Source organism: Anabaena sphaerica FACHB-251, assembly GCF_014696825.1.
Taxonomy (GTDB): Bacteria; Cyanobacteriota; Cyanobacteriia; order Cyanobacteriales; family Nostocaceae; genus RDYJ01.
In genome coordinates this window covers 115344-162329 of record NZ_JACJQU010000011.1, presented here as the reverse complement: position 1 = coordinate 162329, position 46986 = coordinate 115344, and the positions used below count along the sequence as shown (strand labels likewise).

The following is a 46986-nucleotide window of genomic DNA, read 5'->3' as shown; positions in this document are numbered from 1 at the left end:
CTATCTTTGATAGAAACTCAGTAGAGAGGCTTGTAGTTAGCCCTGTAAGGTGTAGGTTCCTTACCAAGCTAGAAATATTTGACTATATTTTTAGTAACTATTACAACGCTATGTAATATGTTAATCTCCAGTTTTTATGAAAAAATATTTTGGCGGACGAGGCTTATATAGTGATGATTAATCTACGCCCTGCCACCCCTGCTGACTTGAACCTGCTGCAACACTGGGATCAACAACCTCATGTCATTGCCGCAGACCCCAACGATGATTGGTATTGGGAGGTAGAACTGAGTCGCAATCCTGACTGGAGAGAGCAACTAATTGCCCAGATCAAGGGTCGTCCCATTGGATTTGTCCAAATTATCGATCCAGCGCGTGAGGAAAGCCATTATTGGGGCGATGTAGCACCGGATCTTCGTGCCATTGATATCTGGATTGGGGAAGAAACAGATTTGGGCAAAGGCTACGGCACAAGAATGATGCAGCTTGCCCTAGCTCGATGTTTTGCCGACCCGCGTGTGACGACTGTCCTCATCGATCCACTTGCCAGCAATACTCGCGCTCACCGCTTCTATGAACGTCTTGGCTTCCAATTTGTTGAACCACGAAGGTTTGGCGACGATGACTGTTTTGTTTATTGCCTGAACCGAGCAGATTGGCATCCTGAAAACACGAGTGTATCGCGGTAGCGGCAGCTAGTGAGCGAGCGCCGCATAACAACGCCCATGCACACCAAGCGTCGTTAAATTACAGCGTTTTTATGGTATTCAATTAAAACAAAAAATATTTTTTGTTATTAAAGGTTTGCAACAATATCTTGTAAAGGCAACATTAATGTTAAAGGTTCTATCGGTGAGGGCTTAAATTTATGTTTTAAATAAAATTGTTTAGCTTCTTCATCTTTAGCGTGAACTAAAATACATCGTATTCCTACAATTTTAGATGCTTGTAAAACCCGAAAAATTGCATCTCTTCGTAAACCAGATCCTATACCTTTCCCTTCCCATTGTTCATCAACAGCTAACCTACCAATGATCATACAAGGCACTGGATCTGGTGCATTTTGCTTGACTTTTCTAATAGCCACTGAGTGATATACACCAGAACTTGCCAAACAGTAATAACCGATTACTTTGTTTTCACAAATTACTACATAAGTTCTAGCAGTATCCCCCTCATTCTTTAAAGCTTTTTCCCTCAACCAATTATTTAAAGTTTCTGACCTTGATTTGAATGGTGATATATCATGGCTAGAATTAATTGGTTGAGGAGCTTCTATAATTTTCGTCTGTGCCATTCTTAATCCCAAGGTGATTTAGCAGCCAAAAACTTACGTAGTTCCTCATCTGCTTTAGGTGGTGCATCTAAAATATCAATAAATTCTTGATATTTTTTTTCATCTAAAGCAAAAAAAGTTTGATCACAAATTACTTTTTCTGCTTCTCTACAAGCGACATCTAGCATGAAATCAGGGTAGAACACGTCAATCGAAGAGTTATTGCAGTTGATTAAGGTAGTAAGTTAGGTCGAGGGGGAGTATTATCTCCCCCTCGACCTAACTCAATACCATATCTGTTTGTGAGAACCTAGACTTTTTTGATGATAAATTTGCTCAATCCATATCATAACTTCTTGTTCAGATGCTAAATAAGCAGATTGACCTGTTGCTGGATCATAAGCAAACCACCAGACATTACCGTGGCGATCGCGTCTTTCCCAAACTTGTGGTTCTGGTTGTCGGTAGAGAAAATCTACAAACCATCTCCAAAATTTCAAAAATGGTAATTGCATGAACAATGGACGATAAAATGGTGTTTGAGAATCAGAAGTTGATATAAATTGCTGCTCTAACTTTTCTCTGATATTCATAAAAATCTCCTCTGATTAACTCTGTAAAATTCAAGATTGAGATATTTTCTTACTGCTCGATTTAAGTAAACAGAATCAAACAAATTAAATAACATTGATCCAAAAATCAGCAGTAATGATTTTGCCATTGCGTTGGAACTGACCCCAAAGTTTATACTTTCCTGGTTGGGGAAAACTGGTGATAAAATGAACTTCTCCAGTTGGTGTATTTTTGAGAGCGTGAGCGTGAATATAATCTGCTGCGGTTAAAGATTTTGACTGTCGTAAAATTACTAAATGTCCTTTTTCTCCTAAATAGGGTTGTAAATCTGTTAGAGGTTGATTATTACCAGCGTCTTGTAATTTAAACATTAAAGTTACTTCTTCACCTGCTCTTACAGCATTGTCAGAAAACTTTTCAAGATTGACTTTAGTATCATGAAAAGTTTTCTGACGATTAAAATTAATTGCTGGTGTAGCAATAGTATTTCCTGGAAAATCCGCTTTTAATACAGAAATTTGTTCTGATTGACCAGTAGGTTTATAATCACTAAAAAGTGTATAACCTCCCGCTTGGGGAAAACTTGTATTAACTTTAAACCGTCCATTCTCTTGATATGTGGGATGGAGATGACTAAAAAACTGAAGATCATCACTAACAACAATTAAGTGCATCAGTTTTTCTTGGAAAGTGTCAAACTGAGAAACTGGGTTTCCTTTTAAATCTTGTACTTCAATAAATATGGGAATATTGATATCTGGGATAATGTTACTGGGAACTTTCAATTTTGCTTGAGTGGATACTTTGTGTTCTCCATGAACCGCACTACCTGTTGAATGTTCTTCATGATGACTTGCGGTTTTTGCAGGTTCTTGATGTTGATGTGTACTGGCTGATATGGCTTTTTCTTCAGCTTTTGGTAATGATGCACAACCTTGAGCAATTACTAAAAGAGCAGTAATAGCAACTGCATTAATAAAGCGATTCATTGATGTTCCTCCATTAGTGAATTTATGAGTTATTTACTCAACATAAAATTAGTTTAAATTCTCCATTTGGCTGGAGAGTCAATAGGAAATAGAAGAAATTATTAGTTATTTTTTCATTTCATCAGTGCAAAATGCACGTCTATTTTTTCAATAAACGTGCTTCTAAATATTGCTGATTTTCACTTGTAACTTGCTAGTCGGCATTTAACACTTTACGAAACACAATCTTATCAGCGCCCGTTGTGTAGAAGTCCCGAATGCAAGCCTCTTCCTCATAACCGCACTTCGCGTAAAACTTTCTCGTGCGATCGAAGCTTGCTAACGTTTCCACCATCAGCATTCTTCCACCACGCGCCTTCAGGGTTTCTTCTATGTAGCATAACAATTTCCCACCGCGTCCTTGTCCTTGGTGAAAGGCTTGTAGAACGACTGGAGAAACAAGGATTGATTCTGCGTGAACGTTGCTCTGTCGATCGCAGAGCGGTGGAGTTGAAATTAACCCAAGAAGGGGAAGCTATGGTGGGAAAGATCCATCAAGTCCGGCTCTTAGCACTTGAGGAAGCGATCGCTTCTCTATCTTCAAAAAACCGTCTACATTTGTGTCGTATCACTAACCAAATCTTGTTTTCACTGACAAAAACGAAGGATAGTGCCTTAACTATCTGCTGTTTATGTGATGAAACCAACTGCTTGAATTGTCCAGTGGGTAAACGTTACAGCGAATTGACTTAACACGGATGAATACAGAATTCCCGCTCATTGTTAGGAAAGTACATCAACTCCTGATGTTTTTGCTAATTCACCTACTTGATGTCTGGTTTTTGATCTACTTATAAAAAGTGAGCGAATTTGAGTAATGATGATATACAAAATAGGTACTACAAATAAACTCAAGAAAGTAGCAACAAACATTCCCCCAAAAACCGCAGTACCCAAAGATTGACGACTAGCTGAACCTGCTCCAGTAGCGACAGCTAGAGGCCAAATTCCCAATAAAGTGGAAATTGCAGTCATCAAAATTGGTCTTAATCTTTCACCAGAAGCTTTGACAGCAGCTTTAGTAATTGAAAATCCCTGTTCGCGTAATTGGTTAGCAAATTCAACAATTAAAATCGCATTTTTACTAGCTAAACCAATTAACATTACTAACCCAACTTGACAGTAAACATCGTTATATAAACCGCGCCAGGATTCGGCTAACAATGCTCCTAAAACTGCTAAGGGAACTGACAATAAAATAATTAAGGGGTCAATAAAATTATTGTATTGAGCAGCCAGGACTAGGAACACAAAGAAAATTCCTAAACCGAATATAATAGGTGCTTGTCCGCCAGATTCTAATTCTTCTAAAGTAATACCTGACCATTCATAACTCATGTTTTTAGGTAAAACAGAAGCAGCTAAATTTTTCATTGTTTCTATTGCTTGTCCAGAACTAAAACCAGGTGCAGCAGCACCATTAATTTCTATGGAACGATAGAGGTTATAATGATTAATTGTTTGTGGTCCAGTGGTTGGTTTTACTGTCACCAAACTATTAAGAGAAATCATTTCACCCTTGCCTGAACGTACATATAATTGGCTGATATCTTCTGGGTTAGCGCGAAATTGTTGATCCGCTTGTACATAAACTCGGTAGGTGCGACCAAAAGCATTAAAATCATTAACGTAGCGTGAACCAATGAAAGTTTGTAAGGTGCTAAAAATATCTCTCACTGGAACTTGTAAAACTTCGGCTTTTTCCCGATCAACTTCTATTAATAACTGGGGTGCGTTAGCGGTATAGGTGCTAAATACTCCTTGTAATCCTGGGGTTTGATTTGCTTTACCGATCAAATCATGGCTGATTTTAACTAAGTTATTAATATCGCTATTATTTCTATCTCCTCTATCTTGCAATTGAAATACAAAACCGCCCACACTCCCTAAACTTTGAATGGTGGGAGGGTTAACCGCAAATACAAAAGCGTCTTTAATATTGATAAGTTTACCTCTAGCTTGATTCACAATTGCTGATGCTGTTTGTGCGGCTGTTTTTCGCACATCCCAAGATTTTAACGGTGCAAATATTAAACCTCTGTTGGGAGTATTACCACTAAAACCTACACCACCCATTGCAAAAGTACCTTCAATTTCTGGGATGTTCAAAAGTTCTTTTTCTGCTTGTTTGGCAACTTCACGGGTGTAGTTGAGTGAAGTTCCGTCTGGACCTTGGACTAAATTAATAAAATAACCTTGGTCTTCTTCTGGTAAAAATGCTGTGGGAACACGCAAATATAACCAACCTGTCCATAATAAAGAGGCAATAAATAACAATAAAACAACAAATTTTAAGTGAATGAGTAACTTGAGAATTTGTTGATATACCTTTTGTATCCCGTCAAGTAACCAATTAATTGCTCCAAAAATCCAGCCTAATAAACCGTGTGGTGTTTCTGTTTTCCGCAACAACATAGCCGACAAAGCAGGAGTTAAGGTAATAGCAATAAAAGTGGAAATTATGATTGAAAAAACAATTGTTAGGGCAAATTGTTTATATAGTTGTCCCGTTGTTCCAGGGAAGAATCCCACAGGAATAAACATAGCCATGAGTACAAGGGAGGTGGCAATTACCGCTCCAAACAGTTCTTTCATTGATTCAGTAGCTGCTTGTCGGGGATTCATTTTTTTATCTTGGATAAAGCGGTTAATTTGTTCGACAATTATGATTGCATCGTCTACCACCATCCCCGATCCTAAAGTTAAACCAAATAAAGTCAAGCTGTTAAGTGAAAAATTGAAAACCTTAACAAAGGCAAATGTCCCAATTAAAGAAATCGGAATTGTAATTGCGGGAATTAGGGTAGTGCGCCAGTCTTGTAAGAACACAAAAATTACTAAGACAACCAGCGCAATAGATTCCAATAAATTTTTGACAACTTCTTGGCGAGATGCTTCTACAAATAATGAGGAATCGTAGGGAAATTCATATTTCAATCCTGGTGGAAAGTCCTTTGCAATTTGTTCCATTTCTGCTTTTACAGCATTGGCAATTTTTAAAGCATTGCTGCCAGGAATTTGTAGAATTTGATAACCAACGGCAACATTACCACTATAACGAGCAAAGGAACTGTAATTTTCTGCTCCCAGTTCCGCACGACCGACATCTTTTAACTTAACTATTGTTCCATCTGTACCTGCTTTGATGACGATGTTTGCAAATTCATCAGCTTCTTTTAATCGTCCTTGGGTTTGCAATTCAATTTGATACATTTGTCCGTTAGGTGCGGGTGGTTGTCCAATACTGCCGATCCCTAACTGTAGGTTTTGTTGATGAATGGCGTTAATTACATCTTCTGTGGTAAGTTTGCGGTTAGCAAGTTGGGTAGGGTCTAGCCATAACCGCATTGCATAACGGCGATCGCCAAAGGTGGCAATGTTACCCACTCCTTTGATTCTTCTGAGGCGATCTAAAACATAAAGGTCAGCGTAATTACTGATAAAGGTGTCATCGTATTTATCACCTTCACTATACAAAGCCATTGCTAAGACGATACCACTAGATTGTTTTGTCACAGAAACCCCTGTTTGGCGGACTACTTCGGGTAATTTTGGTTCTGCTAACAAAACTCGATTCTGCACATCTGCGGCCGCAGTATCAATATCATATCCTTGATCAAAGGTAACGGTGATGTTGCTTGTACCGTCACTGCTGCTGGTGGAGGTGATATATTTTAAGCCTTCGACACCATTAATTTGGCGTTCTAAAACTGTGGTGACGGTTTCTTCCACAACTTGGGCGTTAGCACCAATATAATTGGCGGTGACGTTAATTTGTACGGGACTTATATCGGGGTATTGTTCTACTGGTAGGATGGGAATGCTGATGATTCCTACAATGAGCATTACTAAAGCGCAGACTATAGCAAATACTGGGCGTTTGATGAAGAAGTTTGCAAACATGAATTTATTTGTTTTTGGGTAAATGAATTAGGTTTTTTTTCTCACGCAAAGATGCAAAGGCGCAGAGGAGTAAAGAAAGAATGAAGCATGAAGGTAAGAGAGTTTTAGAGGTTGTTTGAAAAGTATTAGATGAAACCGATAATCTCCAGAAACCTAACCCCCCTTTGCCCCCCTTCCCTACCAGGGAATGGGGGTTTCAAAGCCTCTCCAGTAATAAAAGCTGCTCCTTTTCCCTCCCCTGTAGGGCAGTAGGGAGGGGTCGGGGAGAGGTTTGGAGAGGGGTTTATTTATACATTAAAAACTTTTAAAACATCCTCTTAAAGAGATTTTTCAATCTGTCACCTGTCACCTACTCAGGGATAATTGGAGTTCCATCTTTTAAATTGAGTAACCCAGAAATAACTATTTTTTCTCCTGGTGATAAACCTTTGAGAATTTGATATTGATTATTTTGAATGTTTCCTAGTTTTACTGGTTTGAGTTTAGCTATTAATTGTTTTTGATCTGGTGATTTTTCGGCAACATAAACGAAGGTTTCTGCACCTAAACGGACGACGGTTGTAGTGGGAATTAATACTCCTGGGCGTTGTTCCCAAATTACTTTGGCTTTAATAAGTTGATCTGCTCGTAATTGTCTGCGAGAATTATCAAATAGTGATTTTACTAAGACTGATTGTGTATCGTTAGCTGTGTTAGCAGCGATGAAAAATATCCGACTACTACCGATATTTTTACCCCGTTCATCTATTAGTTGTAATGTCATTCCTGGACGTAACCTGGTCGCTTGTTGCACGGGTACGGAAATATTAACTTCTAATGTTTGATTTTCGGTAATTGTTGCTAATTGTGTGGAAGTATCTACAAAGTCACCAATTTTAATGGGGATATCTCCCACCTTCCCAGTAAAGGGAGCAGTGATTTGATAATATTTTAATTGAACTTGTTGTTGTTTGGTAGCTGCTTGAGCTTGTTGTACGGTTTTTTGGGCTTGAGAAATGGCAGCTTTTTGGGCTTGAATTTGAGCATCAATGGCGTTCAAACTGGCTTTCGCTGTGGCTAGTTTGTTTGCATATTGATCCTGAGTTTGACGAGATATTGCACCTTCGTTAGCAAGGTAAGAATATCTTTGATAGTCTAATTCATTTAGTTTGACATCAGCTTGTTTTGATAACCGTTCAGCTTCTATAGATTTCAGGGTAGCTTTGGCATTTTCTAATTGCGACTGTGCTGCTAATACTGCTGCATCCATCCCGCTAATTTCTACTTTTTTTTCTTCAGCATCTACTTGTAAAATTGGTGTTCCTGCTTTTACTTCATCTCCTGCTTTGACAAAAATTTGGCTAACTTGTCCTTGAATTCTGGGACGTAAATTTACTGAACGACGTGATTGAAGATTAGCAATAAAATTTGAACTTTGTTCAATTTTTGTTACTGGTAAGGTGGATAATTTGACTGGGACTCCAGGAGGTGCAGCAGCAGTAGCTACCGGGGGTTTGGGAGTGGGAGTCAGCACTCGCCAAGCTGTAATTCCTCCCCCTACTAATAGTAAAGTTGTTAATAACCACAACCAAGGTTTTTGGGATGGTTTTAACTGTAATTCTTCCTGAAAATTATCTTCAAAATCTAGGTTTGGAGTTTGGCTTTCTGTGGGATTCATATTTGCGATATTTCCTGTAAATTAAGTTGAGTCAAAGTAATTTTTCATTGGTAAATATTTATCAACAGTCAGTAGAACCAACTGTTGATATACTCTTGAAAACTCTAGATAGATGGATAACCAGCAGAGGCGATCGCATCTTTAACAACTGTCTCTGATGCTTGAGTTTCTACACTAACAGTTTTGGTTTTTGTGTCAGCTTTCACGGTAGCAGCAGCATCAACTTTTTTAATTGCTGTTGTCACTGCATCCGCGCAAGATGAACAAGCTAGTTTAGGAATAGTAAGTTGTATTGTCATATTTGAAAACTCCTGATTTTTTAGCTAAATTTTGATTAGTTGAAGGCGGTTTTTTATTTCCTTTCCTCAACCTAAAATTAGCTTAAACTCTCCATCGGGCTGGAGAGTCAAGAGGGAAATAATTAAAAATTAAAAATCATATAAATAAAAAATACCCGATTTCTGGGAGATTGAAAAATCGGGTATCTATTAAAATATTCAAAATATTCTGACTCTTTAAAATTGCAATTATTCATGTTCAATGATTGGGCAGATGGTAGAATGATCATTATCAGGCTTAATTTCCCAACCAGAGAGTAAACCAGATAATTCTTGCCTCAAAATCATTAATTGTTGAATTTGTTCATCAATCGCTTTTACCTTATCTTCCAGTTTCATTTTAATATGCACACAAGGTAATTCACCGCTATCATGAACATTCAAAAAATCCTTAATTTCTGATAAAGTTAATCCCAAACTTTGAGCGCGTTTAATAAAATGTAGTCGCTCTAAAACATCAATATTAAATAACCTGTATCCTCCTTCCGTTCTCCCAGAGGGTTTGAGTAAACCCAACTCCTCATAATAGCGAATAGTTTTAATAGGTACACCGCTTTCTTTAGCAACTACACCGATCTGTTTTGTTTCTGCTTGGGCTAACATACTGAGCAAACCTTAATGAAATATGATAACTGGATCATATCCTAAACTCTCCAGTTGGGTGGAGAGTCAAGCAGGAAAAGTATTTTGTTGGAAAAAAAATTTATTCCCTTGCTGAACTAGGTCAGTTCTGAGTGTTTCTAATGATGATGTACAAATAAATCTCAGTGAGGTTACAGCATGATGTATGTTCCACCCGCTTTCCGAGAAGATGACATGGAGAAACTGGTCGCTTTTATGCGTGATAATAGTTTTGCTACTGTGGTATCTATTATGAATGATATTCCTGTAGCTTCACATATTCCCGTTGTAGTGACAGTAGAGAATGGTGTTGTTAAATTGTCAGGTCATCTTGCAAAGGCCAATTCTCAATGGCAAAGTTTTGGTTTAGGTGAAACACTAGCGATTTTTCATGGACCTCATGCTTATATTTCACCATCTTTATATGAGAAGAAAGAGAGTGTACCGACTTGGAACTATATCGCAGTACACGCTTATGGGTTGTCTCAAGTTATTACTCTTGAAGATGCGCCAGAATTAATGGATCAAATGATTGATGAAATGATTGAAACCTATGACTCTGACTATAAATCTCAATGGGAAGATTTATCCGATCACTTCCGCGAGGGAATGATGAATGGAATTATTGCTTTTGAGATGACTGTCACAAAGTTGGAAGGAAAATATAAACTGAGTCAAAATCGCAGTCATTATGATCAATCAAATGTTGCCCAGAGTTTACTACAAAGTACAGAAACCAATGTTCAGTCCATAGGTGCAGCAATGAAACAGAACCTAGAAACTGATGTAGAATCTTCCAAATAATCAGCATCTTGGCGATCGCACATCTCAAATAAAAAGGAGCAGACAAGAAAATATTACCAGAACTCTCAATATTTTCTAAATATTTTCCTGCTCCACCGTCAAACCAATTTCTTGACCATAGGATAATTCCAAGGTGTGACCATCAGGATCTCGTAAAAACGCCCAATATCCGACCGGATAACCAAAATCTTTAGGTTCATCTATCAACACACCCGCTTGACGAGCTTGATCACACAAAACATCCATAGCTTCCCGACTTTTACAACCTACTCCCAAATGTGCAAGGGGAGAAAGTGAAGTATTTACTGACTTAGTTTCAATCAAAACCACAGCAAAAGGACGAGTATAATCTGTTAACCAAACAACAGAAACTCCGGTATTTGTATCAACCCGACGGTGAACTACTTGCATTTGAGCATAAGTAGCGTAAAACTCAATACTTTTTTCCAGATTAGATACAGGTAAAGCAATGTGAGTTAATCCAACATCAATCATTTCATCTTCCTTTGTGAACTTTGTAGTTAATACAAAAAATTAATTTCAACTTACCCAAAAATCATTATCAATCCCGACTATTTACAGTGAAACAATAGATCATGTAGCACTTACGCCAAACATCTCGGAAACTCTTATTGCTCTGTGTTCTCTGTGCCTCTGTGGTTCGTTAAAATCCTATTATGAATCTGCTGGTTGAACAGAAATATCACCGCGAAACATCTTCATTCCACAAGTGAAAGCATATTCACCAGGTTTTTCAGGTGTAAACTCAATTGAAGTTAATTTATTGAGTGGTAAATCAGCAGCAATACCAAAATCAGGAATGACAACTTTTGCCAAACAATTACTAGAATTACCCCGCAAAAAATCAAGTTTAACTTTTTTCCCAGCTTTAACAATTATGCGATTAGGGACATAACCCTGATCCACCATAACTATAGTTTGCTGACTTTTTTGCTCTACAATGATTTCCTGTTCATTAATTGAATTGAAAGCATGAGTTTGAGATTCTTTTATCATGGTTTTATCTTCCTCACTAATTTTTGATTCATTTTCTGAAACCTCTACATGAATTTCACCGCGTAACATATTCATTCCACAACTAAATAAATAAGTTCCTGGTTGTTGGGGTGTAAATTCTACAGTTGTGATTTGATTAACGGGTAAATCTGCCGCAATATGAAAATCAGGAATAATCACCTGTTCCAAACAACCACTAGGATCTTTACGTACAAATTTCAACCTCACAGGTTTATCCGCTTGTACCAAAATTCGACTCGGATCATATCACCCATCAACAATAATATCTACTTCCTGAAAATCACCATTTGCGGTAACAGCTTTTTGCGACTTAGGTTTACTTAACAAAAACCACCAAAGTTGTAAACCCAAAATACCCAAACCGCCCAAAGTCACAGCAACTTTATTACCTAATGGCTGTTCAATTCTTTGAAATTGATTATTTTGTACTGTACCTACTGAATGATTTTCATGCTCAGATTGTGCCAATACTTCACCAGCAGAAAAACCCAAAATTACACCAACCAAACCACCCAAAAAAGCTGTTTTCCTCAACATAATAAACTCTCCATTAATTAACTATCTGCGTTGAATTTCTTAACTAAACCAAAATTCCAGAAAACACACCCAACAAAAAACCAAATCCCACCAAACTTCCAAAAAACATCACTTGATTCAACATACCAATTCACCTCTTTTCACTCTGTCACCTGTTCCCTGTCACCTGCTTTAGAATTTAGGCTGAAAATTCCGTAAACGCAGAGCATTACTAACCACAGAAACCGAACTAAAAGCCATAGCAGCACCAGCAATAATTGGATTTAACAACCAACCAAAAACAGGAAACAAAATACCCGCAGCAATAGGAATACCAGCCACATTATAAACAAAAGCAAAAAACAGATTTTGACGAATATTTCTAATGGTGGCGCGACTGAGTTGAATAGCAGTTACAATCCCTTGTAAATCACCGGAAATTAAAGTAATATCACTAGCAGCGATCGCCACATCTGTACCTGTTCCAATTGCTATTCCCACATCGGCTTGGGCTAAGGCTGGTGCATCATTGATACCATCACCCACCATCGCTACAATTTTGCCTTCTGCTTGTATTGCTTGTACTGTGGCAGCTTTTTGATCTGGTCTAACTTCTGCTAAAACTCTAGTAATACCCACTTCACGGGCAATACTTTCGGCGGTGCGGCGGTTATCTCCAGTCAGCATGACAACTTCTAAACCGAGCTTTTGTAATGCTTTTACCGCTTGGATGGAAGTGGGTTTAATAGCATCAGCAATCCCAATTAATCCTTTAATTTCACCATCAACTGCTAACCAAACTGCGGTTTTTCCTAAATATTCTAAACGTTCTTTTTGGTTTTTGAGTTCTGCGGTTTCAATCCCTAATTCTTCCATCCATCTTTGTGTACCAATTTGCACGAAACGGTTAGCAACTATTCCTTGAACACCACTACCAGCTATAGCTTGAAAATCTCTGACATCTGCTAATGGTATTTGCTGAGATTCGGCATATTTAACAACTGCTTCTGCTAAAGGATGTTCTGAATTACGTTCTACAGATGCAGCTAATTCAATAAGTTTAATTTCGTTGCCGTTAGCCGTACCGTTAACTGTGAGAAAATCTGTAACTGTCGGTTTACCTTGGGTAATTGTGCCTGTTTTATCTAAGACAATTGTTTGCAGTTTGTGTGCTATTTCTAAACTTTCTGCACCTTTAATGAGAATACCGTTTTCTGCACCTTTACCTGTACCTACCATCACTGAGGTTGGTGTGGCTAAACCCAACGCACAAGGACAAGCAATAATTAACACCCCGACTGTGGTAATCAATGCTAGGGTAACGTTACCCATGATATTGTACCAGAGGATAAAGGTCAGGATAGCGATCGCAATTACTGCTGGCACAAACCATCCTGTAACCTGGTCTGCTAATCTTTGAATGGGAGCTTTTGAGCCTTGCGCCTGTTGTACTAACTGCACAATTTGCGCTAATACAGTATCTTTTCCTACTCTTGTTGCTCGAAATTTAAAACTGCCAGTTTTATTAATAGTTGCACCGATGACTTCATCCCCTGGTTGCTTTTTCACGGGTATACTTTCCCCTGTTACCATCGCTTCATCAACGGTGGATGTCCCGTCAACTACTTCCCCATCAACGGGAATTTTTTCCCCTGGACGCACCAAAACTACATCACCAATTTCTACCTGTTCAATAGGAACATCTACTTCTCTTCCGTTACGAATTAACCGCGCAGTTTTTGCTTGCAAACCTATTAATTTCCTAATAGCTTCTGAGGTTTGTCCTTTGGCGCGATTTTCAAATAATCTTCCTAACAAAATCAAAGTAATCACAACTGCCGCAGTTTCATAATACACATCTGGCATTAATCCTTGGGCAATGAAAAAGTTAGAAAATAAAGTAGCAAAAAGGGAATAGAAAAATGCAGCACTTGTACCCAAAGCAATTAAAGTATCCATCGTTGCTGCATGGCGTTTGAATGCTTTCCCAGCATTAATATAAAAGGAATAACCACACCAGAACTGTACAGGAGTAGTTAAGAATAATTGCAACCAAGAATTATGTAACCAGCTAGGAATAAAAGGTAAATTTAAGCCTGTCATCATTGGTAATGAACCAATTACCAAGACAGCACTAATGATGCCACCTATCGTTACCTTTTGCTGTAAATCCTGTAATTCTTGTTGACGATATCTTTTTTCTTCATCATCTTCTCCTGCCATTAAATTTTGTTCTTGCAGAGGATAAGCAGAATAACCAGCAGCATCCACGGCATCTTGAATGGTTTGTAAATCTGTTTTTCTGGGGTCATAATTAACTGTTGCTTGTTCCGCGCCAAAATTTACATTACATTCATTGACACCGGGGACAGAACTAATAGCATCTTCGATACTTCTAGCACAGGAAGCGCAACTCATCCCGCGCAGTTTGAGTGTGGCATTTTCCATTTGATTACTCCAAATTCTTAACTGACTCCATGTTGAAGTATCCAGTTCACTGGAGTGTCAAGGGGTTAGAGAAAAAAAATTGAAATTAGCCGAAAAGCCATTTCTATGACTTGTGACTTCAAGGAAAAGATTGCCGTTTTTTAAAGGATAAAGTTGCCGTGAAAAATGCTGAAAGCATTATTCTCTCGATTCAGAAGAATCTTTCTGAATTAGTTGTCGAGTTCCATTAAATAATAAAGTTGCCGTAAGTCCATGACAAAATAAGAGTTTTGGGCTTTGCGATAAGCGAAGCTTAAGCCTTCGGCTATCGCGCCATAACTACAAAGAAAATCCATTACTTTGCGTTCTTTCCTGCTGCCGTTCCTCCCTTATTTGTTGTTGCAACACCCGCTTTAAAGGAGCAGCAATTAAAATAGAAGAGGTATTTACAGATAGCTATGGATTGCGAGACCGGAAGATAAGTCTAGGTTCTGGTACTAAAAAGACTCCATTTATAACTTTACGTCTGATTGAAGTCAGGTCAGGAAAAACATGGCATTCTTATTTAACCAGTGTTCTAGACCCAAATGTTTTACCGCCCTATGTTGTTGCAGATTTATATCGGCAGCGTTGGCGGATTGAAGATGCTTTTAATACAGTAAAAAGACTTTTAGGTTTAAGTTATTTATGGACAGGTTCAATCAATGGAATTCAATTACAGATTGGGGCATCTTGGTTATTTTATGCTGTTTTAGTTGATTTAGGTGATGCCGTAGCCGATGAACTTTCTCTCCCTTTTGATGATATTTCATTAGAAATGATTTATCGTGGTCTTTATCATTTTACTATGGCTCATCAAAAAGGTAAGGCAACTGACCCTGTTCAGTATTTTACTAACCCTCACAATCGAGATTTAGGTATTATCAAACAGAAGCGAAAACCAAATATTAAGTTAATTGTCTCTCCTTTTCCTAACCTTCAACGTGGGTCTGACCAATTCTTTTTCCATCATCCCCCAAAAGCCTCTTGACAAAATACTTTCAGCCTTAACTTGTCACCAATAGACATCTCCGGTAATTAAATGTGCGTGGTTTGAAACCCTTGTAGAGACGTTCCGGCGGAACGTCTCTACCATATTTCCGGAGAGGTCTAATGAGTGCGATCGCACAGCAAGCACAAAAAACAGCCTAGATTTTTTAACCAAATAGTCAAAATCTAGGCAAAGTTGATTTTAAATTTTCCAGAACGTATGCCAGGAACCAGATTTGAACTGGTGACACGAGGATTTTCAGTCCTCTGCTCTACCAACTGAGCTATCCCGGCGTGGGCTTTTTTTATGTGCGCCACGATTACTAAATGTAGCAAAAGAAAAAGGATTCGTCAAGGGGGTTATAGAAAAAACTTTTATGCTGCTTTGAACCCTAACTTCACCCAGGTGAAAACGACCACGAACACCAGGAACTGCACCAGAACAATACTAGGTCCAGAAGCCAGGTTAAACACCCCAGAAACCATCATCCCAGCGATGCTGCTGCTAGAACCAACTATCACCGACAGAATGAGAAAGCGGCTAAAATGGTGACTCATCAGTTTAGCGGTGGAAGCGGGAATGACTAAAAAGGCATTTACCAATAAAACCCCAACGGCTTTAATCGCCACAGCGACGGCTAAAGATAGTAAAATTACAAACCCATAGCGATATAATTGAACAGGAACGCCTTGGACTTGGGCAACATCGGGGTTAAGGGTTAACAAAATTTGCTGTTGCAGAGTTGATAATAAAAAAATGCTGCTACCCACCAGTACCAGCAGCGTCAACATTAAATCTGTGGAATCAATGGCCAGAATATCGCCAAATAGTACAGCCATCAAATTACCACGATATCCCTTAATCATGCTGCTGAGGATGACACCGATCGCTAATGCCCCAGATAGGACTATACTCAGAACGCTATCACTAGCTAAATCAGTTTTGTCAATTAAATAGAGGACTATTACACCAAAAATTAAAGTAAACGGCAACAACATCCAATTAGGATTTGTATTTAGTAACACTCCTAATGCTACCCCTACCAACGCGGCATGACCAACAGCGTGACTAAAAAATGACAACTGGCGCAAAGTAACAAAACTGCCCAATAAACCGCCCAGTATTCCCATGAATACAGCACCAATAATGGCACGCTGCATAAACGGGAATTGTAACAAGTTTACCAACTCATGAATATTAGTAATACCTAACAAGGCGCTTTGAACATCAATCAATAAATCCATATCTCTGGTTTGACGGCTATTTTTATCTATCCTGTAAATAGATTATCTTTCATTTGATCATTAAATTTAAATTTAAAATTTTAGTCCATATATTTACAGTTAAAAATTTTCGCTTTTTTCCATAAATAAATTGACTTAACAACAACCCATGATTCAGTCTAATCCACCCATTACTTTAGATATAAATATTTTTGAACCCATCCCTAATGAACTGATCAGCATTGAAAAAGCCCAACGCATGGCAGAATTTTTCAGTTTTTTAGGAGATCCTAACCGCCTCAGAGTCCTTTCTTTGTTAGCTAAAAAAGAATTTTGTGTGAGTGATTTAGCTGCTTTACTCGATATGAGTGAATCTGCTGTTTCTCATCAACTGCGAAACTTACGCGCTATGCGTTTAGTCAGTTATCGTAAACAAGGGCGTAATGTTTTCTATCGTCTCCACGATAGTCATATTTTCCATCTTTATCAAGCTGTCGCTGAACATATAGATGAAAAAGATTGACAGGCAAGGGGCAAGAGGCATAAGGCAAAGGGCAAGGGGATTTAGGAGTAAAAAATAATTCTTTCTCCTGACTCCTGACTCCTTTAACTCCTTTAATGATGGTGTTGATAACGATTAAAACCAGGACCATAAGTTGCTAAGATATTTTGCGGTGAAAGGGCTGTTTCTGGATGGCCAGTACAGACAACAGTTTGATTCAGACAAATGACGCGATCACAATGACGGTTGACCATATCAATATCATGGGAAACCTGCAAAACAGTCCAATTTTCCTCCTGTTTTAACTCATTTAGCAAAGCATAAAAATCAGCCGCACCTTGCATATCTACCCCAGCAAAAGCTTCATCCAGTACCAACAATTTTCTTGGTGTTACCAAACAATAGGCCAATAAAACCCTTTTCAGTTGGCCACCGCTAAGAGTACCAATAACTTGATTTCGCAGGTGATAAGCATCTGTCCGTTGTAAAGCTGCTGTGACTGCGGCTGATTTTTCTTGTTTACTTTGCCAAAACTTGGAGAAAAATAAATGTTTATTCCTACCTGTCACTTGTCCCCTATCACCTATTCCCAGTCCTACTAACTCGCTAACAGAAATGGGAAAACTGCGGTCAAAAATAAAGTTTTGTGGCATATAGCCCAATAAATGACGTAAATTTCCTAATCTGGAAATGGGACGACCAAAAATTTCAATTGTCCCAGCACTGCGGGGAACCAAATCTAAAATAGCTTTAACTAAGGTACTTTTACCTGCGCCATTGGGTCCAACTATAGCTGTGTCTGTTCCGGGAATCAATTCAAAGGAAACATCTCTTACAGCTAGATAGCTCCCTTGGTAGATAGTTAAACCCTCGACTTTTAATATCGGCAATGTCATTGATTGTTGAGCGTCAGTCATCTCATTTTAACTTATTACAAATTGCTCACACGGATTTTGAAGACTAATACAGGGATGATTAATTATTGATTACGAATTACTAATTACTAATTATTTACATCCGGCTGCCAAATTTTGCAAATTAGCTTTCATTGCTTGAAAATAATACTGCGGATTTGTTTCACCATTTTCTAAAGAATCTAAAGGATATAAAGTTAATTTTAAATCTTGAGAAAGGCTGGTTAGTAATTTGTTATCTACCCCTGGTTCACTAAATAAGGTTTTAACTTTGTACTTTTTCACCGCATTGATGGCTTTTTGTACATCTGCTGGTGAAAGCTGGTCTTCAGGAATTTTCACAACTGCAACTTGCTTGAGGTTATAGCGTTTGGCTATGTAGGGAAAGGCATCATGAAAAGTGATGAAGGTACAGTTAGAAGTTGTATTTAAAGACTGCTGAAATTCATTATTTAAATTTTCTAATTCCTGAATATAAGCCGCTGCATTATTCTGATAAGCCTCTTTATTTCCAGGATCAGCAGCAATTAAACCATCTCGAATATTGATAACTTGCTGTTTAGCAAAAACTGGATCTAGCCAAACATGAGGATTACCATCTGTGTGTTCATGTTTGTGGTCTTGGTCTTTATGTTTTGTTTCCTCCACTGAAGCAATATCATTTATAACTTTAATACCTTTACTGGCATCAATTTCTACTAATTTAGGATTTTGAGCATTTTTCACAGTATCTTCCAGAAACTCCTCCAGACCTAAGCCATTTTTTACCAGAATATTGGCGGTTGCGATCGCTTTTACATTATCCGGTGTGGCCTGATATTCATGCACATCAGTACCTGGGTTCACTAAAATCTCTACATCTGCTACATCCCCAGCTACAGCTTTAGTAAACAAATGCACAGGCAAAAATGTTGTTACTACCTTAGTTTTACTTGATTTAGCATCTGGTAAATTTCCAGCATTTGTCCGAGAATCATTGTTTGATTCATTACATCCATAAGCAGGTAAAAATATTAGCAGCGCCATTACAGCCAGGATCTTACTTCTTTGTCTGTTTACGGTGAGTCTTAAATAATTGCCAATCACCTAGTTTTCCCTCCTCAATCATACTGGCTTTACCTGTATCAAGATTCTTGTTGACAAGAAGCCCGATTAGACAAATAATATAATAATTCTCATTATCATGCAATATCAACAACAATACCATGCAATCTTGACAAACTTTTGCTGTGTCAGTAATGACAACAAAATTTTTTCAGTGCATACTACCTTTATTGGCTGGCCAATTCATCAGGGTTTATTGACTATGAGGATTTGCTGACCTATTAGTAAAAAAAACTTTTTATGATTGTTCTGGTATTGATCAGATTTTTTTAGTATTTATACCTTTTTCTATTTGTGTTAAAGGTGCTGATTGTAAATAGGTGTGAGGAAACTATGCAAAAATTCTGGGCATATCTACTGACAAGTCCGGTAGTTTGCGGCTCAATGCTTTATATGACCACTGCTGCATCAGCAGAGGAAGTATCAAAGACAATGAAAACTGAACAGCTTTCTCAACAAGAGTTGATATCACAAGTTACATCAGTATCTCAGTTATCAGACGTTCAACCTACAGATTGGGCATTCCAAGCCTTACAATCTTTGGTAGAACGCTACGGTTGTATTGCAGGTTATCCTAACGGTACTTATCGTGGCAATCGTGCCATGACCAGGTATGAATTCGCCGCAGGTTTGAATGCTTGTTTAAATCGCGTCAATGAATTAATTGCCACTGCTACTGCTGATGCGGTAACAAAACAAGATTTAGCCACTATCCAAAAACTGCAAGAAGATTTTGCTGCTGAACTAGCAACCTTACGGGGGCGTGTGGATGCTTTGGAAGCGAGGGCTGCTGAGTTAGAAGCAAATCAATTTTCCACTACCAGTAAATTGCAAGGCCAAGTTGTCGCCGTCTTCAGCGATGTTTTGGCAGGTGACAATAATACCAACAAAAATACAACCCTGGGCGCAAGAGCAAGGATTGAATTTGTCAGCAGCTTTACTGGTCAAGATACGCTTTTTACCAGAATTGAAAGTAATAATATCAACAGCCCTATAGGCAGTCCCCAAGAAGGTAATTTGTTTTTTGCTGGTCCAGATGGTACTAACAATGCTTTCTTAGGTACACTTTGGTACAAATTCCCCATAGGTGAAAAGACACAGGTAATTGCTATTGCTTCTGGTGGTGCAGCCGACGACGTTACCAGTACAGTTAATATCTTTGATGGTGATGGGGCGTTTGGTGCTTTGTCCACTTTTGGTACACGCAACCCCATCTATACCCAAATGAGTGGTGCAGGTTTGGGAGTAAATCACCAGTTCAGTAAGAATTTAACGTTAAGTTTAGGGTATTTAGCAGGTTCAGCTAATGACCCTACTGCTGGAAATGGTTTGTTTGATGGTCCTTATGGTGCTTTGGCACAGTTAACAGTTAAACCAAGCGATCGCATTTCCTTGGGTTTAACCTATATCAATTCCTACAACCAGCCACTACTCACAGGTAGCAACGCTGCAACGTCTGATATTACCAGTGAAGCATTTTCCAGTAATTCTTACGGTGTCCAAGCATCTATTGGCATTAGTGAGAAATTTGTCTTAGGTGGTTGGGCTGGATATACCAAGAGTCAGGTCTTGACAGGTACAAAAGGAGATATTGACATTTGGAACTATGCAGTTACCCTTGGTTTCCCTGACTTGGGCAAAAAAGGTAACTTAGCTGGTATTATCCTGGGCATGGAACCGAAAGTTACAAGTGCGAGTAGTTCTCTGACAGGAATTATTGATAAGGACAAAGACACCTCATATCACGTTGAGGCATTTTATCAATATAGAGTTAGCGACAATATCACCATTACCCCAGGAGTGATTTGGCTAACAGCACCAGATCATGACAGCAATAATAGTGATGTGGTAATTGGGGCGCTGAGAACTACCTTCAGTTTCTAAGATTGAAAGTCACCATCACAACAACAAAAAGACCAGCCTCCCACAGCTGGTCTAAAAAAAATGTTGTTCGTGTTGTCTTCTCAATAGAGTCAAAACCAAAGTGCGCGTTCCCAAAATGCAACGGGCAACTTTTCTTAACAAGATTGTAACAGTCAGTACAGATTTTTCATGTAAAATTCTCAAAAAATATCTGCCTTTGGGTAAGTCAGTCTTTATATTCTAGGGAAGAGTGTCAGTTGTCAGTTATCAGTTATCACTGTTTACTGACTTTTGCCTATTCCCTCTTGACTGTCACCTGTCACCTATTACTTGTGGTTTTCCCCAAATAATAGTTTCTTGCTTGTAAACGACAAGTCCCGGTTTAGTGCCTTTGGGTTTGTAGACGTGCTTGGGTTGGGTGTAAACTACTGGTACTTGCTCGCTTTGACGGGCGCGACTGAAGTAAGCAGCAAGGTTAGCAGTAAATTGTAAATCCGCTTCTTCGGCAACTGTACCCGGTTCAAGACGCAGTAAAACATGACTACCGGGGATTTCTTGGGCGTGAAACCACAAATCATAATCGCCAGCGACACGAAATGTTAGATAATCATTTTGGTTATTGTTACGACCAATTAAGACTTCAAAACCGCTAGGAGTGCGGTAACGATGAAAATTGGTACTTGCTGTTTCCGTTGTACTGCGGCTGCGGTATTCTAGGGCTTCTAGATATTTTTGCCCAATGAGTTCATCACGAATTTCTTCTAAAGCTTGTAAATCTGCGACTGTTTGATATTTGTCAATTTGGGAAATTGCCGCTTCTACTTGTTCCAAATAGTCAATTTCTGCTTGCACGTCTAATAATAACGGTTCGACAGCAGCACGAGCGCGTTTGAGTTTCTGGTGCTGTTTATAAAGCTTTTGGGCATTTTGAACAGCGTTTTTATCTGGGAGGAGTGCGATCGCAACTGGTTTATTTGTTTCAAAATCTGCCAGGATCATCTCTTTCATCCCCGGTTCCCAGTTGTGCAGATGCGCCATTAACAAATCAGCTTTTTGTCGATATTCATCCGCTTGATCAGATTGCTGTAATTTGTCTTTAAACGTTTGTGCTTTAATACCCAACTTACCCAAAATATTACTCAATTTCTGATTTAATTGATGGCGCAGTTGGGAAAATAATTGTTGATTTAACTGGTCGGTGTAATATTGGTTGAGTAATTCTTGGATGTTTTTAGCTGGTGCGACTCCACCCCAACCCATCACAGTATAGCCATTTGCAGTCCTAGCCGGTTGAAATTGATCAACTTCTAAAGCTTGTAGCCATTCTTGCCAACGTGCAAATAGTCTATCCCAATCATCAGCCGTTAAAGTATCAGTAGTTGTTTCTGGTGATATATTCGCAGCCAGCAACATCGTATCTAATAAAGCCGCACTTAACCCGCTGTAACTTTTCAGTAATTGCTTTTTAATTGCCCCTGGGACTAGGCTTACCCGTTCTTGCCAGCGGTTTTGAGATTCGCTTAAATTGGGAATAGTTCCCGTCAGTTTGGGTGGTGTTTCGTAAGGTTGTCCGGTTTGGATAGGACGGACGCTAGATTGCTGTTGACTAACTTGATGGGCGGCAGTAATAATTTCATTTCTGGCATCGGTGAGAATAGCATTACTGTATTTACCCATGACTTCGACGTACAGGTGATAAACTGCGTCTTCTCCTGGACGACGGGCAAATTTTAAATCTACAACTCGTTCCCAAGGGGCAATAAAATCAATTGCGACTAAAGCCAAACCACCTAACTGATGTATTAATTGTTGGCTGAAGGTGAAAGTATCTGGTATGCGTGGTGGTGGTTCACCAATACAAATGCGGGTAGCTTGGGGATGCCAAGAAATATCTAGCCAATCCCGCTTTTTCATAGTCCGTAAGGCTATGGTAATAGTATAGCGATCGCGCTGGAATACCTGTTCTGTCCGCGCAGGTAGCCAGTTAGCTCGTAGTTCGCTACAAGCAGCTTTGAGAGTCGTAAAATCAACTGGTTGCAAAACAATTAGTCACTATAATATAGTTTTTTCATCTAGGCTATGAGCCAGCAAGAAAACCGTCAGATATTCCAATTTCCTTCAGAATCATTCTAACGGTCTAGCAATACTTCTTCTTCCTTAACTTCTGAAATCCTGTTACTGCCAAGGGGAAGGAATAGCGGTGGTTGAAAGCACTTTGTCTGCCATTAACCTTAAAGCTGTTTTACCACAATTGGGGCAGGTAATTTCTAGATATTGTGAAGCGGTAACATCTACCTCACTCAAAAGACCTTGTTTACAATGCCAGCATTCAAAAATCACTCTACTAACAGGTTCGTTACAATCTAATATCTTGATGTGTTGAGAGGGGGTTGGTTCACTGTCTAGTTTTCTGGGTTTGGGGAATTTTTTGATTTCTTGAACTTCCATCGTCTTACCTGCTTAACTCTCTATATCACTTTACCCTTTGCAGCGGGAGTGAACCAGGGGAAACGCATCAGTTTTTGCACTTGATCGGGAAAAAGGCTGACAATACGGGAATATAGATAATTTACTAAGCATTTAGTTACCAGCAGTCAGCTAAAACCGTTTGTTAGGCTAAGTTTCAAGGATTTTGGGTTAGAGAGAACGCCATGACAGAGACAATTAAATTCCATATGATATTTTACTTGGTAAAGTATTTTTTAGGAAAAATAAGTATAATTACGGTTAACCTTGATATTGGAAATGATGTTATATCTATAAAATTAGACTAAATAAATGTTAGTAAAAGATTTTTTAGATGAAGATATATATAGAAGGCTGTTTGTTTACTTACATATTATACTATTCTTAATTTCGCCTACGGAATAACTCAAGTAGACCAAAATGTTTGGGTAGCCATCTTTAGACTAATTTTGTTATTAGCCTGAGAATAAATTCTCATGTGTTGGTTTGGAGTAGTGCAAAATGTAACTTTGCAAAGTTAACTCTATATTTTAGATACATTTTCTTTTTGTATGAATAACAGAATAATAATCAAAAAAAGAATTTCAAGTAACATTCAAGATAGTAACTCTAACCTAAAAATGCAAATACCAATTCAAAAAATCATCTTTGGAAGTCCTGGAACGGGAAAAAGCCATAAAATTAAGCATGAAATTCTTCCAAGTCTAGGTATAGAAACTTTAGAAAATTTTGAAAGTACAGTTTTTCACCCAGAATATACTTATGGTGATTTTGTTGGTAAATTAATTCCAGTAACTAGAGGAGAGAAAGTTCGATACTCATTCTATGCCGGTCATTTTTTGGTAGCTTTATCTAAAGCATATAAAAAAATTTTAAATGTATATGAAAATCCTACCAAAGACAAAAATTTTAAGACTTTTCCAGAGGAAGAGAAACAAGCATTAATAATGCAAGCACGTCAAGAAGCTTGTGCAAAGGCTCAAAATATAGCTTTGGTAATAGATGAAATAAATCGAGGTAATTCATCTGCTATTTTTGGAACGATATTTCAGCTTCTAGATAGAGAGGATAATGGTTGGTCATCATACCAAATAAATATATCAGAGATTGAATTACTAAAAATTCTAGAATTAATAGGTGTAAAAGAGCAAACTTTAGCTAACAACCAATCTCAATATAAGTTTCCGGGTGAAGGAGATTGGGTTAATGAATATACAACCTTTCAGAGTAGATTGGATTGTTTAGATATCTCTCTTCAAGATAGATCAATAAAAATTCCGCCTAATCTGTCAATTGTTGGAACAATGAATACTTCTGACAATTCTATTTACTTCATGGATAGTGCATTTAAACGTCGTTGGGAATGGGAATTTATAGATTGGGATGAAAGCACACCTGAACCAGCAAACTATCCTGCTTTTGATGTTGATGATTGGCGAAAGCTAGTCAAGCAGATTAATATTTTTATCAAGAGTCATTATGATTCAGTTCGAGGAATTGAAGATAAACAAATTGGCTATTTTTTTATAAAGCCACCAGTTACCTCTAAAGATATCCAAAATAAATTAATGTTCTTTTTATGGGATAGCGTTTTTAATCGGGATAAAAAACCATTAATAGAATTGTTAAAAATCCCAAGATCAGAATTAGTTACATTTGGAGATTTTACTAAACTGCATAACAAATTTATTGAAAAAATAATGGCTTTTCCTTCTGAAGTATAGAAATATCACAAGCATAAATTATGATTAACTTTTCAAAACTTACGCTAGTTACATCAGAAGAAAGAGATATAGGGGATAATTTTGTTGGTATTCGTAAATCATTATCCACAAAAGGCTTTGAATTTTGTCTTCCTAATGGTTTTGATAAAGATAATTTTGATGGTAATTTCAACCAAATAAGAGATTTGTTTTTCAAGCTATACCGCACCTTTAATAAATTTGAAAAGGATAATAAAGATAGTGATAGATTTAAAATAAATCAACCTGAATATCAAAAAGAACAAGATCAAACGACTCTTTCTTCCGGTGGAGTCACCTTTGCTACACAGGATGGAGAACCTTGTGTTCTTTATAGTAAGATTAAAATGATCGAGCGAGTGTTATCTGCTTATAATGATTTAGCAATTCATTCTATTCAAAAAAAGATTAGTCATACTGACAAAATTGATTATTCTCAAATCTATAAATATTTAGATAGAGCTATTTATTTAGATGATGATATAATCCATGTCGAAAAAATGAATTTACCCCGCGCAGTAGTTCGTTACGAAAGCACGGATTTAATTGATTTATACTGCTTTATTCTGGATGAAATTGTCCAGCAGTTAGAGGAAGATGTACCTGATAATGTTAAATCTCGTACTCAAGATATTAAATTCTTTGCAGAACGATTTAAGGATAACTATTTAAGTAATAATCAGTCTATTTTTGATAGTGATACTTATGCTGAAACGATTAATATTTTGAAGGACTCACTTGATCAAATAGATCATAATACTTTTTATAAAGATGCTGATTATTGGGAACTTTATGAAGCCATAGAAATTTTTTTATATGGAGAAATAGATTCAAGTAAAAATGATGGAGAATATTGGGGAGTTAAAGGATTTTCTCTAGTTTGGGAAGATATTTGTCATACATACTTTTTTAACAAGTACAAAGATGATATTTGCTATGCTGATACGGATATAGTGCTAAGAAATCATCACAATTATCAAAGAACAAATGAACAAGAAAATCGAGTAGGTAATTATTCTACTCATGATGGAACTAAAGATTGGGGAGGATGGATTTTTGTAACAACTTCTAACATTGAATATCCTGATAAAAAAGGATATTTTGGATGGAATGAACTATTATGTATTGAATTTGATCACCAACACGCAAGTTTTGTTTATGACTATCCTCAAAGTTTTGATTCTAAAGAAAGAAATAGAAAAAATGCTTTACGTAGATTTCCACGTCCTGATATTGTACTCAATTTTTCTTCAGAAGAAATATGGATTATAGATTTTAAAAATGTACCTTATGAGTTTTTTGAGAAAAATGCAAAATTACCTTTTGATAAAACACAAACAAAATATAGAATTGATGTAATTAAGGAATTAACTTATGAATTAGCTATTCAACAAACACATAAAGTTGCACAAAACTGGTTTTTGATTCCATGTCATACTGAATCAGATGATTTTTTTGTTAATTCTGAATTAGACATCAAAGGAATAAAAGTAATAAAAGCTAATTTTGATAAATTTCAATCCATATATTTAAGTGAAAATCCATGAATTTAGAGCATACAGATAATTTTACACTAATCTCTGATTCATTTGAAATTAAAAGTCATTTGATTCCTCTCATTGCATTTAAAAGTCAGGAGCAAAAAGAAATTGCAGAAAATTATCTAATTGAAGAAGCAAAAGATTTTTTTACAAATATTCTCAAAGTTAACTATGATTGTATTCAAATTTCTTATCAACAGTTAATTACTAAACAGGATTTTAAAGCTACAGATATTGAATATTTTTATGAAAATTTATTTTATGATTTAGGTGAAAGAGACTCCAATGGAAAATTAAAGGCTAAAATTAAGTGGGGAATCACATTTGATGAAGAAAATACTCCTATTGAAGTAGGACGTTTTAATAAGCAAGATAAATTTGTCAATATTGATAATCGTCGTCATCGTCCAGAACTTTCTTATCGTCCTAAATATAGAAATTTAATGCTTTTTCGCAAATATGGAACTATAGATATTAATGGTATACCTATTTTTTACTATCTTCACTTTACAATTCAAGAAATTTTAGATGCTATCAAACGTGAGTTATCAATTTAGCTAATGTTTAATTTATAGGAAAATAAACCCAAATATTAGCAAATTTTCTTGTTTTTCTCCTTCCTTTCCCTCCTCTGCGTACTCTGCGTCTCTGCGTGAGAAACAAAAAAATATCCCCTACAAAAACGAGGGGATATTACAAACTTGTTCTTTACCCGTCGAAAAAATTATCAACCACCTACCAAAGCAGGTTCTTTCACAGGTTGCAGCATTTCACTATATAGCGCATCCAACTGACTAGCAACACCATCCCAGCTAAACTTACTCATTACCCGTCTATTAGCAGATTTACCCAATTCTGCACGCCATTCTGGATTATCAAGAATACGGTCAATAGCATTACTAAAAGCAGCTACATCTTGGGGTGGCACTAATAAACCAGTGTTTTCATTCACGACTGTAAATTGAAGTCCTCCCACATCACTAGCTATAACTGGTGTTCCGCTGGCCATCGCCTCTACTGCTACCAGTCCAAAGGGTTCATAATGACTAGGAACAACGCAAATATCAGCCGCAGCGTAATAAGTTGGGAGGATATCCTGTTTGAGAAGACCAGGAAACTCAGTACATTCACTCATTCCTAATTCTTTCACAATTCCCTCAATGCGATCGCGTTCTCTACCATCACTGTTACCTGGGGTACTTCCACCACCAATCATCAATTTCAAGTCTTTGTCACCATAAAACTGCGACTCACGCACCGCACGTACCAAGGTTTCTATCCCTTTGCGGGGGTCAAAACGCCCTACATATAGCACAACCTTGGCTTCTGGTTTAATTCCTAATTTTGCTCTTGCGGTTTCTCTATCTACTGAACCAAAACGACGAATATCCGTACCACAAGGAATAATATCAATGTTTCCTTGATGGGAAACTAAAGTTCTCATGTGTTGTTTTTCCTGTGGACTTGTAGCCACAATTCTTTCCGCTGTTTCTAATACTTCTTTTTCTACTGCTAGGCGTTGACTCGCAACCAGAGGAATATTTTCTATTGAGTTATATTTGACTATTCCTAAAGAATGATATGTGTGAACCTGTTTACTTCCTTGGATTTGTTTCAACTGCAACCCTACCCAGCTAGATAGCCAGTAGTTAGTGTGAATAACTTCATATTTAAAGCCGTTTTCTGTTTGAAATTTCAATAACTGTTCCACAAATTCTGGCAAGTATTGAAAGCCGTTATCCCTTGGTACAAATTCAACGGGTCCGGCTGTTAAACGAATGGTTCGACAGCGGGAGTTATGTTCAACAATATTTTCTTGGTCAGCACTCACTTTACGGCTAAACATATCAACTTGCCATCCTAGATGGGATAGTGCTTCACCCACTTGGCGGACATAAACGTTTTGTCCTCCAGCCTCCTCTTTCCCAATTTCAATCGCCGGATCACCGTGGACTGAAATCAAGGCAATGCGTTTGTTAGTGGTAGAGTTCATAAGTTTGTTGCTGATTGTCACAAGGTAGTATGCAGTTCCAAGTTTGCGTTGTTCACGCTTACCTGAATTCTTTAGAAACTTTTAGTGATCTTTATTTTAATTTAAAAAATACTTTTCAGTATTTATATTCGTGTTAAATATGCCTAAATTTGTATACTTATATTCAATACTTTTGATAGAAAAATTATAATTTTTATTGTACAGACAAACAAATTTTATCCATGATATATGGGACATTAATTACTTCATGATTAAAGGTTGCCGTGGCTATAACCCAGCATCACAGAAGTAGATATTAAAGTTTTTAATTCGCTAATTTAAACTATCTCTTCGATTAAAATAGTCATCCTAATTCCCTGTGAATTTAGGGCAATGAATGTCAACAACTCTGCTATAAGCACAAGATTTTTTGAATAAATTACTCCTTTTATAGTTGTATTGACTTATACTATTATTCTGAATTGTTTTTTTTTGTTAAATAAGATACTTTTTTGTAAAAATCTTAAATATAGCCATGGACAGGGTGGCTAGGACATCAGTTGATCATTAGGACTTACGCAAGATACGACTGAAAGCCTTATTCTTGCGTAGGGGTAATTCATAAATTATCCCTACTTTTGTGCTGTTTTGCGTAAGTCCTGATAATGAAACTCCCACTACAAAAGGGTTTTACTCCTGACTCCTGACTCCTGACTCCTGCTATATATCTCTACTGTGAGTACCCTGAAGAGGCAGGGGAGCTTTCTAGCAGGGAGCAAGGGAGAAGATTTTTCCCAATGACCAATGACCAATGACCAATAAAATAGAGCAGTGTGAATAGCCCAGTTCGGCTTTCAGCACTGCTCAATACCTCTGTTATTGTTGGTTGCTTGCACAAAAAACAGTCCACGAGGGCTGGTGATTTCAGATCAATTTAGTAGCCTTAGCCATCAGAGAACAATAAAAAATTAAAAAACAGCATAATTTGCGAGTGTTAATTTTTAGCTCTCTTTCGCTGGAAGATCAGCTGGTTTGTGCTGCTAACATCTGCTTGAGTTTTTCTAAATCAGCAGCCCAACGGGGATCTGGACGAATTGCGTCTGAATCAACTGTGGTAGTTGTTTCACGAGATCCACCACCACCACGGCGAGATTTCTTAGCGCCTTTTTCACGACGATTTTCTTTGTTGATGCTAGGTGCAGGGGTACTAGAAGCTTGACTAGCAGCTTTGGGAGCTTGATCTTCACCTTCGTCACCTTTGGTACGAGGTAATGCCTTTTCTAGCTTGATGGCGGTGTCTTTGAACATTTGACCATTATACTTTTCAATAATTTGGTCTGCTTGTTCGTCGTTGTTCACCGTCAGAAAACCGAAACCACGACATTTGCCTGTTTTACGGTCTTTAATCAGTTTGGTGGTGACAGCATCGCCTTCAGCGGCAAATACTGCTTGCAACTCTTGACGATCTATTTCTTCTTTGGGCAAATTACCTATGTATAAGCGAACAGACATGAACTATACCTCCAGAGTTGAAATGAACATGAGAAAACAAAAGCAATCACTTGGCTTTGGCTTTTAAATAGATGCTATTAACAAAAATCGCCATAAACCAATTTTTTTAATCCAAACTATCAACCTATAGTTTCAAACTGCATAGACATTGATCTTATGCTGTTTGTTCGCAGGGAATCACCCCGACAGGGCGTTAGCGTTCGCGAAGCGTACCGTAGGTATAGCTCCTCCGTTCGGCGAGTGCCGTGCCGATAGCTTGCGTGGCGACGCAGGAGCCATAGGCATAGGAGGCACCACAACGCCACGCCACTTGCTACAAGTCGGGAAACCCGCCCAACGCAGTGGCTCCCCTATCCCTAGACTAAAAGCTTTCGGGAATACTTGAATTAAATGATTCAAACTACCATTCAGATTAGCGTGAATCACTAAACCATTACCTGCTCTATATAGCTTAGTCCTAATTCTTTGACCACTAAATTTGATCTGGTGAGCATCAGTTTCTGCATCAGTAGGAATCGGATCTTGAGCCAAAATGGAAGCTATACTAGTGTAAGACTTCTTAGCACTCAATACCTTTATTCCGACTAATTTAGCTTTATTACTCAGCTGTTGCACAAACCGATCAGGGGGAATAAACACTAAGTTTTGATGATTTTTTCCACCTAAGTTAGCATTCGGCTGCCATAGGGGATTTTGACCAATAACTAAATTTCCAATCCCATTCTTCACCATCTGGTCAATAATCAAGCAACTGGCTTTAGGCAGATAATCATCTACTCGCACATTACGTTCTTTAGTTAAACGTTGCTGTCGTTTAGATGTTTTTTGATGAGTTGGTAGTAAACATTGAAATTTAGTTTTTTCTGGATTGTAATAACGATTAATTGACTTGATAATCCGCCCTTTGACAAGAACTGGTACAAATCTAGGCTTGTTAGCAGTTAAGGTAGCGAGGTTATCTATGCCTAAATCAATCGCTGCAATCGGATCTCGCTCTAAGCCATAATCTAACTCCTCTTTTTCATAAACAACTTCTACCACATAATGGTCAATCTTGGGTACAATCCTCACTTGATACAGACGCGAATAATCTAAAGCAGTAGGAATGTAAATATGTATTTGTGATAGATGAATCAATCCTGCTTTCATGATAGTTTTACCCACTGCTTGAGCCGTATAAACTAATAAATATTTGCCTTTTTCTTTGTGTTTATACTTGGGTAATTTGGGTCTACCTAAAAATTTATATTTATCTTCTTTGTATGCCTTAATTGCTGCAAGAAATCTTAACCAATAGTCATGTAAACCTAATAATACTTGTTTGGCTACTTTATCAGGTAAATATTGATAAGTTTCAGAAGACTTTAGCTGTTTAGCTAGTAAATTGTCATCGAGATATTTATTCTTAAAAATAAAACTTTGGCGAATATGGAAGTTAGCATAATTGTAAAGGTTTTTGGCGGACAAACACAAAGAGTCAATCTCGTGATAGTGGGGATGATTTCTTTGAATAATATGCCGCTCAACTAATTGCATGATAATGTTTGAAAATACGCTTATATATATTAACTTATGGCTACAGCCCAGTCAAGACTTTCAATGGTAACTTCTGTAGCCATAATTGCTGTGCTACGAAATTTATGACTATTAATGATCATGTTTGTCTATGGATTGGGCGAAATTTGGCAACACACTTTTTTGTTGGGATGATACTTGTTCAATACTAAACCGCTATTATGCCTAGCTAAGAGCATCTTAATTCTCAGAATTATAAATTTAATAGCCCACCGTCCACTACAGTAAATGAATTCTTCCTAGCTTTGCTCCGCAGAATAAAATACCATCTCTTAACATTATCACGGTACTTTCTACCTAGCTAGTTCAGCACCTACATTTTTGCCGATAGTATTATTGCATCGTAGCATACAATACATCTTTTGCACAAGGAGATTTTTGGAAACAAAAACCAGCCATCGGCTGGTCGATTTGCTGCTGTGTTGGGAGGATTAAAGGGGATGGATTAGTAGGGGTAGCCAGACTACTAAATAAGTTGGGGGACTGAGTTAGGCTAGTGGACATTGATTTCATGAATAAATGTAACATTATTGGATAGAGTGTGCAACTTTTGTTTACATTTCCGGCGTTCAGTCTCATTGAAAGTCTTAGCCTGCTACAGATTGGGCTGTTAGCATAATATATGCGCCCCAGGCTTGGGCGACGACTGCCAAAACAGTAGACCAAATGGGATGAGGACTATTAATGACTGTGCCGCTTTGAGTTTCCAAGGTTTGGATGTCTATCCAAGGTGTTGCTCCTCGTCGTAACCAACCGGTGACAATAATTTGCCGACCAATCCATTCTTGGGGAGTGGCTGAGAGTTCTAACCAAGGAATATGGTGCAGTTTTACCAAACCTGTGCTGGACTCTAGGAGCAGGTCTTGAGCTAGACAGTTGCTAGTGCCTCGACGACCTAATAGTTTACCAGCAATACGGACGCTGACGCTATCAAGTGGTAAAACAGAGGGGTCTGTTAATAGCTTCAACATTTGGTCATCACCTTGTAGGCTCAAAGGTCTGATTTCAGGAAAAAAGGCATTAAGCCGCATGACTGTACCAATGCTAAAACCAATCATCAAGAAACCTGTAACAAAAGACCAATCATCATAAATCCATTTCAGGTTTAAAAAATTCATGGTGTATGCGGTTTGCCAACTTAACCAAAACATACCTGCTAACAATAAACCTAAAGGAATACCCAACCAAGGGGCAATTTGTAATAAGAAGGATTGAGGTTTAACTTGCAATAGCTCTGGAGTGGTGAAATGTAGTTCGGTTTCTAGATGCCAATGACGGGCGATTTGACAGAGGCGTTGGAGGCGATCGCCCAATAAGGGGTGACTGTTATTAATGGTAAACCATTGCCGATAAGGATTGCTATTTTCCCATATTAGTAATGATTCCCAAGGTAGATGACCTGCAATGCTGCCCAAGCAAAGGCTTTGTTGGTAGCTGACTGGGGCTAGGAGATTCAGGCTTTCTAATTGCCAGCTGGTCTGTTCTTGTTTTTTGATATCATTAGCCACACCCATAGTAATTTTAAGCAAAGCACGAATGAGTCCGTTAGGATTACCTGTAATTTCGGCCGCACGGCGATCGCTAGAGTAAAGCCGAAACCGAGAATTAAGCAAAGTCGTACCCGTCAGTAAACACCAAATTCCATAACTCAAACCAGCTAATCCTGTAGCAGTCCAGCCCCAGAGTGGTTTTTCGCTTTTGTTTGCCCAAGTCGATGCTTGCTGATATAGCCGATAAAATGGTAAAGTCACCAGCAGCGCCAAGGACATGACCAGAAAATCCCAGCGGCCAATCTGCCCTAAAGCCAAAGCATAAATAGTAGCTATTTCATCATCAGTTAGTGCTTCTAACAGTCCTTGACTCACAACAATTCTGGCTGTGCGGGGTAGATTACCATAGGTGAGCATCATTGGCGCTGTGATTGGTAAAATCTGGAGTTTGGGAACAGGCCACTGTTTTTGCTGACAGGTACGTTGTGTTATTCTTAGTGCCTCACGACTATGGGTATGCAGGACTTCTTTTGATAATGGCTGCTGACCATAAAATTTTGCTAATAACCAATCTAATAACCAGGGAGACAGTACCAACAGAACCAACAATAGGACTAATATTAATGAACTAGGATTGCTATATAAAAAGGGCAATGGATTTACATAAGGCAGTTTGTCTAAAATCTGGTTAATTAAAGCCATTAGGAACTGAAGCATGGCTCGTAATACCCAAAACAAAGCCATGAAGGTTGCCAAGGCTAGTAGCCGGGAAGCTATTAAGTTATATTTACGGAGGGGTTGCCATACTTTTGCACGTCTAGCTTGTCGCCAATAAATGTTGACTGGTTCTGTGATGCTCTTCCCAGAGATGTTGGAGCTTGTATTTGGCAGAGCGATGTTACGGGTATGATTTTTTGATATGTCTTCTTGTTGTTTTGTTGGTTTAGTAGAATTTACAATATTTGCTGATTTGATCCGTTTTTGACGTTTCATCAATTGTTCTAGAGCGCGTTTTGCCCACTCTTGAACTTGGGAATTATCAGTGTCGAGCAAATTTTTGCACAAGGCGATCGCTTTTGAGATTTCGCCTGTATGTGCATAAGCCATCACCAAACCAACCTGAGCTTGCAAGCTAATGTTACTATCTTCTGGGCTGTTGGCAATAGGCAAAAGTTGAGTAATTGCAGCGTAGTAATTTCCCTCTTTGAGGGCAGCTAAACCAGCCTCCAAAGAGGATTGTGGAGATGAAGGCATAGAATTTTTTGTACTCCAATTTCTTCTAGGTAAGACACGCGATCTAATCAAAAATTCAAAAAATAGATGCGAGTTCCTGAATCAATTCAGAAGTCAGGAGGCAGGAGGCAGGGGGCAGGAGGCAGGGGAGAAGATAAATGCTCTATTACGAATTACGAATTATTCCACTGGTTGTTGACTAGAGAATACTGGAGCGATCGCACTTAATTTCAACTCTGGATGATCTCCCTCTAATTGTTGGCAATTCCATTCATTACGGAATAATAATACTGGTCTTCCCATGCTATCTTTGACTGTAGTAGTGTTAAATAAACGCCCTACTTTTTCCAAAGCTTCCCAACCACCATCAACCCACCGAGCCACACTGTAGGGTAATAAATCGAGAATGGTTTCTACACCATACTCATTTTGTAGGCGGAACTGCACAACTTCAAATTGCAACTGACCAACCGCTGCCAAAATTGGATCACGTTTGGCTTCATCTGTTGAGTACATAATTTGTACAGCACCTTCTTCTCTTAATTCGGAAACGCCTTTTTGAAATTGCTTGAATTTTGAGGGGTTGGGGTTTCTGAGAGTGGCAAACAGTTCTGGTGAAAAATAAGGAATTCCCTCATATTCCAGTTTTTGTCCTGTGTAAATGGTGTCGCCAATTGCAAAAACGCCGGGATTATTTAAACCGATCACGTCTCCAGGATAAGCGACATCAATTGACTCTCTCTCTTGTGCAAACAGTTTTTGCGGACGAGATAGACGGACAACTTTACCTGTGCGAGCGTGGTTAACTGTCATATCCTTTTCAAACTTACCTGTGCAGACCCGGACAAAAGCCACTCTATCTCTATGTTTCGGGTCCATGTTGGCTTGGAGTTTGAAGACAAAGCCTGAAAATTCTGGATAGGTAGGGGGAATTTCGCCAACGCTGCTGCTATGTGTACCAGGTTTGAGGGCATAGTCCAGGAAGTATTTGAGGAATAACTCGACCCCAAAGTTAGTCATGGCGCTTCCAAAAAACACCGGAGTCATTTTTCCTTGATGCACTAAGTCTAAATCTAGTTCCTCACCTGCTCCTTCTAATAGTTCTAACTCCTCTTTAAGTTGGTGATAAAGGTCTTGTTCTAGTAGTTGCTCAATTCTACTATCACCTAAATCTACGATGGTATCACGGGCTTCTTTACTACCGTGGGCGCTGCGTTCAAATAAATGTATTTGCTGCTGGTGGCGGTCAAATACTCCTTTAAAGCGATCGCCCATCCCTATCGGCCAATTTACCGCATAAGTCTGTAATCCCAATTCTTGTTCAATCTCATCTAACAGTTCTAAAGGTTCTCGTCCCGGACGGTCGAGTTTATTGACAAATGTGAAAATAGGTATACCCCTAAGTTTACAAACTTCAAACAGCTTCCGGGTTTGGGGTTCTAACCCTTTAGCGGCATCAATCAGCATCACCGCATTATCTGCTGCTGCTAAAGTTCTATAGGTGTCTTCACTAAAATCTTGGTGTCCAGGGGTGTCAAGTAAGTTAATTTGACAGTTACGATAGACAAATTGCAACACTGTGGAGGTAATAGAAATACCCCGTTGTTGTTCCATTGCCATCCAGTCAGAAGTTACTTTGCGCTGGTCTCTTCGCGCTTTTACTGCCCCCGCTTCGTGTATAGCACCTCCGTATAATAATAGTTTTTCAGTTAACGTAGTTTTACCAGCATCAGGGTGAGAAATAATCGCAAAGTTGCGACGCAGTTCCACCGCTTCACCTAGTTCTTCAATAAGTTCAGTAGCCATAATTTTTAATTCGTTTTTTACCTTACTTAATTAAATGTAGTCTTTTTCAGGACTAAGAAAACACATTTGTCTATTCTATAGCAGGGAACAGGGAACGGGGAACAGGGAACAGAGTTAAAAGTCTTTTAGTGTATGGATTTTTGACGTTAATTGTGTATCTCATTCAAGTGCATACCGCTATATTAATTTTCACCTCTGAATTCATCAATATTGAGAATTTTATGGGTGAGGTAGTTGACAAATTCCAGATTTTCTATTATCATTTTATTATAATGGGAATCTGTGCGCGCATATAGGGTCTTGTTTTAGATTTCTCAGATTGTCTGAATCAGGATATCGACTAAGATCCCCGACTTCTAAGATGATTGATGTAATCAATGAGAAGATAAATGAAAGAAATCGGGGATCTAAATCTGTCCAATTTAGGATTTACAGGATTACATTAATGAGTGCTTCTTTAAACTTTGCAGCACTTGGAAAATAGATTTGCGGCTTTTCGGTTAAAGCTAAATCTATCACTTCAGCTAATTTTATAGGGATATTTCCACTACGTTGTAAAATCGGCACAGGATCATTTTCCAGAACATCCATAAAATGATCATCTGTGAAATTGCGGGGAAAATATGCTGTTAACATATTATATAGACAAGCTGCACTTGCCCATACATCAACATCAGGTTTTGCATCTTTAAATTTTAGCACCTGTTGACGAGGAATAAAACCAGGTGTACCCCCCATTCTTTTGGTGAAAGTTTGTCCAATTAAACCTGCTAAATCAAAAGATTTCGCTAAACCATAATCACCGATTTTTGCGGTTAGTTTACCGTTAATATTACAGAGGAAAATATTATTTGGTTTTAAATCTCGGTGAACTAAACCTTTACCTTTTGCAAATTTACCATCAGCTAATTTAACATAGGGAATTTCTGCTTGATGGGTATATGTTAAACCATCTAAAACTTGCAGGATAATTCCTAAAGACATATCTAGGGGTAATTTTCCTCCTAATTGCTGCATTAAATCATAAACATTACCACCTTCGTAATATTCCATAACTAGGAAAAATATATTTTCTGCGTAACCATAATCAAATAATTCTACAACATGAGGATGTTTTAAAGCTTTCATGTTTTCAATTTCCCGGAGGAACATTTGGACATGATCTTCATCCTGTGCAACTTCTGGTAACATGACTTTTAAAGCGACAAGTTTACCCGTTTGGGAATGTTGTGCTAAATAAACTTCTCCAAAACCACCTTTACCGATAGATTTGATAATTTGATAATTGCGTAATGCTTGGTAGATTGCATATTTAATATTTTTTGTCTGAATCAGGATTTACAGGATTTAAGGATTTTCAGGATGTTGTTGGATGATTTTTAGTGGGGAGTTGGTGATTTTATTTGTCTGAATCAGGATTTACAGGATTTAAGGATTTTCAGGATGTTGTTGAATGATTTTTGGTGGGAAGTTGGGGATTTTTCAGGATGTTTTTGAATGATTGTTTTTGAATAATTTAAACCATCTATAAATTACCATCCTATACATCCTTTAATCCTGGTTATCCTGATTCTGACAAATACAATTTTCAGATCCCCGACTTCTTTAACAATCTTCTCATTAATCACATTAATTATCTCAGAAGTCGGGGATCTTTTGTCATGTCTCGAAAACCAAGAACTTTACAATCAGGATATTCTTACCATGTCACTATTAGATGTAATAACCGTGAGTTTCGTTTGACCAAATTAGAATGTCGTCAAGTTTTAGTTTACGCCATTAAAAAGGCTATTGAAAAATACAACTTTAAATTATACGGTTTGTGCATTATGAGTAATCACATTCATTATCTCATAGAACCGCAACAACCGGAAGACTTACCAAAAATTATGCACTGGTTAAACTGGTACACTGCAATGTGTTTTAACCAAATGTTGAACCGTAGCGGACATTTCTGGGAAAAGCGTTATCACAGTACCGGGTTTGCAAATACAGACAAGAAACGAGCTTTAAATACTTTGCGTTATATTCATGCTAACCCGAAAGCGGCTGGTGTGCAGCAAGGACTTTTTTATAGTCCATTCCACAGGATGATTTTAGTCCCCCCTCTTCGCTTGCGGGGAGGGGGTTAGGGGGTGGGGTTCTTCTCGGTTGAACCACCAAACCCAAACTTTCCCGAAACTTCAAAACCGTCGCAGTACGTTTTTCCGGTTCTATTTCCATTCCCTGCAAAATAGCATCATTCACCCTCTGACTAATGCGAGAATTATAATGTTTTGGTTCGGGTAAAGGTTCATCATCATATTTCCGGTTAGTTGCGGGTACTGGACTAATTTCTCCCTCTTGTTTCAATCCATCAGCAGTTAAGAGATAATATAAAGTTGCAGCTAAAGCATAGACATCAGTGTGAGAACCAAAATTACCCTTACGACGATATTGTTCAATAGGTGCATAACCTTCTGTGAGGGAGTTTGTCATGCTTTTAGTAGCGAGACTGCGAGTTAAACCAAAGTCTATTAATACCGCTTCTTGTTTATTTTGTCGTAATAGAATATTTCCCGGTTTAATATCTCGGTGTAACTGTCCTTTATTGTGGATATATTCTAACGCTTGACCAATTTGATCTATATATAAAAGTGCTTCACTTTCTGATAATTGTCCTTGATTTTGGACATACTTAAATAAAGTCACCCCATCAATATATTCCATCACCACGCCAAAAAGTTGACCTTCTTGGATGACTTCATGAACTTTGAGAATGTGTTTATGATCAAACCCTTTAATTGTCAAGGCTTCGTTAATAAACTTAACCTGTTCTTCTGCAAAGTCTTCACTCAGTTGCATGGTTGAGTTTAGAGTTTTGATAGCGTATAATTTGCCTGTGTTGGGTTCTAAAGCTTTGTAGGTAATTCCAAAACCACCGCTACCCAATGGTTTACCCTGAATGATAAATCTACCCTTGTTGATCTCTTCCCCTGGTTGCCAAATGATCATACCTTTGATAGTAGATATTGCTGAGATTAATTTTATTATCTTGTTATAATTGTATCATTAGTGATGAGGATTTTGATAACACGAATCCTGTAAATCCTGATTCGATAAATTTAGATCCCCGACTTCTTTAATTAATCTTTTCATTTCTCAGATAAATTATCTCAGAAGTCGGGGATCTTTGACCACAAAATAAAATCCTATAAATCCTAAAATCCTGAACATCCTGATTCTGACAAACTCAAATTCTGATTTATTACTGCTTAACCAAATATGATATAATAAGTAACTAGAAATTATCAGGAACTGAAAATGTACGACATATACGACAGCGATAAACGCAAAATATTATCAGCCTTATCTCACGGGGCAATTTTTTTCAGCACCACTATTGTATCCGTTGGTTTACCGATTGGTTTATTAATCATCTCTGATGATCCGGTTGTCAAAGACAACGCCAAAGAATCTATCAATTTCCATTTTAACGTCTGGTTTTATGGTGCAATTTTAGGAGCTTTGTTTTTTCTACTCGGTTGGTTAGTTTTACCATTGGTGATATTATTGCCATTGGCAGGTTTGGGATATTTTATACATTGGGGATTAACAATTTTTGCTCTCATCAAAGTTTTTGCTAATCCTGATACACCCTTTCGTTATCCATTCATTTTTCGAGTTTTTTAGTAATCATTTCCATTAGGTATTTATTTCATCAATATATCAGGATACAAAATTAAAAATTTTCCCCATTCTTATGAATCCTGTAATGTTTAGCAATTCTAACACATACACCAGACTCCCGATTTTTGTGGCTGCCCAAAGGACGCTTTTAAGTTTTAACTTTTGACTTTTGACCTTTGACTTCCCGAAGGGTGACTCCTGACTTTAAAATTATTTTCCCTAATTTCTTCCAGTAAAGTGTCAACAAAGCTGTAAAATACAAAATTGCCCCACAGCTTCATGAACAGCAGGGCAAAGACAGTTAAGCACTGTTTCTAGTTTGTCTGAAGGTCACAAAGTAAAATGTGGCTTTTGTGACGGTTTGTTTTATGTCCATTGCGTTTTTTGTTGATAAAAATTTATGTTTCCAACACATCGTCCCCGTCGCTTACGTACCCATCCCCAACTACGTCGCATGGTACGTGAAACCGTTTTAACAACCAATGATTTAATTTATCCTTTGTTTGCTGTTCCAGGTGAGAGTGTTGCTAAGGAAGTAAAATCTATGCCTGGAGTCTACCAACTTTCGGTAGATAAAATTGTTGAAGAAGCTAAGGAAGTTTATGATTTAGGTATTCCGGCTATTATCTTATTTGGAATTCCGGCAGATAAAGACATAGATGCTACAGGTGCATGGCATGATTGTGGTATTGTCCAAAAAGCAGCAACCGCAGTTAAAGAAGCAGTTCCTGATTTAATTATTCTGGCTGATACTTGTTTGTGTGAATATACCAGTCATGGTCATTGTGGTTATTTACAAACTGGTGATTTAACAGGTAGAGTTTTAAATGACCCAACTTTGGAATTATTGAAGAAAACCGCAGTTTCCCAAGCTAAAGCAGGTGCGGATATTATTGCACCTTCGGGAATGATGGATGGTTTTGTTCAAGCTATTCGTGAAGGTTTGGATGAAGCGGGATTTGAAGATATCCCCATCATGTCCTATGCTGCTAAATATGCTTCCGCTTATTATGGACCATTCCGGGATGCAGCAGACTCCACACCGCAGTTTGGTGATAGACGCACTTACCAAATGGACCCCGGTAACTCCCGTGAAGCTATCAAAGAAATTGAGTTAGATATTGCCGAAGGCGCTGATATGCTGATGGTGAAGCCAGCTTTGGCATATATGGACATTATTTGGCAGGTGAAGCAAGCTAGTAATTTACCTGTGGCTGCTTATAATGTCTCTGGTGAGTATGCGATGGTGAAAGCTGCGGCTTTAAATGGTTGGATAGATGAACAGCGTGTGGTGATGGAAACTTTAACAGGTTTTAAACGGGCTGGTGCTGATTTGATTTTAACTTACCACGCTAAAGATGCGGCGAGGTGGTTGTAGATTGTGCCAGTTTCATGTAGAGGCACTATTGATGGTTAACACTTGTGTCTTCTAGTACAATAATCTACTAGAGGATGCAAGATCAAATCAATCATGAATAGTCACAGCGTCAAGCCAGAGTCTAGCGAAACTGCAAAAAGCAGTACAGAGGAATTAAAAAATACAACCCCATCTAAAAACCTGTTCGTGAGGCATCCTTGGTTATGGTTCGTGGGGTTGTTAGGACTTCCCTTAATAGTGGGAATATTTAGCTATTACCAACTAATTTATACTGGCTACGTACCCAAAATAGAACCCGAAAAACCCATAGAAGTAGTCAGAGAGGAAGTAAATACAAAATTACCTAATAACAGCAATCCTACACCCTTGTGGTTAATGTTAGCGATCGCTCTGAGTTGTGCATCTGGTTGTTTGGTGATTTATCGCTTACTCAAACTTCCGCAACGGGTTTAAAAAGAGGTGTGGGGTTTTTGATGATAATCACAATTCTTTGGCAACATCCTCTTAGACTGATAACTGATAACCGATAACTAATAACTGATAAAAAGTGCCAAGTTGGCAACCAATCGGTTAACTACCCAGTTAAATTATTAAAAGATAAACGACTTTAAGGGTGTTGTTATCAGGGGCTACTACATAAATAGTTTATTCTTAAAAAGGCTGTTTAAAAAGTCTTTATTATGAACAAACAAAGCAATCTACTAATAATTTTCTGGGCTAATAGTTCAGCAAAAAAAATAATAATTAATCAGGTTTGACATTTGCTGCAACAGGAATATTCACAGCATATAGGCGCTATCGTTGACGTATAATTTAGCCCCCTAAATAACGGGTAGCGTCTATAAAATACATATTCCTGAACGCCCCAGCAGCAAATGTAGAGTGGGAGATTAAAGGCGCGTGGTATGCCTTCTCCCACTCTTCTTTTATTTGTAATTGGTAATACATACTCAGATACCCGACTTCTTTGAGAAGTCGGGTATCTATCTCTTTAAATTCAACAGAAATTTGTGTCCTGCAAAAATTTAATAATCTCAGTATTCACTAATTCAAAAGCGCCAGTTGATGCGTCATGATAACAGTTATCCAGAATTTTAAACCGGGAATTTGGTAAATGTTGATGTAATTTTTCACCATGACTAGCAGGAAACCAACTATCTTTATCACCCCATAAAATTAGAGTTTGACATTCAATAGCACTGAGATTATTTTGAATTTCAGTCAGCATATTTGGTTTTTTAGCTTGTAAATTTTCAATTTCTTTTACTGCTATTTGTAACTCTTCAGCGACTTTCACCAAAGTTCCCGGAATTTCAATAAACGGGTAAGTTATCCAATAAACATCTTCTTCGGTGAGAATAGAAGGATCAAATAACACCTTACGCCTTTCTATTGCCATTACTTCTCTAACTATAGGTGCAAACACATAAGCTAGACGTAAATAGTCAATTGTCTGTATGACTTCCAGTGGTGTTTGTGCCAATATTCCCATCGCCCAATGAGGTAATGTTTCAGCAAAAATCGGCGCATTCATAACTACTAAACGCCCAATTAAGTGGGGAGATTTTGCAGCTAAGGCTAAAGAAACTAATGCCCCTAAAGATTCGGCAACAATAACAGGTGGTTCATCACATAAAGCTTTAATAATTCGTTCTAACTCAATTACTTGATGACCATTTTCTTCTCGACGTGATAGAGATTTTTCTGAAAAACCATAGCCTTTAGCATCAAAACAAATTACCCGAAAATATTTAGATAAAGGGTTGATACAATGCCGCCAATTATAACTCCAACTGCCTAACCCATGCAATAAAATCAGCGGCTTACCTGTACCTTTTTCGCCATAAGCGATTTGTACGGGATATCCATTAGCATCAGTAATAATTAGATTTTGCCGCCCTTGAGGAAAGTTACGTTGCCACCAATCTTTCATTGTGTATTAATGTGTATTTTAATACTTAATTAAACCGTCATTTTAACCGCCTGTTAAGGTTTTCCATAGCATTGCTATTAGTATCACAGGTAATGTTACTAAGACAATGGCAAGTAAAAACAATCCAGCGAAAAGAGCAATAATAAAACCCTGATCCGCTTTCTTTTTTTCACCAGGTAATTTTAAGTAATCTTCCAATAAAGTGATGTTATAACTATTCGCTCTCCAGGCAAAATCAAATAGATCTCCTAACATAGGTATAGCACCTACTAAAGCATCAATGATAATATTTACAACCATTCTGCTCAAAGTTGCTCTTGACACACCTAGCCGTGCCGATTCGATGATAATGTAGAAAGAAAATATTAATACCAAAACATCACCACCAACTGGTATTAATCCCAAAATCGGATCTAAACCAATACCCACTTTAGTTCCAGGAATGGTAATAGCATTATCCAACAGTCCACTGATTTGACGCAGACGTTTTAACGTAGCTGCATAACCATCAGCTTCAATGGCAATTTTATGAGGAGAATTAGACATTTTTCGTCAATTATCAGTTATCAGTTATCAGTTGTTATTCTCTCCTTGCTCCCTGTCACCTGTAACCTGTAACCTGTTCCCTATTCCCTATTTTTGATCGCATAGATTCACCGACAATTACATTTAACTGGTTGCCAACAAGGAGAACAAAGGCACTAATCCACAACCACAACATTAATACTATAAAAGTTCCCACTGTACCGTAAACTTTATTATAATTTCCAAAGTTGGTGACATAAAGGCGAAATAGGGCGGAGACTAGCGCCCAAAATATAGCGGCTAAAACTGATCCAGGCATCAATGGTGTACCTGGTTTCCATACGCTTGGTCCATAACGATAGACTAAGCTAAATGTGGCAGCAACAATAACTAAAGCTAAAGGCCAAAGTAGCAGTTGCCAAAGAGGTAATAAGAATGCTAAATAAGAATTGCTACCAACCACCATTCCTAAAAGTAAATCGCTAATAAATACCAGGAAAGAAGCCAGCACTAAAAGTAATATAGTACCAATTGTTAATCCTACCGAAATGAGTTTAGCTTTCCAAAAAGGGCGCGTATTTTCTGGGGAAATTTGTTCGATTTCATCAAAAGCAGTCATAGCGGTACTGACTGCACCAGAAGCTGTCCAAATAGCGATCGCAAAACTGAAAGAAAATAACTCAGAATTTTTAGAGTTAGCAATTTCTTGTGTAGCAAAGTCACTAATCAAAATCCACGCGTCTTCGGGTACAATTTGACTCAGTTGCGTTGTTAGTTGCATAAAGGTGTTTCGCAAAGATTCTGCAAACAAGCCAATCGCTGTCAGCACGGCAAGAATCGCCGGAAACAGGGATAACATAGCATTAAAGGCAATTTCTGAAGCCAGTCCTAAAAGTCTCCTTTCCACAGTCCTGGCAAAAGTTTTTTTCAGTGTACGCCAATTGAGGTGGCGAAAAAACTTGATAAAATAGAATTTGAACATATCTTCAATATATTTATTTAGATTGATTTAGCGTGGTTCTGGCAGAGTTTCCATTAGTAACTTTCCCGTAGTTCTACTGTAAGCACAAGTTTAGTATTTTTCTTTAGTTTCTGTTCCTATTTGAGTGTTTACCCTATCATCACTGATTTGCTACTTTAATTGTAAGTATTGTGTAATGGCTTGCAATCGCTCCTGAGTAATATCTTGTAGTTCGCTGAGTTCTTGGTTAACTGTCACTTCCAGCTTCAAATCAGGCTGTTGGTGCAAAATTTAACCAGCACTATCTAAGAGGTTGTTTGAAAAGTATTAGATGAAACTAATAATCTTCAGTAACCTAACCCCCCTTTCCCCCTTCCCTACGAGGGAATGGGGGTTTCAAAGCCTCTCCCCGCGTCGGGGAGAGGTTTGGAGAGGGGTTTATTTATACATTCAAAACTTTTAAAACATCCTCTAATAACGTGGTATTAGCCTGTGTTAATACTGATTTATCTCGTTCAAAAGATATAATCCCTCCAGAAGTGTCTATTCTCTGCATCGTTACTAGCTATTTGCTACATTTAACTAAACTAATGACTGACAATATTGATAAAACAGCCCATTTAACACAACAGTGGTTAGCCGAAATTCAAGCCCTGAAACAGCAACTGGTCGAACTGCAACAAAAACGTGATGAAGCTTGGGAAAGTTCACAAAAATGGAGACAACTCTATAATACTGAATCAGAACAGCGTCGCGCAGATGCCAAGATGTACCAGCAAGCGATCGCATCTGTAAAAGCTGAACTTCAGAAATTGCAAGGTATAAACGCTGATAATATTGCGGAGACTACCACAACAGCGATTGAGCCAGAAATATCACAATTGACATCTGTAGAGGAATTAAAAGCCAAAGTTGTTGCTGTGACGCAAGAACGCGATCGCTTAATCCAAGCTTTGAATACAGAACAGGAAAATCACGCCCAAACCCGCAACAACCTAACTACTGCTTTAGGTGATGCTATTGATAGTTTAGCAAAGGCGCGAGCAGCAGCGGAAGTAGGGGAAGTAGGGGAAGTAGAGGAAGTAGGGGAAATAGGGAGTGATGGGGTGATGGGGTGATGGGGTGATGGAGAGGTGGGGTGATGAGGAGGAATAACCTTCTGTCTTTTTTCACCTATCACCTTTCACCTGTCTTTAAAATCCCATCGCTTCAGCTACAGCTTTCAACTCTGCGGGAATACCCTGTTTAAACTGAGCATGACTGTGTTTAATTGCTGTATCTGGGTCTTTCAAACCATTACCCGTGAGGACACAAACCACAGTTGCACCTGTAGGAACTTGATCTTTCACCTTTAACAACCCAGCTACAGAAGCCGCGCTGGCAGGTTCACAGAAAATCCCTTCCGATGACGCTAACAGCCGATAAGCGTCAAGAATTTCCTCATCTGTGACAGCGTTAAAACAACCTTGACTAGCAGTTTGAGCAGCGATCGCTTTATCCCAACTGGCTGGATTACCAATTCTAATCGCAGTCGCTAAAGTTTCAGGATGTGCTACTGGTTGACCATATACCAAAGGTGCAGCACCAGCAGCTTGAAAACCCATCATTTTCGGTAAGCGATCGCATTTTCTATCTTGATGGTATTGACAAAAACCCATCCAATATGCTGTGATATTTCCCGCATTTCCTACCGGAATACATAACCAGTCAGGAGCATTACCCAAAGCATCCACCACTTCAAAAGCGCCAGTTTTCTGACCTTCCAAGCGGTAAGGATTGACAGAATTTACCAAAGTGATGGGATAATGTTCCGCCATTTCCCGGACTATTTCTAAAGCCCGGTCAAAATTTCCTTTAATAGCTAATACTTCAGCGCCATAGAGTAACGCTTGTGCCAACTTACCCAAAGCTACATAACCATCAGGAATCAACACAAAAGGTTTCATTCCTCCGCGTTGAGCATAAGCCGCAGCAGCAGCGGAAGTATTACCTGTACTAGCACAAATCACCGCCTTAGCTCCAGCTTCCTTAGCCTTGGTAATGGCCATGGTCATACCCCGGTCTTTGAAGCTGCCGGTGGGGTTGAGACCATCATATTTAACAAATACCTTGACCTGTTTACCAATGCGTTCTGCGATCGCTGGCACAGGAATTAAAGGTGTGTTACCTTCCAAGAGAGTAACAACTGGAGTGCTTTCGGTGACAGGCAAGTATTCCCGATAGGCTTCTATCAGACCGGGCCAAGGTTGGCGATGAGATTTAGCAACAGACAAGCTCAAAGTCACAGGATTCTAAACTTCTTAACTAGGGATTTGAGATGGGAAAATTGGATTTTTTTATAGTGTCAATCACTTTACCATGCAAAG

Annotated in this window: 43 protein-coding genes, 1 tRNA gene and 3 pseudogenes; 14 read left to right on the top strand and 33 right to left on the bottom strand. The window is 38.2% G+C overall.

Going from position 1 to position 46986, the window contains the following annotated elements; translation table 11 throughout:
- The first annotated feature begins 149 nt into the window (after nt 1–149).
- Entirely contained in the window at nt 150–689 is a 540-nt protein-coding gene (locus H6G06_RS18065) for a GNAT family N-acetyltransferase (RefSeq protein ID WP_242039757.1), read from the top strand.
- A 107-nt stretch (nt 690–796) separates the two neighbouring features.
- Here the strand turns inward: H6G06_RS18065 and H6G06_RS18060 are convergent, their stop codons facing one another.
- The 5 genes and pseudogenes from H6G06_RS18060 to H6G06_RS18040 all read right to left on the bottom strand — a co-directional run.
- On the bottom strand, nt 797–1297 hold the full coding sequence (locus H6G06_RS18060) for a GNAT family N-acetyltransferase (protein WP_190562580.1): 501 nt from the start codon (nt 1295–1297) through the stop codon (nt 797–799).
- A 2-nt stretch (nt 1298–1299) separates the two neighbouring features.
- Nucleotides 1300–1482, bottom strand: a complete 183-nt coding sequence (locus H6G06_RS18055) for a type II toxin -antitoxin system TacA 1-like antitoxin (protein WP_206754717.1) — start codon at nt 1480–1482, stop codon at nt 1300–1302.
- Between the two features lie 78 nt (nt 1483–1560).
- Entirely contained in the window at nt 1561–1869 is a 309-nt protein-coding gene (locus H6G06_RS18050; RefSeq protein WP_190562576.1) for a hypothetical protein, read from the bottom strand.
- A gap of 84 nt (nt 1870–1953) precedes the next feature.
- Nucleotides 1954–2838 carry a hypothetical protein gene (locus H6G06_RS18045; RefSeq protein WP_190562574.1) on the bottom strand — a complete coding sequence of 295 codons (885 nt, stop codon included), beginning with the start codon at nt 2836–2838 and terminating at the stop codon, nt 1954–1956.
- 193 nt (nt 2839–3031) lie between these two features.
- A pseudogene (locus tag H6G06_RS18040) lies at nt 3032–3250 on the bottom strand (GNAT family N-acetyltransferase); the annotation flags it as partial.
- Between the two features lie 32 nt (nt 3251–3282).
- Here H6G06_RS18040 and H6G06_RS18035 point away from each other — a divergent pair.
- On the top strand, nt 3283–3570 hold the full coding sequence (locus H6G06_RS18035; RefSeq protein WP_242039756.1) for a helix-turn-helix domain-containing protein: 288 nt from the start codon (nt 3283–3285) through the stop codon (nt 3568–3570).
- Nucleotides 3571–3600: 30 nt separating this feature from the next.
- Here the strand turns inward: H6G06_RS18035 and H6G06_RS18030 are convergent, their stop codons facing one another.
- The 4 genes from H6G06_RS18030 to H6G06_RS18015 all read right to left on the bottom strand — a co-directional run bounded on the left by H6G06_RS18030 (nt 3601) and on the right by H6G06_RS18015 (nt 9378).
- Nucleotides 3601–6780: an efflux RND transporter permease subunit gene (locus tag H6G06_RS18030; protein ID WP_190562572.1), complete on the bottom strand. Its 3180-nt coding sequence runs from the start codon at nt 6778–6780 to the stop codon at nt 3601–3603.
- A 349-nt stretch (nt 6781–7129) separates the two neighbouring features.
- Entirely contained in the window at nt 7130–8437 is a 1308-nt protein-coding gene (locus tag H6G06_RS18025) for an efflux RND transporter periplasmic adaptor subunit (RefSeq protein ID WP_190562570.1), read from the bottom strand.
- Nucleotides 8438–8541: 104 nt separating this feature from the next.
- Nucleotides 8542–8736, bottom strand: a complete 195-nt coding sequence (locus H6G06_RS18020) for a heavy-metal-associated domain-containing protein (RefSeq protein ID WP_190562568.1) — start codon at nt 8734–8736, stop codon at nt 8542–8544.
- Nucleotides 8737–8964: 228 nt separating this feature from the next.
- Entirely contained in the window at nt 8965–9378 is a 414-nt protein-coding gene (locus tag H6G06_RS18015) for a heavy metal-responsive transcriptional regulator (RefSeq protein ID WP_190562566.1), read from the bottom strand.
- A 177-nt stretch (nt 9379–9555) separates the two neighbouring features.
- On the opposite strand from H6G06_RS18015, the gene H6G06_RS18010 reads away from it, so the two are divergent.
- The gene (locus tag H6G06_RS18010; RefSeq protein ID WP_199306768.1) at nt 9556–10200 is read left to right on the top strand and encodes an FMN-binding negative transcriptional regulator; all 645 of its coding nucleotides are present in this window, start codon (nt 9556–9558) and stop codon (nt 10198–10200) included.
- Nucleotides 10201–10275: 75 nt separating this feature from the next.
- On the opposite strand, the gene H6G06_RS18005 is transcribed toward H6G06_RS18010, so the two are convergent.
- The 6 genes and pseudogenes from H6G06_RS18005 to H6G06_RS27855 all read right to left on the bottom strand — a co-directional run bounded on the left by H6G06_RS18005 (nt 10276) and on the right by H6G06_RS27855 (nt 14537).
- Entirely contained in the window at nt 10276–10695 is a 420-nt protein-coding gene (locus H6G06_RS18005) for a VOC family protein (protein WP_190562564.1), read from the bottom strand.
- A gap of 180 nt (nt 10696–10875) precedes the next feature.
- Nucleotides 10876–11286 (bottom strand): cupredoxin domain-containing protein, encoded by a 411-nt coding sequence (locus H6G06_RS27520; RefSeq protein ID WP_338422955.1) that lies wholly within the window; start codon nt 11284–11286, stop codon nt 10876–10878.
- A pseudogene (locus H6G06_RS28015) lies at nt 11281–11472 on the bottom strand (cupredoxin domain-containing protein); the annotation flags it as partial. The pseudogene H6G06_RS28015 and the gene H6G06_RS27520, both read right to left, overlap by 6 nt.
- Before the next feature lie 12 nt (nt 11473–11484).
- A complete protein-coding gene (locus H6G06_RS27515; protein ID WP_242039755.1) occupies nt 11485–11775 on the bottom strand; it encodes a hypothetical protein in 291 nt (96 codons plus the stop codon).
- A 171-nt stretch (nt 11776–11946) separates the two neighbouring features.
- On the bottom strand, nt 11947–14202 hold the full coding sequence (locus H6G06_RS17995; protein ID WP_190562562.1) for a heavy metal translocating P-type ATPase: 2256 nt from the start codon (nt 14200–14202) through the stop codon (nt 11947–11949).
- Between the two features lie 209 nt (nt 14203–14411).
- Nucleotides 14412–14537, bottom strand: coding sequence for a hypothetical protein (locus H6G06_RS27855; RefSeq protein ID WP_277875207.1), 126 nt, complete (start codon nt 14535–14537; stop codon nt 14412–14414).
- A gap of 59 nt (nt 14538–14596) precedes the next feature.
- Here H6G06_RS27855 and H6G06_RS17990 point away from each other — a divergent pair.
- Nucleotides 14597–15211: pseudogene (locus H6G06_RS17990) on the top strand (transposase); the annotation flags it as partial.
- Nucleotides 15212–15431: 220 nt separating this feature from the next.
- On the opposite strand, the gene H6G06_RS17985 reads toward H6G06_RS17990, so the two are convergent.
- A tRNA-Phe gene (locus tag H6G06_RS17985) sits at nt 15432–15504 on the bottom strand.
- Between the two features lie 81 nt (nt 15505–15585).
- Nucleotides 15586–16455 carry a metal ABC transporter permease gene (locus tag H6G06_RS17980; protein ID WP_190562560.1) on the bottom strand — a complete coding sequence of 290 codons (870 nt, stop codon included), beginning with the start codon at nt 16453–16455 and terminating at the stop codon, nt 15586–15588.
- 238 nt (nt 16456–16693) lie between these two features.
- Between H6G06_RS17980 and H6G06_RS17975 the strand changes: the two genes are divergently transcribed.
- The gene (locus H6G06_RS17975) at nt 16694–16957 is read left to right on the top strand and encodes an ArsR/SmtB family transcription factor (protein ID WP_422387054.1); all 264 of its coding nucleotides are present in this window, start codon (nt 16694–16696) and stop codon (nt 16955–16957) included.
- A 92-nt stretch (nt 16958–17049) separates the two neighbouring features.
- Here the strand turns inward: H6G06_RS17975 and H6G06_RS17970 are convergent, their stop codons facing one another.
- Both H6G06_RS17970 and H6G06_RS17965 read right to left on the bottom strand, forming a co-directional pair.
- On the bottom strand, nt 17050–17832 hold the full coding sequence (locus H6G06_RS17970) for a metal ABC transporter ATP-binding protein (RefSeq protein ID WP_190562608.1): 783 nt from the start codon (nt 17830–17832) through the stop codon (nt 17050–17052).
- A gap of 111 nt (nt 17833–17943) precedes the next feature.
- Nucleotides 17944–18936: a metal ABC transporter solute-binding protein, Zn/Mn family gene (locus H6G06_RS17965; protein ID WP_338422952.1), complete on the bottom strand. Its 993-nt coding sequence runs from the start codon at nt 18934–18936 to the stop codon at nt 17944–17946.
- A gap of 351 nt (nt 18937–19287) precedes the next feature.
- Here H6G06_RS17965 and H6G06_RS17960 point away from each other — a divergent pair, with 351 nt between their 5' ends.
- Nucleotides 19288–20838 (top strand): iron uptake porin, encoded by a 1551-nt coding sequence (locus tag H6G06_RS17960; protein ID WP_190562556.1) that lies wholly within the window; start codon nt 19288–19290, stop codon nt 20836–20838.
- 291 nt (nt 20839–21129) lie between these two features.
- Here the strand turns inward: H6G06_RS17960 and H6G06_RS17955 are convergent, their stop codons facing one another.
- Complete coding sequence (locus tag H6G06_RS17955; RefSeq protein ID WP_190562554.1) at nt 21130–22857, bottom strand: Rqc2 family fibronectin-binding protein; 1728 nt, start codon at nt 22855–22857, stop codon at nt 21130–21132.
- 135 nt (nt 22858–22992) lie between these two features.
- Nucleotides 22993–23265 carry a hypothetical protein gene (locus H6G06_RS17950; RefSeq protein ID WP_190562552.1) on the bottom strand — a complete coding sequence of 91 codons (273 nt, stop codon included), beginning with the start codon at nt 23263–23265 and terminating at the stop codon, nt 22993–22995.
- Between the two features lie 638 nt (nt 23266–23903).
- Here H6G06_RS17950 and H6G06_RS17945 point away from each other — a divergent pair.
- From H6G06_RS17945 to H6G06_RS17935, 3 genes are read left to right on the top strand one after another with little or no spacing between them, the layout of a single operon-like run.
- Complete coding sequence (locus H6G06_RS17945) at nt 23904–25007, top strand: restriction endonuclease (protein WP_190562550.1); 1104 nt, start codon at nt 23904–23906, stop codon at nt 25005–25007.
- A 20-nt stretch (nt 25008–25027) separates the two neighbouring features.
- Nucleotides 25028–26572 carry an LlaJI family restriction endonuclease gene (locus H6G06_RS17940; protein WP_190562548.1) on the top strand — a complete coding sequence of 515 codons (1545 nt, stop codon included), beginning with the start codon at nt 25028–25030 and terminating at the stop codon, nt 26570–26572.
- Entirely contained in the window at nt 26569–27123 is a 555-nt protein-coding gene (locus H6G06_RS17935; RefSeq protein ID WP_190562546.1) for a hypothetical protein, read from the top strand. Before H6G06_RS17940 ends, H6G06_RS17935 begins: the two co-directional genes overlap by 4 nt.
- Nucleotides 27124–27293: 170 nt before the next feature.
- On the opposite strand, the gene H6G06_RS17930 is transcribed toward H6G06_RS17935, so the two are convergent.
- From H6G06_RS17930 to H6G06_RS17900, 7 genes are all read right to left on the bottom strand, one after another.
- Nucleotides 27294–28559, bottom strand: coding sequence for a glycosyltransferase family 4 protein (locus tag H6G06_RS17930; RefSeq protein WP_190562544.1), 1266 nt, complete (start codon nt 28557–28559; stop codon nt 27294–27296).
- Nucleotides 28560–29561: 1002 nt separating this feature from the next.
- On the bottom strand, nt 29562–30050 hold the full coding sequence (locus H6G06_RS17925) for an RNA recognition motif domain-containing protein (protein ID WP_190562542.1): 489 nt from the start codon (nt 30048–30050) through the stop codon (nt 29562–29564).
- A gap of 177 nt (nt 30051–30227) precedes the next feature.
- The gene (locus H6G06_RS17920) at nt 30228–31586 is read right to left on the bottom strand and encodes a transposase (protein WP_242039754.1); all 1359 of its coding nucleotides are present in this window, start codon (nt 31584–31586) and stop codon (nt 30228–30230) included.
- Between the two features lie 372 nt (nt 31587–31958).
- Complete coding sequence (locus tag H6G06_RS17915; protein ID WP_190562540.1) at nt 31959–32129, bottom strand: hypothetical protein; 171 nt, start codon at nt 32127–32129, stop codon at nt 31959–31961.
- 83 nt (nt 32130–32212) lie between these two features.
- Complete coding sequence (locus H6G06_RS17910; protein ID WP_190562538.1) at nt 32213–34369, bottom strand: M48 family metalloprotease; 2157 nt, start codon at nt 34367–34369, stop codon at nt 32213–32215.
- 159 nt (nt 34370–34528) lie between these two features.
- Complete coding sequence (gene prfC / locus H6G06_RS17905) at nt 34529–36154, bottom strand: peptide chain release factor 3 (RefSeq protein WP_190562536.1); 1626 nt, start codon at nt 36152–36154, stop codon at nt 34529–34531.
- Between the two features lie 429 nt (nt 36155–36583).
- Nucleotides 36584–37429: a serine/threonine-protein kinase gene (locus tag H6G06_RS17900; RefSeq protein WP_338422954.1), complete on the bottom strand. Its 846-nt coding sequence runs from the start codon at nt 37427–37429 to the stop codon at nt 36584–36586.
- Between the two features lie 386 nt (nt 37430–37815).
- Here H6G06_RS17900 and H6G06_RS17895 point away from each other — a divergent pair, with 386 nt between their 5' ends.
- Entirely contained in the window at nt 37816–38286 is a 471-nt protein-coding gene (locus tag H6G06_RS17895; protein WP_242039753.1) for a transposase, read from the top strand.
- Here the strand turns inward: H6G06_RS17895 and H6G06_RS17890 are convergent.
- A complete protein-coding gene (locus tag H6G06_RS17890) occupies nt 38189–39148 on the bottom strand; it encodes a serine/threonine protein kinase (protein WP_190562534.1) in 960 nt (319 codons plus the stop codon). The two genes, H6G06_RS17895 and H6G06_RS17890, sit on opposite strands and share 98 nt — an antisense overlap.
- Before the next feature lie 318 nt (nt 39149–39466).
- Here H6G06_RS17890 and H6G06_RS17885 point away from each other — a divergent pair, with 318 nt between their 5' ends.
- The 3 genes from H6G06_RS17885 to H6G06_RS17875 all read left to right on the top strand — a co-directional run bounded on the left by H6G06_RS17885 (nt 39467) and on the right by H6G06_RS17875 (nt 41654).
- Nucleotides 39467–39826, top strand: coding sequence for a magnetosome magnetite crystal formation protein family (locus H6G06_RS17885; protein WP_190562602.1), 360 nt, complete (start codon nt 39467–39469; stop codon nt 39824–39826).
- A 397-nt stretch (nt 39827–40223) separates the two neighbouring features.
- Nucleotides 40224–41201, top strand: a complete 978-nt coding sequence (gene hemB, locus H6G06_RS17880; protein ID WP_190562532.1) for a porphobilinogen synthase — start codon at nt 40224–40226, stop codon at nt 41199–41201.
- Nucleotides 41202–41294: 93 nt separating this feature from the next.
- The gene (locus H6G06_RS17875; protein ID WP_199306765.1) at nt 41295–41654 is read left to right on the top strand and encodes a hypothetical protein; all 360 of its coding nucleotides are present in this window, start codon (nt 41295–41297) and stop codon (nt 41652–41654) included.
- Between the two features lie 544 nt (nt 41655–42198).
- Here the strand turns inward: H6G06_RS17875 and H6G06_RS17870 are convergent.
- Genes H6G06_RS17870 through H6G06_RS17860 form a run of 3 tightly spaced genes read right to left on the bottom strand, consistent with a single transcriptional unit; the run spans nt 42199 to nt 44641 of the window.
- The gene (locus tag H6G06_RS17870; protein WP_190562530.1) at nt 42199–43134 is read right to left on the bottom strand and encodes an alpha/beta fold hydrolase; all 936 of its coding nucleotides are present in this window, start codon (nt 43132–43134) and stop codon (nt 42199–42201) included.
- A 42-nt stretch (nt 43135–43176) separates the two neighbouring features.
- Nucleotides 43177–43680 (bottom strand): DUF4112 domain-containing protein, encoded by a 504-nt coding sequence (locus H6G06_RS17865; protein WP_190562528.1) that lies wholly within the window; start codon nt 43678–43680, stop codon nt 43177–43179.
- A 55-nt stretch (nt 43681–43735) separates the two neighbouring features.
- Nucleotides 43736–44641, bottom strand: coding sequence for a YihY/virulence factor BrkB family protein (locus H6G06_RS17860; RefSeq protein ID WP_190562526.1), 906 nt, complete (start codon nt 44639–44641; stop codon nt 43736–43738).
- A gap of 569 nt (nt 44642–45210) precedes the next feature.
- Between H6G06_RS17860 and H6G06_RS17855 the strand changes: the two genes are divergently transcribed.
- Nucleotides 45211–45738 (top strand): hypothetical protein, encoded by a 528-nt coding sequence (locus H6G06_RS17855; RefSeq protein WP_190562524.1) that lies wholly within the window; start codon nt 45211–45213, stop codon nt 45736–45738.
- Between the two features lie 75 nt (nt 45739–45813).
- On the opposite strand, the gene thrC is transcribed toward H6G06_RS17855, so the two are convergent.
- Nucleotides 45814–46905: a threonine synthase gene (gene thrC, locus H6G06_RS17850; protein ID WP_190562522.1), complete on the bottom strand. Its 1092-nt coding sequence runs from the start codon at nt 46903–46905 to the stop codon at nt 45814–45816.
- Nucleotides 46906–46986: the final 81 nt, after the last annotated feature.

Coding starts and splice junctions, on each gene's coding strand:
- H6G06_RS18015 (WP_190562566.1), bottom strand. CDS start 9,378: ATGTTAGCCCAAGCAGAAACAAAACAGATCGGTGTAGTTGCTAAAGAA.
- H6G06_RS18045 (WP_190562574.1), bottom strand. CDS start 2,838: ATGAATCGCTTTATTAATGCAGTTGCTATTACTGCTCTTTTAGTAATT.
- hemB (WP_190562532.1), top strand. CDS start 40,224: ATGTTTCCAACACATCGTCCCCGTCGCTTACGTACCCATCCCCAACTA.
- H6G06_RS18025 (WP_190562570.1), bottom strand. CDS start 8,437: ATGAATCCCACAGAAAGCCAAACTCCAAACCTAGATTTTGAAGATAAT.
- H6G06_RS27515 (WP_242039755.1), bottom strand. CDS start 11,775: ATGTTGAGGAAAACAGCTTTTTTGGGTGGTTTGGTTGGTGTAATTTTG.
- prfC (WP_190562536.1), bottom strand. CDS start 36,154: ATGGCTACTGAACTTATTGAAGAACTAGGTGAAGCGGTGGAACTGCGT.
- H6G06_RS27855 (WP_277875207.1), bottom strand. CDS start 14,537: ATGGATTTTCTTTGTAGTTATGGCGCGATAGCCGAAGGCTTAAGCTTC.
- H6G06_RS17960 (WP_190562556.1), top strand. CDS start 19,288: ATGCAAAAATTCTGGGCATATCTACTGACAAGTCCGGTAGTTTGCGGC.
- H6G06_RS17895 (WP_242039753.1), top strand. CDS start 37,816: ATGTCTCGAAAACCAAGAACTTTACAATCAGGATATTCTTACCATGTC.
- H6G06_RS17930 (WP_190562544.1), bottom strand. CDS start 28,559: ATGAACTCTACCACTAACAAACGCATTGCCTTGATTTCAGTCCACGGT.
- H6G06_RS18020 (WP_190562568.1), bottom strand. CDS start 8,736: ATGACAATACAACTTACTATTCCTAAACTAGCTTGTTCATCTTGCGCG.
- H6G06_RS17970 (WP_190562608.1), bottom strand. CDS start 17,832: ATGACATTGCCGATATTAAAAGTCGAGGGTTTAACTATCTACCAAGGG.
- H6G06_RS17975 (WP_422387054.1), top strand. CDS start 16,694: ATGGCAGAATTTTTCAGTTTTTTAGGAGATCCTAACCGCCTCAGAGTC.
- H6G06_RS17935 (WP_190562546.1), top strand. CDS start 26,569: ATGAATTTAGAGCATACAGATAATTTTACACTAATCTCTGATTCATTT.
- H6G06_RS17865 (WP_190562528.1), bottom strand. CDS start 43,680: ATGTCTAATTCTCCTCATAAAATTGCCATTGAAGCTGATGGTTATGCA.
- H6G06_RS17925 (WP_190562542.1), bottom strand. CDS start 30,050: ATGTCTGTTCGCTTATACATAGGTAATTTGCCCAAAGAAGAAATAGAT.
- H6G06_RS17920 (WP_242039754.1), bottom strand. CDS start 31,586: ATGCAATTAGTTGAGCGGCATATTATTCAAAGAAATCATCCCCACTAT.
- H6G06_RS18060 (WP_190562580.1), bottom strand. CDS start 1,297: ATGGCACAGACGAAAATTATAGAAGCTCCTCAACCAATTAATTCTAGC.
- H6G06_RS17980 (WP_190562560.1), bottom strand. CDS start 16,455: ATGGATTTATTGATTGATGTTCAAAGCGCCTTGTTAGGTATTACTAAT.
- H6G06_RS18030 (WP_190562572.1), bottom strand. CDS start 6,780: ATGTTTGCAAACTTCTTCATCAAACGCCCAGTATTTGCTATAGTCTGC.
- H6G06_RS17995 (WP_190562562.1), bottom strand. CDS start 14,202: ATGGAAAATGCCACACTCAAACTGCGCGGGATGAGTTGCGCTTCCTGT.
- H6G06_RS17860 (WP_190562526.1), bottom strand. CDS start 44,641: ATGTTCAAATTCTATTTTATCAAGTTTTTTCGCCACCTCAATTGGCGT.
- H6G06_RS17870 (WP_190562530.1), bottom strand. CDS start 43,134: ATGAAAGATTGGTGGCAACGTAACTTTCCTCAAGGGCGGCAAAATCTA.
- H6G06_RS17910 (WP_190562538.1), bottom strand. CDS start 34,369: ATGCCTTCATCTCCACAATCCTCTTTGGAGGCTGGTTTAGCTGCCCTC.
- H6G06_RS18050 (WP_190562576.1), bottom strand. CDS start 1,869: ATGAATATCAGAGAAAAGTTAGAGCAGCAATTTATATCAACTTCTGAT.
- H6G06_RS18010 (WP_199306768.1), top strand. CDS start 9,556: ATGATGTATGTTCCACCCGCTTTCCGAGAAGATGACATGGAGAAACTG.
- H6G06_RS17855 (WP_190562524.1), top strand. CDS start 45,211: ATGACTGACAATATTGATAAAACAGCCCATTTAACACAACAGTGGTTA.
- H6G06_RS17875 (WP_199306765.1), top strand. CDS start 41,295: ATGAATAGTCACAGCGTCAAGCCAGAGTCTAGCGAAACTGCAAAAAGC.
- H6G06_RS17940 (WP_190562548.1), top strand. CDS start 25,028: ATGATTAACTTTTCAAAACTTACGCTAGTTACATCAGAAGAAAGAGAT.
- H6G06_RS18005 (WP_190562564.1), bottom strand. CDS start 10,695: ATGATTGATGTTGGATTAACTCACATTGCTTTACCTGTATCTAATCTG.
- H6G06_RS17945 (WP_190562550.1), top strand. CDS start 23,904: ATGCAAATACCAATTCAAAAAATCATCTTTGGAAGTCCTGGAACGGGA.
- H6G06_RS27520 (WP_338422955.1), bottom strand. CDS start 11,286: ATGTTACGCGGTGAAATTCATGTAGAGGTTTCAGAAAATGAATCAAAA.
- H6G06_RS17950 (WP_190562552.1), bottom strand. CDS start 23,265: ATGGAAGTTCAAGAAATCAAAAAATTCCCCAAACCCAGAAAACTAGAC.
- H6G06_RS17890 (WP_190562534.1), bottom strand. CDS start 39,148: ATGATCATTTGGCAACCAGGGGAAGAGATCAACAAGGGTAGATTTATC.
- H6G06_RS17915 (WP_190562540.1), bottom strand. CDS start 32,129: ATGTCCACTAGCCTAACTCAGTCCCCCAACTTATTTAGTAGTCTGGCT.